Origin of the sequence: Vibrio sp. 10N.286.46.A8, assembly GCF_041470165.1 — a bacterium.
Classification (GTDB): domain Bacteria; phylum Pseudomonadota; class Gammaproteobacteria; order Enterobacterales; family Vibrionaceae; genus Vibrio; species Vibrio tasmaniensis_A.
Window position 1 is genome coordinate 1 of sequence record NZ_JBFRLX010000071.1, and the last position, 57,671, is coordinate 57,671.

General features: G+C 43.7%; 50 protein-coding genes and 1 pseudogene (1 of these 51 running past the window's edge). 38 read left to right on the forward strand and 13 right to left on the reverse strand.

The genetic code is table 11. The annotated features are described in order from the left end of the window. Window positions 1–118, reverse strand: a pseudogene (locus AB4232_RS08350) (DNA-binding response regulator); the annotation flags it as partial. Between the two features lie 278 nt (window positions 119–396). Here AB4232_RS08350 and AB4232_RS08355 point away from each other — a divergent pair. From AB4232_RS08355 to tldD, 26 genes are all read left to right on the forward strand, one after another. Further along, complete coding sequence (locus AB4232_RS08355) at window positions 397–954, forward strand: single-stranded DNA-binding protein (RefSeq protein WP_009847868.1); 558 nt, start codon at window positions 397–399, stop codon at window positions 952–954. Between the two features lie 161 nt (window positions 955–1,115). Then, a complete protein-coding gene (gene csrD, locus AB4232_RS08360; RefSeq protein ID WP_372086917.1) occupies window positions 1,116–3,131 on the forward strand; it encodes an RNase E specificity factor CsrD in 2,016 nt (671 codons plus the stop codon). A 2-nt stretch (window positions 3,132–3,133) separates the two neighbouring features. Next, window positions 3,134–4,576, forward strand: coding sequence for an MSHA biogenesis protein MshI (locus AB4232_RS08365; RefSeq protein WP_372086918.1), 1,443 nt, complete (start codon window positions 3,134–3,136; stop codon window positions 4,574–4,576). Continuing rightward, a complete protein-coding gene (gene pilO / locus AB4232_RS08370; RefSeq protein WP_372086919.1) occupies window positions 4,576–5,223 on the forward strand; it encodes a type 4a pilus biogenesis protein PilO in 648 nt (215 codons plus the stop codon). The genes AB4232_RS08365 and pilO overlap by 1 nt, the downstream gene beginning before the upstream one ends. After that, a complete protein-coding gene (locus AB4232_RS08375; RefSeq protein WP_012603133.1) occupies window positions 5,216–5,548 on the forward strand; it encodes a hypothetical protein in 333 nt (110 codons plus the stop codon). Before pilO ends, AB4232_RS08375 begins: the two co-directional genes overlap by 8 nt. A 15-nt stretch (window positions 5,549–5,563) precedes the next feature. Continuing rightward, entirely contained in the window at window positions 5,564–7,240 is a 1,677-nt protein-coding gene (gene mshL / locus AB4232_RS08380) for a pilus (MSHA type) biogenesis protein MshL (protein WP_372086920.1), read from the forward strand. A 56-nt stretch (window positions 7,241–7,296) separates the two neighbouring features. Next, a complete protein-coding gene (locus AB4232_RS08385; protein WP_009847862.1) occupies window positions 7,297–8,136 on the forward strand; it encodes an ExeA family protein in 840 nt (279 codons plus the stop codon). Window positions 8,137–8,138: 2 nt separating this feature from the next. Beyond that, complete coding sequence (locus AB4232_RS08390; protein WP_372047223.1) at window positions 8,139–9,314, forward strand: tetratricopeptide repeat protein; 1,176 nt, start codon at window positions 8,139–8,141, stop codon at window positions 9,312–9,314. Beyond that, entirely contained in the window at window positions 9,304–11,028 is a 1,725-nt protein-coding gene (locus AB4232_RS08395) for a GspE/PulE family protein (protein WP_372086921.1), read from the forward strand. Before AB4232_RS08390 ends, AB4232_RS08395 begins: the two co-directional genes overlap by 11 nt. A gap of 12 nt (window positions 11,029–11,040) precedes the next feature. After that, entirely contained in the window at window positions 11,041–12,264 is a 1,224-nt protein-coding gene (locus tag AB4232_RS08400) for a type II secretion system F family protein (protein WP_372086922.1), read from the forward strand. A gap of 3 nt (window positions 12,265–12,267) precedes the next feature. Next, complete coding sequence (locus AB4232_RS08405) at window positions 12,268–12,723, forward strand: hypothetical protein (RefSeq protein WP_017101377.1); 456 nt, start codon at window positions 12,268–12,270, stop codon at window positions 12,721–12,723. A gap of 79 nt (window positions 12,724–12,802) precedes the next feature. After that, window positions 12,803–13,378, forward strand: a complete 576-nt coding sequence (locus tag AB4232_RS08410; protein ID WP_269335426.1) for a prepilin-type N-terminal cleavage/methylation domain-containing protein — start codon at window positions 12,803–12,805, stop codon at window positions 13,376–13,378. 34 nt (window positions 13,379–13,412) lie between these two features. Then, window positions 13,413–13,967: a type II secretion system protein gene (locus tag AB4232_RS08415; protein ID WP_009847856.1), complete on the forward strand. Its 555-nt coding sequence runs from the start codon at window positions 13,413–13,415 to the stop codon at window positions 13,965–13,967. A 139-nt stretch (window positions 13,968–14,106) separates the two neighbouring features. Then, a complete protein-coding gene (locus AB4232_RS08420; protein WP_135444516.1) occupies window positions 14,107–14,658 on the forward strand; it encodes a prepilin-type N-terminal cleavage/methylation domain-containing protein in 552 nt (183 codons plus the stop codon). Continuing rightward, window positions 14,649–15,200 (forward strand): prepilin-type N-terminal cleavage/methylation domain-containing protein, encoded by a 552-nt coding sequence (locus AB4232_RS08425; RefSeq protein WP_102250492.1) that lies wholly within the window; start codon window positions 14,649–14,651, stop codon window positions 15,198–15,200. Before AB4232_RS08420 ends, AB4232_RS08425 begins: the two co-directional genes overlap by 10 nt. Then, a complete protein-coding gene (locus tag AB4232_RS08430) occupies window positions 15,200–15,922 on the forward strand; it encodes a PilW family protein (RefSeq protein WP_372086923.1) in 723 nt (240 codons plus the stop codon). Before AB4232_RS08425 ends, AB4232_RS08430 begins: the two co-directional genes overlap by 1 nt. Then, window positions 15,912–16,340: a hypothetical protein gene (locus AB4232_RS08435; RefSeq protein ID WP_009847852.1), complete on the forward strand. Its 429-nt coding sequence runs from the start codon at window positions 15,912–15,914 to the stop codon at window positions 16,338–16,340. The genes AB4232_RS08430 and AB4232_RS08435 overlap by 11 nt, the downstream gene beginning before the upstream one ends. Continuing rightward, complete coding sequence (locus AB4232_RS08440) at window positions 16,340–20,554, forward strand: DUF6701 domain-containing protein (protein WP_372086924.1); 4,215 nt, start codon at window positions 16,340–16,342, stop codon at window positions 20,552–20,554. Before AB4232_RS08435 ends, AB4232_RS08440 begins: the two co-directional genes overlap by 1 nt. Window positions 20,555–20,702: 148 nt before the next feature. Continuing rightward, on the forward strand, window positions 20,703–21,746 hold the full coding sequence (locus AB4232_RS08445) for a rod shape-determining protein (protein ID WP_009847850.1): 1,044 nt from the start codon (window positions 20,703–20,705) through the stop codon (window positions 21,744–21,746). Between the two features lie 94 nt (window positions 21,747–21,840). Next, window positions 21,841–22,728: a rod shape-determining protein MreC gene (gene mreC, locus AB4232_RS08450; RefSeq protein ID WP_012603147.1), complete on the forward strand. Its 888-nt coding sequence runs from the start codon at window positions 21,841–21,843 to the stop codon at window positions 22,726–22,728. Beyond that, window positions 22,718–23,206 (forward strand): rod shape-determining protein MreD, encoded by a 489-nt coding sequence (gene mreD / locus AB4232_RS08455; protein WP_009847848.1) that lies wholly within the window; start codon window positions 22,718–22,720, stop codon window positions 23,204–23,206. Before mreC ends, mreD begins: the two co-directional genes overlap by 11 nt. A 7-nt stretch (window positions 23,207–23,213) precedes the next feature. Beyond that, the gene (locus AB4232_RS08460; RefSeq protein ID WP_372086925.1) at window positions 23,214–23,879 is read left to right on the forward strand and encodes a nucleoside triphosphate pyrophosphatase; all 666 of its coding nucleotides are present in this window, start codon (window positions 23,214–23,216) and stop codon (window positions 23,877–23,879) included. Between the two features lie 20 nt (window positions 23,880–23,899). After that, entirely contained in the window at window positions 23,900–25,369 is a 1,470-nt protein-coding gene (gene rng, locus AB4232_RS08465) for a ribonuclease G (protein ID WP_009847846.1), read from the forward strand. A 10-nt stretch (window positions 25,370–25,379) separates the two neighbouring features. Continuing rightward, window positions 25,380–29,252, forward strand: a complete 3,873-nt coding sequence (locus AB4232_RS08470; RefSeq protein ID WP_372086926.1) for a YhdP family protein — start codon at window positions 25,380–25,382, stop codon at window positions 29,250–29,252. A gap of 95 nt (window positions 29,253–29,347) precedes the next feature. Continuing rightward, complete coding sequence (locus AB4232_RS08475; protein ID WP_372086927.1) at window positions 29,348–30,160, forward strand: carbon-nitrogen hydrolase family protein; 813 nt, start codon at window positions 29,348–29,350, stop codon at window positions 30,158–30,160. A gap of 19 nt (window positions 30,161–30,179) precedes the next feature. Beyond that, entirely contained in the window at window positions 30,180–31,625 is a 1,446-nt protein-coding gene (gene tldD, locus AB4232_RS08480; RefSeq protein WP_371701438.1) for a metalloprotease TldD, read from the forward strand. A gap of 117 nt (window positions 31,626–31,742) precedes the next feature. On the opposite strand, the gene AB4232_RS08485 is transcribed toward tldD, so the two are convergent. Beyond that, window positions 31,743–33,122 (reverse strand): PhoH family protein, encoded by a 1,380-nt coding sequence (locus AB4232_RS08485; RefSeq protein ID WP_009847842.1) that lies wholly within the window; start codon window positions 33,120–33,122, stop codon window positions 31,743–31,745. 419 nt (window positions 33,123–33,541) lie between these two features. Between AB4232_RS08485 and rapA the strand changes: the two genes are divergently transcribed. The 3 genes from rapA (at window position 33,542) to AB4232_RS08500 (ending at window position 38,363) form a co-directional block, all read left to right on the forward strand. Beyond that, window positions 33,542–36,451, forward strand: a complete 2,910-nt coding sequence (gene rapA, locus AB4232_RS08490) for an RNA polymerase-associated protein RapA (protein ID WP_009847841.1) — start codon at window positions 33,542–33,544, stop codon at window positions 36,449–36,451. Window positions 36,452–36,631: 180 nt separating this feature from the next. Beyond that, a complete protein-coding gene (locus AB4232_RS08495; RefSeq protein WP_372086928.1) occupies window positions 36,632–37,366 on the forward strand; it encodes a pseudouridine synthase in 735 nt (244 codons plus the stop codon). A 34-nt stretch (window positions 37,367–37,400) separates the two neighbouring features. Beyond that, window positions 37,401–38,363: a D-2-hydroxyacid dehydrogenase gene (locus AB4232_RS08500; RefSeq protein WP_009847838.1), complete on the forward strand. Its 963-nt coding sequence runs from the start codon at window positions 37,401–37,403 to the stop codon at window positions 38,361–38,363. 92 nt (window positions 38,364–38,455) lie between these two features. Here the strand turns inward: AB4232_RS08500 and AB4232_RS08505 are convergent, their stop codons facing one another. The 4 genes from AB4232_RS08505 to argR form a co-directional block, all read right to left on the reverse strand. Next, complete coding sequence (locus tag AB4232_RS08505) at window positions 38,456–38,893, reverse strand: universal stress protein (RefSeq protein ID WP_009847837.1); 438 nt, start codon at window positions 38,891–38,893, stop codon at window positions 38,456–38,458. 107 nt (window positions 38,894–39,000) lie between these two features. Further along, complete coding sequence (locus AB4232_RS08510; RefSeq protein ID WP_009847836.1) at window positions 39,001–41,580, reverse strand: TRAP transporter permease; 2,580 nt, start codon at window positions 41,578–41,580, stop codon at window positions 39,001–39,003. A gap of 255 nt (window positions 41,581–41,835) precedes the next feature. Next, window positions 41,836–42,804, reverse strand: coding sequence for a TAXI family TRAP transporter solute-binding subunit (locus tag AB4232_RS08515; RefSeq protein WP_009847835.1), 969 nt, complete (start codon window positions 42,802–42,804; stop codon window positions 41,836–41,838). Window positions 42,805–43,147: 343 nt separating this feature from the next. Beyond that, window positions 43,148–43,618, reverse strand: a complete 471-nt coding sequence (gene argR / locus AB4232_RS08520; RefSeq protein WP_004735909.1) for a transcriptional regulator ArgR — start codon at window positions 43,616–43,618, stop codon at window positions 43,148–43,150. A 332-nt stretch (window positions 43,619–43,950) separates the two neighbouring features. Between argR and mdh the strand changes: the two genes are divergently transcribed. Together mdh and AB4232_RS08530 are read left to right on the forward strand one after the other, a co-directional pair. Beyond that, a complete protein-coding gene (mdh, locus tag AB4232_RS08525) occupies window positions 43,951–44,886 on the forward strand; it encodes a malate dehydrogenase (protein WP_009847834.1) in 936 nt (311 codons plus the stop codon). A gap of 129 nt (window positions 44,887–45,015) precedes the next feature. Further along, window positions 45,016–45,207 (forward strand): hypothetical protein, encoded by a 192-nt coding sequence (locus tag AB4232_RS08530; RefSeq protein WP_009847833.1) that lies wholly within the window; start codon window positions 45,016–45,018, stop codon window positions 45,205–45,207. A gap of 87 nt (window positions 45,208–45,294) precedes the next feature. Here the strand turns inward: AB4232_RS08530 and ispB are convergent, their stop codons facing one another. Further along, window positions 45,295–46,266 (reverse strand): octaprenyl diphosphate synthase, encoded by a 972-nt coding sequence (ispB, locus tag AB4232_RS08535; protein ID WP_304567910.1) that lies wholly within the window; start codon window positions 46,264–46,266, stop codon window positions 45,295–45,297. Window positions 46,267–46,534: 268 nt separating this feature from the next. Here ispB and rplU point away from each other — a divergent pair, with 268 nt between their 5' ends. The 6 genes from rplU to folA all read left to right on the forward strand — a co-directional run bounded on the left by rplU (window position 46,535) and on the right by folA (window position 50,548). Further along, a complete protein-coding gene (gene rplU, locus AB4232_RS08540; RefSeq protein WP_004740823.1) occupies window positions 46,535–46,846 on the forward strand; it encodes a 50S ribosomal protein L21 in 312 nt (103 codons plus the stop codon). 19 nt (window positions 46,847–46,865) lie between these two features. Beyond that, window positions 46,866–47,123, forward strand: a complete 258-nt coding sequence (gene rpmA / locus AB4232_RS08545) for a 50S ribosomal protein L27 (protein ID WP_004735905.1) — start codon at window positions 46,866–46,868, stop codon at window positions 47,121–47,123. 322 nt (window positions 47,124–47,445) lie between these two features. Beyond that, entirely contained in the window at window positions 47,446–48,618 is a 1,173-nt protein-coding gene (gene cgtA, locus AB4232_RS08550) for an Obg family GTPase CgtA (RefSeq protein ID WP_009847831.1), read from the forward strand. A 169-nt stretch (window positions 48,619–48,787) separates the two neighbouring features. Beyond that, on the forward strand, window positions 48,788–49,555 hold the full coding sequence (locus AB4232_RS08555) for a threonine/serine exporter ThrE family protein (protein ID WP_004735903.1): 768 nt from the start codon (window positions 48,788–48,790) through the stop codon (window positions 49,553–49,555). After that, window positions 49,555–50,028 carry a threonine/serine exporter family protein gene (locus AB4232_RS08560; RefSeq protein WP_009847830.1) on the forward strand — a complete coding sequence of 158 codons (474 nt, stop codon included), beginning with the start codon at window positions 49,555–49,557 and terminating at the stop codon, window positions 50,026–50,028. The genes AB4232_RS08555 and AB4232_RS08560 overlap by 1 nt, the downstream gene beginning before the upstream one ends. 40 nt (window positions 50,029–50,068) lie before the next feature. Continuing rightward, on the forward strand, window positions 50,069–50,548 hold the full coding sequence (gene folA / locus AB4232_RS08565) for a type 3 dihydrofolate reductase (protein WP_372086929.1): 480 nt from the start codon (window positions 50,069–50,071) through the stop codon (window positions 50,546–50,548). Between the two features lie 57 nt (window positions 50,549–50,605). On the opposite strand, the gene AB4232_RS08570 is transcribed toward folA, so the two are convergent. The 6 genes from AB4232_RS08570 to lptD all read right to left on the reverse strand — a co-directional run bounded on the left by AB4232_RS08570 (window position 50,606) and on the right by lptD (window position 57,381). After that, window positions 50,606–51,409, reverse strand: a complete 804-nt coding sequence (locus AB4232_RS08570; RefSeq protein WP_372086930.1) for a symmetrical bis(5'-nucleosyl)-tetraphosphatase — start codon at window positions 51,407–51,409, stop codon at window positions 50,606–50,608. Window positions 51,410–51,440: 31 nt separating this feature from the next. Further along, on the reverse strand, window positions 51,441–51,821 hold the full coding sequence (gene apaG / locus AB4232_RS08575; RefSeq protein ID WP_009847827.1) for a Co2+/Mg2+ efflux protein ApaG: 381 nt from the start codon (window positions 51,819–51,821) through the stop codon (window positions 51,441–51,443). 81 nt (window positions 51,822–51,902) lie between these two features. After that, window positions 51,903–52,718 carry a 16S rRNA (adenine(1518)-N(6)/adenine(1519)-N(6))-dimethyltransferase RsmA gene (gene rsmA, locus AB4232_RS08580; RefSeq protein WP_009847826.1) on the reverse strand — a complete coding sequence of 272 codons (816 nt, stop codon included), beginning with the start codon at window positions 52,716–52,718 and terminating at the stop codon, window positions 51,903–51,905. Continuing rightward, a complete protein-coding gene (gene pdxA / locus AB4232_RS08585; RefSeq protein ID WP_032500205.1) occupies window positions 52,715–53,704 on the reverse strand; it encodes a 4-hydroxythreonine-4-phosphate dehydrogenase PdxA in 990 nt (329 codons plus the stop codon). Before pdxA ends, rsmA begins: the two co-directional genes overlap by 4 nt. After that, on the reverse strand, window positions 53,694–54,989 hold the full coding sequence (gene surA, locus AB4232_RS08590) for a peptidylprolyl isomerase SurA (RefSeq protein ID WP_017098910.1): 1,296 nt from the start codon (window positions 54,987–54,989) through the stop codon (window positions 53,694–53,696). Before surA ends, pdxA begins: the two co-directional genes overlap by 11 nt. 43 nt (window positions 54,990–55,032) lie before the next feature. Next, window positions 55,033–57,381, reverse strand: a complete 2,349-nt coding sequence (gene lptD / locus AB4232_RS08595; RefSeq protein WP_017098911.1) for an LPS assembly protein LptD — start codon at window positions 57,379–57,381, stop codon at window positions 55,033–55,035. A 149-nt stretch (window positions 57,382–57,530) separates the two neighbouring features. Between lptD and djlA the strand changes: the two genes are divergently transcribed. Then, window positions 57,531–57,671: the 5' end (the start) of a co-chaperone DjlA gene (gene djlA, locus AB4232_RS08600; RefSeq protein ID WP_372086931.1), read on the forward strand. 714 nt of this gene lie beyond the right edge of the window; the window shows 141 of its 855 coding nt (coding positions 1–141); it begins with the start codon at window positions 57,531–57,533; its stop codon lies off the right edge, out of view.

Genomic DNA, 57,671 nt, shown 5'->3' on the forward strand with positions numbered 1-57,671 from the left:
GTGTCATTTTGTAGAGAATAATGGATAAGTGTTTTTCGATTTCTTTTACGTGTAGGTAAGTGTCACTCGGATCGATGCACAGAAAGTGTAAAGTGCGAGCGTATCGAGATTTTCTCATTGAAACGTCCTGTTTATATTTAATGAGATTTCACGTTGTCATGCACATTTTTACTTCTCTAGCACCTTTTATGTGACTTGCGTTGAATATCAACTCTCAAAGTAAATGAGTGGTTTGTAAGTGGAGGAAAAAGCAACATCGCTCTGAATATCATGATTTGTTACGTTTTTAATCTTTGTCGTGAGGAGAGAATAGGAATGCGATTTATCACTGCAGAAAAGCATGCTATTCTTGTGCGCTAAAATTTTCTGAGACTATGAATTTAGACGGAGCAAATCATGGCTAGCCGTGGAGTTAACAAAGTTATATTAGTGGGTAACCTAGGTAATGACCCTGAAATTCGTTACATGCCAAATGGCGGTGCAGTAGCGAACATTACCATTGCAACGTCAGAGTCATGGCGTGACAAAGCAACTGGCGAACAGCGCGAAAAAACAGAATGGCACCGTGTTGCTCTGTTTGGCAAGCTGGCGGAAGTTGCTGGTGAGTACCTACGTAAAGGTTCCCAAGTTTACATTGAAGGTCAACTTCAAACGCGTAAATGGCAAGATCAAAGCGGTCAAGATCGCTACACAACAGAAGTCGTTGTTCAAGGCTTCAACGGTGTAATGCAAATGCTTGGCGGTCGTGCTCAAGGCGGTGCTCCTGCCCAAGGTGGTATGGGTAACAACCAACAGCAAGGTAGTTGGGGGCAACCACAGCAGCCACAACAACAGCAGCAACAATACAGTGCGCCAGCTCAACAGCAGCCGAAAGCACCTCAACAAGCTCCTCAGCAGGCTCAACCTCAATATAATGAGCCGCCGATGGATTTTGATGATGACATCCCATTTTAAGCACTGTTTTTAATATATTATAAAAGCAGTATTAAATTGGAAGAAGCCGCGTTCATCGCGGCTTTTTGTTACCTACAATTCTTAACGCTTTATTTACAACGTCAATTTATAGTATAAGTAGCAATACGGTATAATGTGAGTTGAAAAGGATTTCGTTATTCATGAGATATACCCCGACACTAAAATTGAGCACTCGATTGGTCGCATTTGTCACCGTGATAGTGATCAGTGCGATGTTCATCCTTTTTATTGGTGGCACACTCTCCTTTAAGCGTATAGGACAGGAATATTTAGATCATTATTTGGTTGGCATTGTTGACGTCGTAGATAAAGAGATGGAAGATCCAGATGCTGCGTATTCAATGCAACGTTGGATGCCGAAGATGTTGCAGGCAAGCAATATCGTTGAGATGAAGCTTTCAAACAAAACCGGTATCGTTTACCGATTTAAAGATACCTCCCCACAAATTGATCCAAACCGTCTCTATGAAAGAAGCTTCATTTTAGATCGAAATGAAGGCTATCAAATCGAATTTAAAGCACTCCCCCCTTATATTGGTTACAACTACTCGATTGAAGCTATGTGGTCGATTACTTTGGCGGTGGCATTGATCCTTTTTTGTTTGGCTCGTGGTGTTCGTTGGTTAAAAGAACAGTTAATGGGCTCAGAGATTTTGGAAGAGCGAGGGAGAATGATCCTTGCTGGGCAGGTAGAGGCTCATTCAAAAGGGGACGAGCGAGAATGGCCATATACGGCAAGTGAAGCGCTTGATGTACTGATTGAAGAGTTGAAAGATGCACGCCAAGAGCGAAGTCGCTTTGATACTTTTATCCGCACCCATACTTTTCTAGATAAGCTCACTGGTACAGCCAACCGAGTACTATTTGATAACAAACTTGAATCTGTACTGCATGAAAGTGGCGCTCGTGGAGGCGTTTTACTGATACGTATCGACGAGTGGGAACAAGTTCGAGATTCCAATGACAAGCAGCTCACCGACGGATTTATTATTGAAGTTGGTGAAGTATTGTCGAATATTGTTCAGCGTTATCCCGATGTCATTTTTTCTCGCTATTACGAAGCAGACTTTGCCGTGTTTATTCCGCATCAAGGAACAAAGGATATTGCGACGTTGGCTGCTCAATGTTTAAGGCAATTAGATAAATTGACTCCGCCGGAGCCTTTGGAGTCAGATAACTGGTGCCATATTGGCGTGACAATGTATGTCGAAGGTGAACGCCATAGCCAAATCATGGATGAAACGGAAACAGCGTTAAAGAGCGCTCAGTTAGAGCGCATTAATAACTGGAGCCGTTACCCAAAAGAAAATAAAAGTGAGATAGACAGAGGCAGTGTTCGCTGGAGAACATTACTTGATAAAGCCCTACTACCTGAAAATTTAGTAATCTTTGCTCAGCGGTGTTATCTTATGCCGGATTCCGGTCAAGTTAATGAATTGCATAAAGAAATATTTATTAGAATTCAAGATCCAGACAAAGGTCTATTGAAATCTTCTCGTTTTATGTCTGCGGTAGAACAAGTCGGTTATCAAGCTCAAATGGATCAATCGGTTTTGACGGTTTTGTTTAAGTCGCTGAAAGTATCAACACAGCCTGTCAATTATTCGGTGAACTTGAGTGTCACTCCGTTTGCAAATAAATCACATTTTAAATGGTTCAGAAGTGAGTTGTTACAGCTCTCTGCTCAGCATCGTTCTCAGCTTGCTTTTGAGTTTTCAGAAGGCCATCTAATTACTCACCTTGATTATATGCGACCAGTGGCGAAGATGTTACGAGGGTTAGGGTGTAAAGTGGTGGTTGGCCAAGCTGGGCGAACCATTGTTAGCACTCATTATATCAAGGATTTGAAGGTTGACTATATTAAGCTTCATCGAAGTTTGGTAAAGAAAATCGATCAAAGGCATGAAAACCAACTGTTTGTTCGAAGTCTGATTGGAGCATGCGGTGATTCTCCAACTGAAGTGATCGCGGTCGGAGTTGAGACAAAGCAAGAAAAGAATACCTTGATAGAGTTAGGCATTAACGGTTATCAAGGGAGATATTTCGACGAAGAACAACAAATAATTCCCTTGCCTACTCAAGGGGAAAAGACAGTGAAAGCTGAATCCGTTGTAAAAGTCGGTCGAAGAAATCGATGGCGTAAGAGTAATAGTTAAGCATGAATTTTAAAGCGATTTTAGACAACATAAAGCCAACGAATAATAACGGTAGTTCTCAAGTTGTCCTTTTGGGCAATGATACCGTTTATATTTCATCGGCTGAGTCAGAACCTCAAGTCACCAGTTTTCCTGTGGCTAACGGTGATTGGGAAAGTGCGCTGAAAAAATTGTTGAGCAGTGAGTCGCTTACTAGTGATAGCCTTCAGCTAATTGTTTGTGCGAACTACTACCAAACTTATCAAATTGATAAACCGGACATTCCACAGAGTGAATGGTCGGTGGCATTGCCTTTTCTATTGAAAGATCTGATCTCTGAAAGGGTGACTGAGATTACAGCGAGTGCGGTAGCACTACCGACCTCGAATAAGCTACAAGTGTATGTTTTGCCTAAAAAGCTATTGGACAAGCTTGTAAGCATTACTAATGCAGCACAAGTTGATCTTAAAGGTATTGCACCCGAAGATGAAGTCTGGGGCTACAGTGCTGGTGAGCTCTCTAATTTCATTCTTTTACAACGCAGCCCCAACTCACATTTTAAGCTTGGTGCATTTGTTGAAAACACGGTTTGCTTCCAAAGAACAATCCGCAGTGTTGTCCCCCCCTTAACTGGTACCGCATCAAGTGCATTACAGTTGGATGGTCTAGCTTTAGAACTCCAACGATCGATTGATTACCTTTCTTCTCAAATTAAAGGCACCCAACTTCATCAATTAAAAATATGCTGTGATGAGGAAGATGAAGCTGAATTGCAGAGTGTGTTAAATAGCACATTGAGTTCGACTGTTTCTTTGCTTGTTGAAGGTGAACGCGAAAATTCAGAGAAATGGTTAGTTACGCTCGCGGCTGAAAAGAATATTTTTAACGTTAATCTCTACCCTGAGCACCTTAAGCCTAAAAAAGAGTATTTCACTCTAGTGAATGTGGTTATGGTTTGGGGGCTTGTGTGTACCTTGTTGCTTGGCAGTTATTGTGTAATGCAGTATCAAGCATCGAGTTTGGATGAAGAGCTAGCAGCTTTACAATATGACTTGAATCAGCTTAATCAAGAAGTTAACCAATTAAATAGTAAGTTGGTTCAACATAAACCGTCTCCAGTGAAAGTAGCTGCGGTTGCTCGTCTCACTAGTGAGATACAAGCGAATAAAGAGGCTTTGAAGGCGGTCGGTCAATACGATGAATCCCAGCAAGTCGGGTATTCTGGTGTTATGAATTCCTTCGCTAAATTAGGCCGAAATGATATTTCGCTTTCGCATATCTACATGACTCACGAGACCTTAGAGCTTCGCGGTTTGGCTCGTGACGCTAATGTTGTTCCAAACTGGATTGGTCAGTTTAAAAATGAACTTAATTTAGTCGGGCGCACCTTTGAAAAGATAAAGATAGGTCGTAATGAGCAAGATGTGGTGACGTTTGAGTTAAGTACTCATAGGGAGGGTGAATAATGCAACTGTGGAACCAGCTTAGCGATAAGTTCCTTGCATTAAGCCTGAGAGAGAAATGGCTACTTTTCGTGTGTGGTCTAGTGGGCTTATCCATGCTTGTATTTACCTTATTGATTGAACCTGCATATCTTGATTTACAAGAAAAGAATGTGAAGTCGATGAGCCTTACGCAGTCAAATCAGAAACAACAAGGTGAATTACTTGTTCTACAAGCCAAGTTGAACAAAGACCCAGATAAAGAAATTGATCTTGAGTTAAAAAAACTATTGGTTGAGAGCCAAGAGCTATCATTTGAGCTCGCTGAAATCGTTGATAGGTTGGTTACGCCTTCTCAAATGGCGCAGTTATTAGAGAGCGTTCTTAATGCAGGTAATGGACTGAAGCTTGAGTCTTTAGAATCGTTACAACCAGAAGCTATTTCGGACAATCAAGAGAACAGTGACAATTCAAAGTACTTTCTCCATCCTGTTAGAATGGAGTTGACGGGTGGCTACTTCGATATTTCAATTTATCTTCAAGCACTTGAGTCACTTCCTGTGAGCTATTATTGGCGCACGTTTGAGTATTCAGTAGAAGAATATCCCAAAGCTCGACTTGTGTTCGAGGTTTACACCCTAGGTACCAGACAGGAGTTTATCGGTGGTTAGAACTCTAGTGTTATCTTTGCTGTTTGGTAGTTCAGTGGTATGGGCAGAACAAGACCCAACTGCGCCATTAGGTTGGCTTTCGCCCCTGCAGAAATCAGCATCAGCTAAAAAGGCGCCAGTTCAATATCGTTTACCGTCTCTAGAGAGCATTGTTTGCAAGGGCGATACACCTTGTTATGCGATTATGAATGGTCAGATTCTCGAACAAGGAGAAACGATCAGAGGGTACCGAGTTAAGAACATTGATCCAGAGTACGTCACTCTGCAGAGAAGCTCTAAGCAGTGGAAATTAGAGATGTTCTCTTTAGATGTTAAGAATAATTAAGGTTAGAGTGAAGACATGCGTAAACTTGTAGTAGCAATTCTAGTGTCATCTTTAGTCGGCTGTTCGATGGGGCATAGAGACCCTGTTGAGATAAAAGAGTCTTTAAACGAATCTATTAATGAAGCGAATAGCAAAGCACTTCATAACTTACCTTCGTCGGTACAAGATGACCTTATGCCTCAGCTAAGTTCGGACTCTATGTCTCCGAATGTGGAAACCGTCAAGCGCTTTCGTATTCAAGCAAAAGGCGTTGAAGCGAGAACCTTTTTTGCAAGCCTAGTGAAAGGTACAGAGTACAGTGCCGCGATTCATCCAAGCGTTGCTGGAAAACTTACTCTAAATCTAACAGACGTGACCTTAGATGAAGTTCTGGCTGTTGCTCAGGATATGTATGGTTACGATATTGAAAAACGTGGCAAAGTGATTCAAATTTATCCGGCCGGTTTGCGCACAGTCACGATTCCAGTGGATTACTTGCAAGTAAAGCGTTCTGGTCGTTCTTTAACGACGATTACTACTGGAACAATTTCCACTTCAGACTCTAACTCGAACTCATCTAACTCGAATTCTAATTCGTCTAGCTCGAATTCAAACCCATCAAACTCGAACTCCAATTCGTCTAGCTCCACATCTAACGGTGGTACGGAGATTGAAACGATATCTGAAAGTGATTTTTGGCCGCAGCTTGAAGCGGCAGTCGCTCACTTAATTGGTTCTGGTGATGGGCAAAGCGTTGTGGTTACGCCACAAGCGAGTGTGATTACGGTACGTGCTTACCCCGATGAAATCCGAGAGGTTCGTGAGTTCCTTGGTATTTCTCAGAAACGTCTGCAGCGCCAAGTTATCTTGGAAGCCAAAATCATGGAAGTGACACTTAGTGACGGCTATCAACAAGGCATTAACTGGACCAAGATGTTTTCGTCGAACGGTACTAACTACACGCTAGGTATGGGTTCTATCGTTAAAAATGCAGCTGGTACGATCATCCCAGGCAAACTACCAGGCATGGACCCAATCGGTACCGCTTTAGGTGGTCAATCTAACCTCGTTGTTTCTGGTGGTAGCTTTGAAGCTGTATTGAGTTTTATGGATACACAGGGTGACTTGAATGTGTTATCTAGCCCAAGAGTGACAGCAGCTAATAACCAGAAAGCGGTTATAAAAGTGGGTATAGATAAATATTTCGTGACGAATTTATCAAGTTCGGTCGGTAGTGGTGATAACGCGAATGTTGCCCCTGAAGTTGAGCTAACCCCGTTCTTCTCCGGTATTTCTTTGGATGTGACGCCGCAGATCGATGATAAAGGAAATGTGTTCCTGCATGTTCACCCCGCAGTGATTGAGGTGGAAGAGGAAGTGAAAGAGCTTAATCTTGGCTCAACAACTGGTGTTGTGACGCTGCCGTTGGCTAAAAGCTCTATTCGTGAATCTGACTCCGTGATTCGAGCGCAAGATGGTGATGTGGTTGTTATTGGCGGATTGATGAAATCAAACACCAGTGACATGACTTCAAAAGTTCCATTTCTTGGTGATATCCCGGCACTCGGTCATTTGTTCCGTAATACCAGTCAACTAACTCAAAAAACTGAACTTGTTATTCTATTAAAGCCAACGGTTGTAGGTGTAAATACTTGGCAATCAGAAATGGAGCGTTCTCGAGATCTTTTACAAGAATGGTTCCCTGATGAATAGTAACCACTCACTTTATCAATGCAGATTGGTAGTGAATTACTAAGCTAGGTCGTCTTATGTATCAAGTTCATTTTGATTTTGAACAGTTACCATTTACCTTAACGCCGAATACCGATTTTTTTTATGGTTTAGCACCTCATTTTGAGGCAATTCAAACGGTCATTTCGGCGTTAGAAATGGGCGAGGGGGTAGTTAAGGTTACAGGGGAGGTCGGCACAGGCAAAACCATGGTGTGCCGAATGTTGGTCAATCATCTCAATGATTGTACTGCTTTAATCTACCTGCCTAACCCAGTGCTATCTGGGGCTGACTTACGACAAGCCGTGGCTAAAGAGCTTGGTTTGATTACCGATAATGAAGCCACCTTAGTGGATAACATTCAACATAAACTTATTGAATTGCATAACTCAGGCTTACGAGTGGTTGCGATTCTTGATGAGGCTCAGGCTTTGTCAGATGAAGCTCTAGAGACCTTAAGGTTGTTTGGTAACCTTGAAACTGAAGATAAAAAACTGCTGCAAATTGTTCTATTAGGGCAGCCGGAATTGGATGCTCGATTAGAGGCTTATCATCTAAGGCAATTTCGTCAAAGAATCACATTTAGTTCGACACTGAGGCCACTGACTCTCGATGAAACAGTGGCTTACATTGACAACCGGATCGCTAAATCTGGTGGCAAATATGCTCCCTTTAGCCTGAGCCATAAAAAAGCGATCTGGCGCTCTTCTTTGGGGATCCCAAGGTTGATTAACCAGTTGTGTCATAAAGCTTTGTTGCTTGCTTTTAGTGAAGATAAGAAAAATATAGAAAACCAACATCTCTTTGCTGCAATGCATGAAACATACGATGTGTGTAAACCTAAATTTAAAACGCCAATGCTGTGGGGTTGGAACTAATTATGAGCGTCATTAATAACGCCTTGTCTGAATTGGCAAAAAAAGAGTCAACAGCATCGATTGAAGCTGCGGTGGTACCTAAAGTAAAAACACGCTCTCCATTGGTTTGGGTGGTCGCAGGTTTTACTCTTAGCTTGGCCATGGGGGGCTGGGCTATATCACAAGGCCCTGCTGTCGATAACTCAATATCAACTCGAGATATACAAGTTTCCGTTATTGATACTTCAGAAGGCAATTCAGAGGGTAGTCCTGAAGCGGCCATTACTCAACCTGTGTCCTCGCCGACTAAGAAGTTAGTGACGCTAGATTCAGCGAACATTTCGGCTCACAACACGGTAATACTAAAAAGTACTCAATCTAAATCGGATTCAGTCATTGCTGCATCAACTCAGTCAGTTACAAAGCCTAAAGTAAACCCTGAATCTCAAGCTATACCTAAATCTCAAAGCACACCTAAAGCAAAAGTAGCAAAGCCAATGCTTGTTGCTAGCGTGGCTAAAAAAGATCCCACACCAGTATCAAATCAACCTGAAACGTCTGGCGATTTAGAAAGTAATGGAATGTTGATTGAGCAGGTAGAATTAACGCCTGAACAACTTTCTATTAATGCTCAAGGCCGAGCTCAGAAAGCTCTTGATGCCAATGACCTTTCTGGTGCGTTGAAAGGTTATAACGAAGCGCTTCGTTATGATCCAAGAAATGAAGATGTCCGTCAGAAACTAGCAATTCTCTATTTTGGTAAAGGTGATACTCGCAAAGCGTATGAGTTATTTCAGTCGGGTATCAAACTCAATATCAACAGTGAAAAACTGCGCCTAGGTTTATCGAAGCTACTTGTGAAAGCCAATCAAGCGGAAGCTGCTTTGAGCCCATTAATACACTTACCACCTAGTCCAACTCAAGACTACTTAGCAATGCGCGCTGCATTAAGTCAAAAGTCTCAGCAAGAAGATATTGCGCTAGAGAGCTACCAAAAATTGACTGAGGTCGATTCAGATAATGCTCGCTGGTGGTTAGGTTTAGCGATTCAACAAGAGCGTCAACTCGATTTCACGGCTGCAAAGCAATCATACCAAGGAGCGTTGGTTAGAGTTGGGATCTCATCTCAGTCGCAAGGCTTTGTACGTGATCGTTTAAAAATACTCAATGCTTTAGAGGAGAGTGGCGATGCAAATTAGATTAAGAAAAAGGCTCGGTGATTTGCTCGTAGAAGAGGGCATCATTACTGAAGATCAAGTTGAACAAGCTCTGGCCGCTCAAAAAAGGACAGGCCGCAAGCTTGGTGATGCACTGATCGAGCTTGGCTTTTTATCAGAGCAGCAAATGCTCAGTTTCTTGTCGCAACAGCTTGCTATTCCTCTTATTGATATTAGCCGAGCTAATGTTGACGTCGAAGCTGTGCAGCTTTTACCTGAGGTTCATGCTCGCCGCCTTCGTGCTTTGGTCATTGGGCGTCAAGGTGACACATTACGTGTTGCAATGAGTGATCCTGCCGATCTGTTTGCCCAAGAATCTTTGCTGAGTCAACTAGGCGACTACGCACTCGAATTTGTCGTCGCACAAGAGAGACAATTAGTTGATGGTTTCGACCGTTATTACCGAAGAACCAAAGAGATTGCCTCATTTGCTGAGCAGCTTCATGCTGAGCATAAAGTTAATGAAGCCTTTGACTTTGATATCGCTGAAGAAGACAGCGACGAAGTTACGGTCGTTAAGCTAGTAAACTCGCTGTTTGAAGATGCTATTCAAGTTGGTGCGTCTGATATTCATATTGAACCAGATTCAAACGTATTACGTTTACGTCAGCGTATTGATGGTGTCCTGCATGAAACGTTGTTGAATGAAGTGAATATTGCTTCTGCACTGGTTTTGCGTTTGAAGCTGATGGCTAACCTCGACATTTCAGAGAAACGACTGCCTCAAGATGGTCGCTTTAATATTCGCGTTAAAGGTCAATCGGTCGATATTCGTATGTCGACTATGCCAGTACAGCACGGTGAGTCAGTGGTTATGCGTTTGCTTAATCAATCTGCTGGCCTACGTAAATTGGAGTTGTCAGGCATTCCGAGTGATTTGCTCGTTCGTCTTCGTCATCAATTACGCCGCCCACATGGCATGATCCTCGTTACCGGGCCTACGGGCTCAGGTAAAACAACCACTCTATACGGTGCGTTAAGTGAATTAAACGAACCGGGTAAAAAGATCATTACCGCTGAAGACCCTGTAGAATACCGTCTTCCTCGTGTGAATCAGGTTCAGGTAAACCCTAAGATTAACCTCAATTTCTCAACGATTTTGAGAACATTCCTACGTCAGGACCCGGATATCATTCTTATTGGTGAGATGCGAGATCATGAAACCGTTGAAATTGGTTTGAGAGCGGCACTTACCGGTCACTTAGTGTTAAGTACTCTGCATACCAACGATGCAGTAGACAGTGCATTGCGTATGATGGACATGGGGGCTCCGGGTTATCTGGTAGCAAGTGCTGTTCGAGCCGTGGTCGCACAGCGGTTAGTTCGTAAGGTATGTACTGATTGCAAGGTTGATGATGAGCTGGATGAAGCGCGTAAGCAATGGTTGAGTGTTCGTTTCCCAAACCAGTTAGGTACGCCATTTATAAAAGGGCGTGGTTGTCAAAATTGTAATTTGACAGGCTACAGTGGTCGTGTTGGTGTGTTTGAAATGTTGGAGCTCGATCAGCCTATGATGGATGCGCTTAGAGCCAATGATGCCGTTGGTTTTGCTCAAACGGCAAGGCAGTCTGAAAACTACAAACCGCTGTTAGCTTCTGCGATGGAATTGGCCATGCAGGGTGTTGTGAGCTTCGATGAGGTAATGAACCTTGGCGAAGGCGATGCTTCTGGTGCCACTGATCCAATTTATCTGTAGGGGTAGAGTGAAATGCCAACTTATCGTTATGTAGGTCGCAGTTCTGATGGCAGTCAAGTGACAGGCCAGTTGGATGCAAGTAACGAAGATCTTGCTGCTGACAGTTTAATGAGTAAAGGGATCATTCCAACTTCGATTAAACTTGGAAAAAGTGGCGGTTCAATCCTGGATATGGATGTATCCAGTCTGTTCTCCCCGAATGTGCCTTTAGAGGTGTTGGTTCTGTTTTGCCGACAGTTGTATAGTTTAACTAAGGCGGGCGTTCCGCTATTAAGATCGATGAAAGGGTTAACTCAACATTGTGAAAATAAGCAACTGAAAGTAGCACTTGAAGAAGTGGTCGCTGAACTTACAAATGGTCGTGGATTAGCGGCATCGATGCAAATGCACCCTAAGGTATTTAGTTCATTGTTTGTATCGATGATCAGTGTTGGTGAGAATACAGGTCGTTTAGATCAGGCATTGTTACAACTGGCTGGATACTACGAACAAGAGGTTGAAACTCGAAAGCGAATCAAAACGGCAATGCGTTACCCAACGTTCGTGATTACTTTTATTACAATCGCTATGTTTGTCTTGAATATATTCGTGATTCCTCAGTTTTCGAGTATGTTCGCGCGTTTTGGGGTCGACTTACCACTTCCAACTCGTATTTTAATGGGGATGTCTGAGTTCTTTGTTAATTACTGGGGGGTAATGCTTGGATTAATCTTTGGTCTTGTTTTTGCTTTTAAAGCATGGGTTAAGACAGATAAAGGGTGGGAAAAGTGGGATCGGCTGCGCTTAAAAATGCCAGTGATTGGTGGGGTGGTCAATCGAGCTCTATTGTCGCGCTTCTCACGTACTTTTGCTTTGATGCTAAAAGCAGGTGTACCGCTTAACCAATCGTTATCGCTATCGGCTGAAGCTTTGGACAATCGTTTTTTAGAACTTCGTGTTCAAGGTATGAAATCGGCAATAGAAGCGGGAAGTACCGTTTCTTCTACCGCGATTAACAGCGAGATTTTCACACCACTCGTGATACAAATGATTTCTGTGGGTGAAGAAACGGGTCGTATTGATGAGTTGCTGCTTGAAGTTGCGGATTTTTACGACCGAGAGGTTGATTACGATCTAAAAACGTTAACCGCTAGAATTGAACCTATTCTGTTGACGATCGTTGCGGGAATGGTGCTGGTTTTAGCTCTGGGTATTTTCTTGCCAATGTGGGGAATGCTGGATGCAATCAAAGGTTAGGGGATGCTGAATAACCTACAGCGCTCACGTTTTGTTATTTGGGTTGCGGTTATTCTTTTTCTCGTTATGGGATTGCTTTCTGTATGGAAAACAGTAGAAGAAGAAGCAACGAACACGGCATTAATCGTTGCGAGCAAGCGAATTCTTGAGCAAGCGAATTTGTTCAAACAGCAGTATTTGTTATCTGGTGTGGAGCAAAAGAATGATGCGAAACCGCCAAAGACTTACAGCAGAACGGGGTGGGTTATGCCAATTCAAGACTCGGCTCGAAATTGCGGTTATTGGTTGGAGCAATTATATCCTAAGGGGCGTATTTTAGGTCTCAGCTCTCCAAACATTGAAGACAAAAGTGATAACATTCATTTTCATTGCCGTTATCATTATAGTGATAAGTATCAGATAGATATATTACTCAAAAAAGAAAGATTTAGTGTCAAAGTCAATATATTGGCCTTGTGAACGTATTGGCGCTGTTTTTATGGTTTTATGCATGGTCAAATGTATAATGCGCATTAGCAATTAGATGAGTAGGTAGAAAGTGCTTAAAAATCAAAAGGGTTTCTCCCTAGTTGAGTTAGTCATAGTGATTGTTGTTGTGGGTTTATTAGCTGTTGCAGCTTTACCTCGTTTCTTGGATGTGACAGACGAAGCCAAGAAAGCCAGTATTGAAGGTGTCGCGGGTGGTTTTGCGACAGGCGTACTTTCAGCAAGAGCGCAATGGGAAGCAGAAGCTCGTCCATCAGAAAAAATTGGTGTTGAAACATACAATACTGTAAATTACGATGGTGTTGATTTTTGGCTAACCAGATCAACAAGTAGCAATGGAAGTACTAATTTTAGAGACGGCTACCCATGGTCTATAAACACAAATTCAGCTTCAGCTCCGTCTAATGATGTGACTGATGTTTCGTGTGTCGATTTAATGGAAAACCTTCTTCAGAACCCACCAAAAGTTGGAACATTAACCGATGTGGCTAATGGTTCGAATTACAAATATTCAGCGCAAGCGGATAATAGCAATGACTACTGCACTTACATTCAATTGGAAGGCGGTACTCAGCATCAATTCGTTTACGAGATTAGAACTGGTCGTGTGACCGTAACACTGCAGTAAACCTGCGTTTAAATATACATAGAGAGAAAAGACTATGAAAAAACAAAGCGGTTTCACCCTAATAGAACTAGTGGTGGTAATTGTTATTCTAGGTATTCTTGCAGTTACTGCAGCACCTCGTTTTCTTAACTTACAAGGTGATGCCCGTACATCATCTATGCAAGGCCTGCGTGGCGCAATGGCAGGTGCGACGGGTATCGTTTATGGCCGTGCAGCAGTAGATGGTCGTGAAGGTCAACCTAAAACAGCTCTGGCAACAACGCCACAAACAACAGATGGTGTGGCTATTAACTTTGGTTATCCAACTTCTGCTGATATCGCAGGTGTTCCGGCTGGTATTGAAACTGCTGTAGTTGGTTTACCTGGTACCGATTGGGTTGTAGTGAATGTGACGGAAACTGGCGTTGTTCCAGACGCTGTCGCTTATTCATTTGCGGGGACTGACCCAGTACAAGCGAACAATGGTTTTGTATACGATGCAACTACACCTGCGAATAACAATGGCTGTTTTGTCATTTATGTTGAAGCTGCCAATGCCACAACACCAGCATTTGTTGATGTTGTCACTACTGGTGCGGATGGCTGTTAATAGTATTATTAGAGGATATCAAGGCCAGCATTGCTGGTCTTTTTTCTATCTGAAATTCAGGTAAGCGACAAAGACAACTTCCTTTCCCTGAGTTACACTTAATCTTCAAACTATCAAATATTTAGCGGATTGGATTTCGGTGAATCAATTCAATAGAACATACAGAAACATCGGATTTCAGCAACAAGGTTTTACTTTAGTCGAGTTAATCATTGTGATCTTGTTGATCGCGATTGTCTCTGCCTACGCTGCTAGCCGTCTTTCTGGAAGGGATAGCTTTTCTGCCTTTGCAGCTCAAGAGCAAGTAACTTCTGTTGTCCGCCAAGTTCAAGTGAATCGTATGCAGTCCAATGTGGACCTTGGGGCCGTCGTTGGAGAGAGCAATTTTATTCTCGCTATCGTTGGGAATTGTATCGGCTCGGAAGTGAGCTGTACCGCGCGAAGCCAAGCGCGGAGTGATTGGGTTATGCTCAACGGAGTTAACTTAACGGCTGCATCTGATACCACTCCCGCTATTCCTCTATCTCTAGTTAACTTTGATTTATTAGGTAACCCTACAACAGGTGAAACACCTGCAGGCGTTGTCGTTAACGTTGCAGCTGGTGTGGTGATTACGATTACTTCAAATGTGAATACCTGCCGTGTGGAAATTAACGCGCAAGGTTATGTCGAAAATGGGGTGTGCTCATGAATAGTATTCATAAATCACCTGTAAAAGAACGTGGTTTTACATTAATTGAAAGTGTGATTGTGATTGTGGTTATGGGGCTCGCGATGATGACCATCATAAACTTTTTAGCGCCTCAGGTTAGTCGATCTGGTGATCCTCATTATCAGACTCGTTCAGCCGCGCTAGGGCAAAGCGTGATGTCGATGATTCTTGCTCGAGGGTTCGACGAGAATAGTGATTTTGATGGTGGGGAATTTAGATGCGGTGAGGGGGCGTCTGGTGTGAATTGCACTGCTGAGGCTAACTTTGGCCCAGAAGAGGCTGACATTGCTCTATACAATGATGTCGATGACTATGATGGGTGTTGGGAACCCGGTGCAACTAACGGGTGTCGAGACCTTAATCTATTACTGGATGAAAATGGCGCAACAACCTACAGAAACTACCGCCTAGATGTTGATGTGACGTACCAAATGGTCGATCAACTGAAAAGAATCAACCTAACGATCTCGGCCTCAAATTATCCTCCTATCGTGCTGGATGCCTATCGAGGGAATTACTAATGAGAAGGCAAGGTTTCACTCTTATTGAAATGATTATCACCATGATTGTTGGTAGCATTTTAGTTGTAGGCATTGCTGGGTTTGTTGAATTGGGTGCGCGTGGCTATGCGGACACCGTAGATAGGCAGCGTTTACAAACTCAAGCCAAGTTTGTCTTGGAAAAAATCACTCGTGAAGTGCGTCATGCTGTACCGAATATGTTCAATCAGAATGCTGTCGTCCCGGGAGCTCGCTGTGTTTCATTTTTCCCTATCGTTACCTCTGGGATTTATGCGGTGTCGGGCGATGATATTCAATTTGTTACGGCTGATAATACACTGACGACAGCTGCGCTAACCCCATTATCTTTAGTGATATACCCTACAGAGGCGGCGCCGACCAATAATATTTTCCCCTTAGCTACTGTAACTGCAACCAATAATACTTTCTTGCTTGCTAATGAGTCTGTAAACCTTGTGGGTAATTCGGTTTCAAATCGACATTATATTTACAATCCTAATGGCCGCGTCACCTATTGCATTGTGAATGGCCGAGTATGGAGAAGTGAAGGTAATGGCGCGCTAATCCCAATTTCGGATACGGGAGTGACTGGGGATTTAGACTATCAACCCGCAAATGTTCAGCGTAATGGTATCGTCCATCTTGAGTTTGAATTTAGAAACCAAGTCGGGGATGAACTGACCAATTTCCAGCAAGACATACAGGTGATCAATGTTCCTTAAAAAAAGACAAGTCGGAAGCCTGTATATTGTCGTTATTTTTGTATTGGTGGTGATGGGGTTTCTTGCTACAACCTTAAGCCGCATAGAGTGGTCCAATAATGACGCACATACAAAAGATGTGATTGGTACTCAAGCCCATCTTTTAGCTCATTCGGCAATAGAGCGAGCCTTAATGCAGATATATCCACCTAGAGCCAACACAACGGTTTCATTTGATGTGGCTGCAGAGTGTACAAACTTGAATGGAACAGCAATGAACTTCGCAACGACAATTACATGTGCAGATGTTCAAATAACGTGCTCACCAACAGGTGGTCAACTTGTCGATAGTTCTCAGTTATACACAGTAAGAGCAGTCGCAATGTGCGGAACGGGTGTGAATTTAATGCAGCGTAGTCAAGATGTTTGGGTGAGATAATGAGAGTACTATTTTTATCATTGTTTTTGTTGTTTTCTCTCGGCATATCATCGTTTTCGTATGCTTCCACTTGTCTAGCTAATGGCTCTTCTGTAGATGCTCGCAATGGCTTTTGTATCACTTTTTCTCTTGAGTCTGACGGGTCGAATCGAATTCGATTAGCGAATAGCCAATATTTCCCGTTATGGACAGATGATGATGATTTTGATGATTATTATCAGCAAATCTTTGACGAAGATTATGAAGATGATGACGTCCTTCGACAATTTCAGGTTAAGTTTGAGCGTACTTCTAATTATAACGCTAGATGGATAAGTGGAAAATTAACCTACTCAGTAGATGGTACTCAGAAAAAAGTTATTAATAACTTTGATTTATCTTATGCCACTGGCGCCGATAAATTCGACCCATTTGTTACCATTACACTGATTGGTGATAGTTTCACTAGTAGTTCCCAATACTGTATATCGGAAAAAGATTGCCAGCCCTTGGTACCACGTTCTAAACCGTTATTTGAATTTGGAGAGGTAGACGCTAGCTCTTGTAATGGGTATTCCTGTAGCTTTGATTTTGATGAAGATTTTAAAACGACGCCTGTCGTTATATTAATGTCTTCTTATAATCTAAATGATAATCCATCGGCAATGTTCGTCACATCTGTGACTAAAGATCGGGTCGAAGTGAAACAGCGCTTCCCTTTAAGCTCGGACCCTAACTTAATGGATCCGATCTATTATTTTGCCGCAGAGGTTGGGGACGTAATATTAGATGAATCTCAGCCAGGGAAAATAATACGTGTAAGTAAAGTTGAGCTGAATCACTTCCAAACGGCAGGAAATACAAATGGGGAGGGTTGGAAACGGGAAACTTACTCTCAACGTTTCTCTGCGGCTCCTATTGTCTTTTCTCAAGTTCAGCCCGATAGCGGTAAGGATTTTTGGGTAACTACTGCACATAAAAATGTTGGAACCTCGAATTTTCGGCTGGCCTTAGAATTTGGCCGGCAAAATGTACCTACTCCTACAAGCTATAGACGCAGAACTGTAGGGTATATGGCGGCACCTGAGTTTTCTGGGCAAACTTCAGATGGTATTCGTTTTGTTTTTAATAAACCCAGTAGTTCATACAATCAAAGCGCTTCATTAGCGCAGTCTTGTATTGATAATCAGGTGTTCCATGGCCAGTCGTTCCAAGACTTTGGTGTGATTATTCAAAAGCAAACTCGAAGTGGATCGGATGGAGGGTGGTTAAGGTTATGTGAACTATCGAATCCGGATTATTTTACATTTATGCTAGAAGAAGACGCTTCAAATCGCTCGCATCAGACATATGAAAGAGTTGGGTTCTTTGCATTTGAAGAAGTAAGGCCAAAACCCCCTATTCAAAAATGTGATTACTTTCCTGAAATGTTGCAATCAAACCGTTATTTGCCAGGTGCAAATCCCGGAGAATGGACTCCATGGGATGGACAACTGGATATATCTTCAGGAAGTGGTACTGGAAATAATATCTATCTCGATCAAATTTCCAAATCAGAAGCATTAGGTTTTACTTCTTCTAGAGTGTCTGGTCTTGGAGCTTGTGTTTATAAAGACGGGCAGAATAGTGGCGGAAGTTGTACGGTGAGTTCAGCTAAGAACTTATTTCCGTTAGGTGTTCCGGATACTACTGCTTTTAACCCTTCGGGCGGTGTGTTGATAGCGGCTGGCAATAATCAGACGACTGAGGCGACTCAATTTAATTATACTTCATTATCTTTTAGCGCAAATACGAGCACAGTTGTTTTTCCCGCTGGAGAGTATTGGATTGACACCATCAATTTTAATCATAACGATTCCTACATTAAGGTTAAAGGTGATGGTCCAGTTGTCATTCACTACAACCATATAAATTTGTCTCATAAAAGTCGTATATATATTAATGCAGGAATAGATGAGCAGAGTGATTCTAGCTATGATCACAATGACTTTACGCTTATTGGTCATGGCCGTTTTTCATCTTTTTGGCCTTTAGGTGGTTCTGATATCCGTTTGAATGCGAATGTGTATGTATCGCCAGAGGCTATCAGTGCTGGTTTCGATATTAATGGTGTCGCTCGTTTTCAAATGACCGGAGCAATTACCGCTCCTAGAGTTTCATTTAGGTCGTCAGATACTAGCTTCATAAGGGCTAAGTCAATAGCAGGGTGTTACACGCCTCCTAGCCCAACGATAAAATATATAGAGATCAAACCAAACAACTATCACTTAACTTGTGATGACAAGGCTGAGGTGTATGTCGTGCCTTATGATGAAAACAGTCAGCCAATGAGCGATGTCAATGGGGAGACGGTATCTATAAGTGCACCTGAGGTAACTTTTAGCGGTGGCTCTTTTGATAGCCAAAACAAGAGGTTTGTTTTTGATATTGATGGTCGAAGTGGTAATAAATACGGTGATGTGCTTGCGACTGCATCAGTTAATGGAACGACTATCCAAGACCAAAAAGACATTAGCTTTGTACCTTATCGGTTTGATATTAAGCCGAGTGCTAGTTCTACATGGAACAATCAGCCGCTAGAGGTCATTGCCGGAAAAGCAGAAGATATTGATGTTCGAGTCTTGGCTTGTAGTAATAATGCATCACCAACGCCGATTGTGATGAATTATGCGGAAAAGTTAGATGTGAACGATCTTGGATACGTGCTTCAAAAGCCCGGAAGTGGTGGCGGTAGCCTTGGCAGTGGCGATTTTAACTTCTCTAAAGGGGTGGTTGAGGATGTTGCTATTCAATTTGATAACTCAGGCGAGTTAGTTGTCACACTTGAAGATAAGAGCTTTAGGTGTTCAACTCAACCCCCGACAGTCGCGAACTGCCCTAGCGATGGCGGTACGTTGAAAGGTCAAATTACCTTGAAGGCTCGCCCTTGGAAAATAGCAATATGTAATGTTCGTTCAGGATCTTTGTTTAACCCTGCTGGTGGGGAAACAGGAGGTGGCTTTATATCAGCAGGAACAGATTTCATTGTTGACTATAAACCAATCATTCATCCAGATTCAGCATTAGGCATCACTGATGAGTGTGCCTACCCAGTGACAAGTAATTATTCACTTGATAGTGGTCCCTTAGATTTAGATTTTAAGGTGGTTTACCCAGCTCCATCATTAAACCCCCAACCAGGGGCTGTGACTCCTAATGTGATTCCTTCATTTAGTACCAACCAAGTACTGAATACTCTCGTTCATACTTGGAGCGAAGTTGGCGCTATCGAGTTTATTAGTAGTGCTATTTATCTTGGTCGTGATATACAAAAAGATCACCAAGTCATTGGCCGCTTTTATCCTGATTACTTTAATACGTTGAATAATGTGTGGGGAAACCCTGCAGGGCAAGCTTTTGCTTACATGAATCAAGAGTTTGATAATGTCTCCGTTGACGTTGAGGCTTACAGTGCGTTGGGGAACGAAACTCAGAATTACGGAAGTTTTAACACTATTCAGCAAGCTTTTTTTGAGTTAGATGAAGGGCGTTTACTCAACGGTAATCGCTTGAATTTAACTTATCGAGGTAGTCGAGGGGCGATCAATAACAACGATATATCATGGCAGAAGCAGGCTGACTTTTCGCCTGATGGTCCTTTTAATTTTGATGGGGGGCCAATTCGAGATGTCTCTTTGAATATTTTTACAGCAACACTTTCAGATCCTGTGCAATTCAAAACACAACCAACCGATCCTTCAGGCATGACAACACAACGACTGCCTGATAGCCAACCCAATGTGGTTTTTGGTCGTGTGAATTTGAGTGATGTAGGTGGGGTTGAAGGTAGTTCGATTACCGTTCCTCTTCAAGTTCAGTATTGGACAAACGGTGCTTTTATTAACAATGTATTTGATAGTTTCACTGATATCGATGCTGAAATGGATGGAAACCCTACGGTTATATGGCCTGTTGGGGGAGCGACTACGGCGACATTAACGGGAGCTGCTGATGTGAATAATGGTGTGTCGAACAACTTTACAGCACAGCAAGCCCCTAATGCTGTAACTAGGGAGCAAGTGCAAATTTGGCAACAGCTTGACTCCATAAATAATAATATGCCTTGGCTAATGTTTGATTGGGACCAAGATGGTATTGATGAAGAAAACCCATCAACAGTAATCACCTTTGGTATCCATCGCGGGAACGATCGTGTGATCTACCGAGGTGAAAGTGGCTTAATAGGTCAGCAATAATATGATTTTTTGGCTGTTAAGTTAGGAATCTGTAAGAAATTGTGGGTTTCAGTCCATGTTTATACTTCAATGCCTTGCCGTGACAGCAAGGCATTGGTACATTTAGTGCAATTTTTGTCTTCTAATTCTTGCAGGATGAGCGAAGAATATGTTTAAAAAGCTTCGTGGCATGTTTTCAAACGACCTATCGATTGATTTAGGTACTGCCAATACCCTTATATATGTAAAAGGCCAAGGCATTGTTCTTGATGAGCCTTCAGTTGTAGCTATCCGCCAAGATCGTGCGGGTTCTGCAAAGAGTGTCGCTGCGGTTGGTCACGCTGCTAAGCAAATGCTTGGCCGTACGCCTGGTAATATCTCAGCAATCCGTCCAATGAAAGACGGCGTAATTGCTGACTTTTACGTAACGGAAAAAATGCTTCAGCACTTCATTAAGCAAGTGCATGATAACAGTGTTCTTAAACCAAGCCCTCGCGTATTGGTTTGTGTTCCTTGTGGTTCAACGCAAGTTGAGCGCCGTGCAATCCGTGAATCAGCACTGGGTGCTGGTGCTCGTGAGGTTTACCTAATCGATGAGCCTATGGCTGCTGCGATTGGTGCAGGCCTACGTGTATCTGAGCCAACAGGTTCAATGGTGGTTGATATCGGTGGTGGTACGACTGAAGTTGCCGTTATCTCACTAAACGGTGTGGTTTACTCGTCTTCTGTACGTATCGGTGGTGACCGTTTTGATGAAGCTATCATCAACTACGTTCGTCGTAACTACGGCAGCTTGATCGGTGAAGCAACAGCCGAAAAGATCAAACACGAAATCGGTTCTGCTTACCCAGGCGATGAAGTTGATGAGATTGAAGTACGTGGTCGTAACCTTGCTGAAGGTGTTCCTCGTAGCTTTAGCCTGAACTCAAATGAAATCCTTGAAGCGCTTCAAGAACCTTTATCTGGCATCGTATCTGCAGTTATGGTTGCACTTGAACAGTGTCCACCAGAGCTTGCTTCTGATATCTCAGAAAACGGTATGGTACTGACAGGTGGTGGTGCACTGCTTAAAGACCTTGATCGTCTGCTAACTGAAGAAACGGGTATCCCTGTTGTTGTGGCGGAAGAGCCATTAACGTGTGTTGCTCTAGGTGGTGGTAAAGCTCTAGAGATGATCGACATGCACGGCGGTGATCTTTTCAGCGAAGAATAGTATCTAGTGTTAGGCTCTTTTCTTATCTAGTTTTATGTAAAGAGCCTAAGACCTTGTTTATAGGATCAAATGTCGCTCTAGGACCAAATATAGAATGAAGCCAATTTTTGGTAGAGGTCCCTCTCTACAATTGCGCCTGTTTTTTGCTGTAACATTATCAGCCAGCCTTATGCTGGCTGATAGTCGTTTAGATGCATTCTCAAATGTCCGCTATCTATTAAACAGCATGGTTGCGCCAATTCAGTATGCCGCTAATTTGCCTCGCACCATGTTTGATGGCGTATACGACCGTTTTAGTACTCGTAAAGGGCTCATTGAATCCAACCATAATATTAAACGAGAAGTCTTACGACTGAAGAGCGAGCTGATTCTGCTTGAGCAATATCAAGAAGAAAACAAGCGCCTTCGCAAGCTGTTAGGTTCACCGTTTATTCGTGATGAGAAGAAGGTCGTCACAGAGGTTATGGCGGTGGATACTTCACCATACCGACATCAAGTCGTGATCGACAAAGGTCAGATTGATGGAGTGTACGAAGGTCAGCCTGTGATCAATGAAAAAGGCATTGTTGGTCAAGTCACTTTTGTTGCTGCTCATAATAGTCGTGTTTTGCTACTGACTGATGCAAATAACGCAATTCCTGTTCAGGTTATTCGTAACGATATACGTGTGATTGCTTCTGGTAATGGCATGATTGATGAGATCCAGTTAGAGCACATTCCAACCAGTACTGATATTCAAGAAGAAGATCTGTTGGTGACATCTGGACTCGGTGGTGTATATCCAGAGGGTTACCCAGTCGCTTATGTTACTGCCGTTGATTATGACCCGAAGCGCGAGTTCGCCGTTATCAAAGCAGAACCTGTAGTTGAGTTTGATAAGCTCAGATACTTGTTGCTTGTGTGGCCTGATGAAAATAAACAGATGCAAGCAGAGCAATCTAGTATCGAACAAGCATTGTTAGAAGGTGAAAATGGCCAATAGCGTTTTAAGAAGCAAAGTAGTAATTGGCTGCTCATTTTTGATAGCACTTATTCTACAAACGATCCCTTGGCCGGGTAGTTTAGACCTATTCAGGCCATCTTGGTTATTACTGGTTACCTGCTATTGGGTTTTAGCGTTACCTTACAGAGTTAACGTTGGTAGTGCTCTAGTACTGGGCTTATTGTGGGACCTTTTGATCGGTTCGACTCTCGGTATTAGAGGCATGATGATGGCAATAGTAATGTACATTATTGCAATGAACTTCCTCGTGATTCGAAATATGGCGCTATGGCAGCAAGCGATAATCATTGCAGCCTTAACAGTGTTGTTTGAGGTGCTAATATTCTTTGGTGAATATTTGATCCAAGATGTCGTTTTCAATCCGTTATCGCTATGGAGCGCATTGATAAACTGTATACTTTGGCCTTGGATGTTTTTATTAATGAGACGTGTACGTCGCCATTGGCATGTAAGGTAGAGTGACGATGGAAAAGAAACATTTAGTTTTGGCATCCGGCTCTCCACGCCGCAAAGAATTGTTATCTCAACTCGGTTATGAGTTTTATGTCCTTGTAACTGATGTCGAAGAGTGTAAACACGCTCAAGAAACCGCCGAAGAGTACGTTAAGCGACTATCTTTAGATAAAGCCTTAGCTGCGTTGTCTTTATTGAAAGATAACCCTTCTGAAAAACAGCATGTCGTTCCTAGTTCTGATAATGTAGATCTTGGTTCTGATATTGTAGCTCTTGGCTCTGGTGCTAGTTCTCTTGATTCTGAAACAGTGGTTCTGGGCTCTGACACGGTCGTCGTAAGCCAAGGGCAAGTGCTCGAGAAGCCAATAGACCTTGCTGACTCTAAGCGTATGCTTACTCAGTTAGCGAATGATCGTCACCAAGTGATGACGGCAGTTTCTGTTGTATCGGAAGAAAAACAAAAGACAGAAATCATTATTACCGACGTATGGTTTAAACCCCTCAGTGAAAAAGAAATAGAACAATACTGGCAAACAGGGGAGCCATGCGATAAAGCTGGTAGCTATGGGATCCAAGGTTTGGGCGGACGCTTTGTTACCCGAATCGAAGGTAGTTATTACGCCGTTGTCGGCTTACCTTTATTTGAAACGGACCAGCTACTGCAAGAATTCTTATAATTACTAATCTGAGGTGCACCATGAGTGCTGAATTGTTGCTGAACGTGACCCCGAGTGAGACTCGTGTGGCCATGATTGAAGGGGGAGCTCTTCAAGAGATCCATGTCGAACGAGATGCTCGACGCGGGATCGTAGGAAATATCTACAAAGGACGTGTAAGCCGTGTTTTGCCTGGAATGCAGGCGGCATTTGTGGATATTGGCCTTGATAAAGCAGCTTTTTTGCACGCCTCTGATATTGTCCCCCACACTGAATGTGTTGCTGAGAATGAAAAGAAGCAATTTCAGGTTCGTGATATTTCAGAGCTTGTTCGCCAAGGGCAAGATATTGTCGTTCAAGTGGTCAAAGATCCTCTTGGTACCAAAGGTGCCCGTCTAACCACTGACATTACATTACCATCTCGTTATCTGGTATTCATGCCGGGCGCAAGCCACGTTGGTGTTTCTCAGAGAATTGATAGTGAGTCAGAACGCAACCGCCTAAAAAAAGTCGTGTCTCGTTACTGTGACGAGCACGGTGGCTTCATCATCCGTACGGCAGCAGAAGGCGCAGATTCAAATGAGTTGGCGCAAGATGCCGCATTCTTGAAGCGATTATGGCTAAAGGTGTTAGAACGTCGTGGTAAGCACAAAGCTCGTACTCGCTTGTATGGTGAGTTGTGCTTAAGCCAACGTATCTTACGTGATTTTGTCGGTACTGAGCTGAGCAAGATTCAGGTCGATTCTCGTCTAGAATATGAAAACCTAAAAGAGTTTACTTCTGAATACGTACCTGAGCTAACAGACAAGCTTGAGTTGTATGAAGGTGATAAGCCTATCTTTGATATGTACGATACCGAGAACGAAATTCAACGTTCATTGGATCGCAAAGTCGAATTGAAGTCTGGTGGGTATCTGATTATCGACCAAACAGAAGCGATGACCACTGTTGATATCAATACTGGTGCCTTTGTTGGTCGTCGTAATCTAGAAGAGACGATTTTCAATACTAACGTCGAAGCGACACAAGCTATTGCTCGTCAACTTCGCCTTCGTAACTTAGGCGGCATCATCATTATCGATTTTATTGATATGCTGTCTGAAGAACACCGTAAGCGAGTACTAACTTCTTTAGAAGCTGCATTAGACAAAGACCGTGTGAAAACCAACATTAATGGCTTCACACAGCTTGGTTTGGTTGAGATGACTCGTAAACGTACTCGTGAAAGTATTGAGCATATTCTGTGTTCTAGCTGCCCTGCTTGTGAAGGTCGCGGTAGCGTGAAGACAGTTGAAACCGTTTGTTATGAAATTCTTCGAGAGATCACACGAGTGAATCGCGCGTATGACGCCGATAAGTTTGTTGTTTATGCGGCGGCTGCCGTTGCCGAGGCGTTAGAAGGCGAGGAATCTCACGCGCTTGCTGAGCTTGAAGTGTTTATTGGTAAGCAAGTTAAAATCCAGGCTGAGCCTCTGTACATACAAGAGCAGTTTGATGTTGTTATGATGTAATGGATATTTTGTGAGTTCAAGCGTTACTCTGATTCTTCGTACATGTCTATGGTTAGTGGTTACTCTCTTAGTAACACTAGCCATTGCTGTCACTACACTGCGTGTAGCCTTACCCAATTTAAATAAGTATCAATCTGAAATTGAGCTTTGGGTAAACCAACATTCCGGTTTTGAGTTTTCTATTCAAGATGTGGGTGGTTTTTGGCGTAACACTCACCCCTCTATTGCTCTGCAAGGTGTTAAGGCTAGCCTTCCCAACGCAGAAGATGTGGCTTTCTCTGTTGAGCGTGTTGAAGTTGAGTTTGACTTGATTCAATCGGTCGTGCAGATGCGTCCTGTCGTGGCCGATTTGGTCATGAATCAAATGTACCTCGACATCCGCTCAATTGATCTATTTGCCGGGCAAAACGGTAAAGATGAACCTAAAGACCCCGGCTCTTCCAAGCGAGTGATGCAGGAGCTGGACAATTTACTTTTAAAAACTTTGGTGGATGTGACCGCTAAAGATTCCTCTCTTCTATATCGAACTATCTCTGGTGAAGAACGTCAGCTTGATATCGAAACTTTAAAATGGCAAAACTCAGGTAAACATCACCTTGCGGAGGGTGTAGTAAGTATTAAAGACGCTAACCTCAACTCTTTGTCAGTAAGTGCTAACTTTGTTGATGGTGGTTCTTTAACTGATATGACGGGCGAGTTTTATGTCAGCGCGGATAGTATCTCAGTAATGCCTTGGTTAACTCGTTATATGCAGGCAGAATCCGGCATTGAGACGGGCACGGTGAGCTTGAATAGCTGGCTAACGCTACGAAATAGCAAGCCAGTTAGCGCTTATGTTGAGGTATTACCTTCAGAACTGACTTGGAATGAAGATGGTCAGCATAACTTGATGCTTGAGTCGGGTGTTTTTAAATTATCCCCCATTGGTGGTGGATGGCAGGTTAATGGTCACTCACTAAATCTAAGAACGGATGACAGGCCTTGGCCTGAAGTTGATGTCGCTTTCAAGTGGAATAAAGGCGCGTGGGAACTTAATGTTTCTGAACTTGATGTTGAAACCATTACTCCGTTGATCAAGTTGATGCCAGATTCTTCGCAATCTACCCAAATGATCAATGCATTGGCACCGGGCGGTATCGTTTCAGACATTCGCGTTGCGATGGACTCTGGAATTGAAAGCTTGCGTTACTCTGCGAACTTTTCCGATTTGGCGATCGAACAATGGGAGTTAGTCCCTGGCTTTAGCCAAGTATCAGGGCATGTGTTTGGCTCGGCTTCGGAAGCGAAAGCCAGCTTATATGTTATTGATGATGTGTTTCCTTATGGTGATGTTTTCCAAGCGCCTCTGAATATCAAACAAGGTCAGGTTGATATTGTTTGGCAGCAAGATGAAAACGGCTGGAAACTGTGGTCGGACAAAATTACTGCAGCCACGCCAGATTTACAAGTACTAGGCGCATTTCGCTTGGACTTTCCAAATAACGCTAGCCCTTACCTTTCTTTTTATGGTGAAGCGGACGCTTACAACGTCGGTGAAACATGGCGCTATTTACCGACATTGGCACTTGGCCAAGACTTAACCGATTACCTTTCAACGGCGATTCAAGCGGGTAAGGCCGACACCGTTAAATTACTCTGGCATGGTGAATTAGCCCAATATCCGTACACCAATCATGATGGTATTTTCCAAGTTTGGGTTGGCTTAGAAGACGCTAAGTTCAGCTTCGATACCGCGTGGCCATTGATAACCGACCTTCAACTTGATCTGTTATTTGAAAATGATGCGATGTATTTAGACTCTCGCTCCGCTCAATTGATGGATGTGGCGGCAGATCGAATCACTGGTCGTATTCCTTATTTAGGGGAAGGCGGTCATATCGAAATTGAAGCTAAAGCAACGGCGTCTGGTAATGCAGTTCGAAATTACATGACTGCTTCGCCACTCGTAGATTCTGTGGGTGCTGCGTTAACTGCGCTTAAAGTGAGTGGTGATGTCTCTTCTGAGTTCCAGCTTAATATTCCGTTTGATTCTGAACAAGAACCTAGAGCGTGGGGATATGCAGATCTGAGTGGTAATCATGTTGAGATTGAAGCTCCACCAATGGTGCTAGAGAACACCACTGGTCGTATTGAATTTGATAATGATGTCGTGACAGCAAGTGGTCTTGCCGCTGATTTGCTTAATCAAGGTATCTCGGTTGACTTTAAAGGTCTTAATGATGGACCTGGCTATGCAGTGGATCTTGATGTGTTAGGTGATTGGGACGTCAATCCTCTAAAGCCTTATGTCGGAGAGCAGTGGTTAAGCCGTTTGTCGGGTCATGCACAATGGCAAAGCCAGATCGATATTCAGCTGAATGATATTGGTTTTACTTACCAACTCGACTTACAGTCAGACCTCAAATACTTAGCGAGTGATTACCCATACCCATTAGCTAAAAAGTCATTAGAAAGTGGTTCGGCAAGACTACAAGCTTCGGGCAATCAAGAATCGATTACCGCTCGTCTGCAATTGCCGAGCACTAAATACCAAGCTGAGATTGATATTTCCAGCGATGTTCCTGAATTAACGGCGACCAATTTAGTCCTTGGTCGTGGTGGCTATAAAATTAGCCCCGTGGTAGGGCACCATGCCTTGATTCGTACCGATAAGTTCAATGCCGATGACTGGCTGTCAGTAGTCATGGAGCCAGTGCAACCATCGGATGCTGTTCTTAGCCAGATGAACACGCCAACCATTCCTGCGCCACGTCGCATCACCTTCGAGAGCAAAGAGCTGATCTTAGGTGGTATTTCTTGGAATGATGTCGATTTTAGCGCTCGAAAAAACAAGCAAGCGTGGCAAATGGAAGTCTCTAGTCAAGAGTTAGAAGGTGATGTCAATTACTTGCCTCCTTATGATTTGACTGTTTCATTGGATCGCCTGCATCTGTTTGTTCCTGAGTGGAGTGACAAGAAAAACCAAGACCAACTGCTACAGCGTAAGGCGCAAGAAGCACCGTTGATCTCTGAGTTGGATAGAAAGCTCCATGATGCGATGCCGAATTTGACGCTGACCCTGAACGACTTTTGGCTGCAAGGGTATAAAGTTGGTAAGGTTGATGTTGAGATGACTAGGCAGGAAGACCGCATTGAGTGGAATAAGATTCAGGTTCGAAGCGGCGGAAATAAAGCGGATATCAGTGGCTGGTGGGAGTTGCAAGGCGATAAGAGTCGTTCATCGTTAACTCTTGATGTTGAAGGTGAAAACAACAGTGAGTTAATGGAGCGTTTCGGTATTACTTCAGGGATACAAAAAGCGCCCTTTGAGTTAGAAGGTCAATTGAATTGGGATGGTTCGCCTTGGGGGATCAAAATGGATACCCTTGATGGCAACGTTAAAACCCAATTTGGTAAAGGTATTATCTCGGATGTGAGTGGCGCAGCTCGATTACTGGGGCTGTTTAGCCTAGATTCGATTATCCGTAAGATGCAGCTCGACTTCTCGGACGTATTTGATAATGGCATGGCATTCAACAGCATCACAGGAACTGGCGAGATTCAAAATGGTATCTTTCTGACTAATGATCTGAATATGGATGCGGTCGCCGGTGAGATGAAAATAAAAGGGATCGCCAACCTCAATACACGCGAGGTCGATGCTGAAGTGAACTTCACCCCAGATATCACCTCCGGGATTCCAGTATTAACGGCTTTTGCGGTAACGCCTCAAACAGCGCTATACGTGTTAGCGGTGACTACGGTTATTTCTCCGGTTGTTGAAGTCTTTACCCAAGTTAATTATTCGGTGAAAGGGCCGTTGGATTCACCAACAGTGAGCGAGCTTTCTCGCAGTTCTGGAGAATTCCAACTACCAGAAAAACTCAGAAAATTGGCCGAATAAGCCTTAAATTAGCCGAAAAAAACTTAGTATCCTAATCAGCTAATATACGGTGAAATGCTGATTTCTGAATCATAATGAATGGAGGATCGATACACATGGATTGTGTTGGGTTGATTCAAATGACATCAGGCCCTCGCCCTGACTTGAACTTTGATTATCTTGCTCAAGAAGTAGCAAAGTGCAAAGAGTTGGGAGCTAAGTGGGTTGTGTGCCCTGAAAACGCGTTAGTCTTTGGCAGTAAAGCCGACTATCACCAGTTTGCTGAGCCTCTAAATGATGGCCCACTGCAAAAGAAAGCCTTTGAGCTAGCAAAGCTTTACCGAATTTGGATTGTTATTGGCAGTATGCCGATAAGCACAGCTAAAGGCGTGACTACCACAACCTTGGTGATTGATGATTTTGGTTGTCTAGTGGCCCATTACGATAAGCTACACATGTTTGATGTGGATGTTGCTGATGCACATAAGTGCTATCGAGAATCGGATATTTTCACGCCCGGTGACCGAGTGGTAACAACGGAAACGCCTTTTGGTCGCTTAGGTTTGAGTATTTGTTATGATGTGCGCTTTCCGCACTTGTATTCAGAGTTACGCAAGCAAGGTGCACAAATCATAGTGGTACCGGCAGCTTTTACTGCCGTAACAGGGCAAGCTCACTGGGAAGCATTATTAAGATGCCGCGCGATCGAAACGCAATCGTGGATTATCGCGGTAGGGCAAGGCGGAAATCACCCTTGCCATAGAGAAACATGGGGACACTCAATGGTGGTTGATCCATGGGGACGAGTGGTTGCACAACTAGACCAAGATCCTAAAAGTATGGTGGTTGAGATAGACACATCCAGTTGCGAATCAATCAGGCAAAATATGCCAATCGCGCAGCATTCTCGATTTACCAATCAATTTTAATTACAAATAAGAGCCATTTATGAGCATCAATCAAATTGAAGAAGCGCTACTAAACCCAACAGGGCTGACGGAGCAAAATATCGCAGATACATTGGCGAGCATTGCTACCCGCCAAATTGATTATGCTGATATCTACTTTCAGTCAAGCTGGCATGAATCTTTAGTGCTAGAAGACAGCATTATTAAAGACGGCTCTTTCAATATCGATTGTGGTCTTGGTGTACGAGCGGTATCTGGTGAAAAAACCGGTTTTGCTTACTCTGACCAAATCCAATTGGATGGCCTTAAACAGAGTGCAATCGCGGCTCGCGGTATCGCTAAGCAAGGGCAAAACGGTAAGGTACAAGCTTTCAAGCGTAACTCTAACCAAGCTTACTATGATGCAGTTAACCCGCTAGCAAGCTGGGAAAAACAGCAAAAGACAGAATTACTTAAAGCGCTTGATGCTTACATTCGTACTAAAGAACCGATGGTAACTGAAGTATCGGTGAGCCTAAGTGGTGTACATGAACAGATGCTTGTTGCGGCAACTGATGGTACTTTCGCTGGTGATATTCGCCCGTTGGTTCGTTTATCAATTAGCGTACTTGCACAGAAAGGCGATCGTCGTGAACGTGGCAGTGCCGGTGGCGGTGGTCGTTTTGGTTACGATTTTTTCTTAAGTGATGCTAACGGTTTTCAAGTTGCTTACCAGTTCGCTGATGAGGCCATTCGCCAAGCATTAGTTAACCTTGAAGCGGTTGCAGCGCCTGCTGGTGCAATGCCTGTGGTTCTTGGTTCTGGTTGGCCAGGTGTTCTACTGCATGAAGCGGTAGGCCACGGTTTAGAAGGTGATTTCAACCGTAAAGAGTCTTCAGTATTTTCTGGCAAGATCGGCGAGCAAGTTACATCAAGCCTATGTACGATTGTTGATGACGGTACATTAACGGATCTACGCGGTTCATTGAACGTTGATGATGAGGGTGTTAATGGTCAGTACAATACGCTAATCGAAAACGGCATCTTAAAAGGTTACATGCAAGATAAGCTAAACGCTCGTCTAATGGGTGTAGCACCTACAGGTAACGGTCGTCGTGAGTCTTACGCGCATCTTCCAATGCCACGTATGACGAATACATACATGCTGCCGGGCGAACACACACCGGAAGAGATCATTGCAACGGTTGAGAAAGGCATCTACGCACCGAACTTCGGTGGCGGTCAGGTTGATATCACATCAGGTAAGTTTGTGTTCTCAGCTTCTGAAGCGTACATGATTGAAAACGGCAAGATCACTCACCCAGTGAAGGGCGCGACGCTGATCGGTTCTGGTATCGAAGCAATGCAGCAGGTGTCTATGGTCGGTAATGACCTAAGCATTGACCGTGGTGTTGGTGTGTGTGGTAAGGCTGGTCAAAGTGTACCAGTGGGTGTTGGTCAACCAACATTGAAACTAGACTCGCTAACGGTTGGTGGTACTGAGTAATTCAGGTCAGCAGCACGAGTTAATTTCAAAATCTCTCGTCATAAAATAGATTGAAAAGCGCCTCTATTGTGAGGCGCTTTTTGTTTATAGGTTACTGGTTCTGTGAGCGCGCAGAGTCTACATGTTCTCTTCCGCGAACTCAGCCAGTCGGCTACGCACCACACCATTGAGGTGGATGTTGGCACTGCCTTCGAAGTTTTTAAAACGCTCGACCATGTAGGTGAGCCCCGAGGTCACAGGAGTTAGGTAGGAAGAATCTATCTGCGCTAGGTTTCCTGAGCAGACGATCTTGGTTCCTTCACCACAACGGGTGATGATGGTTTTGATTTGTGAAGCGGTGAGGTTCTGACACTCATCCAAAAGCACAAACGCATTCTGAATTGAACGGCCACGCATAAAGTTAATCGATTTGAACTGGATGTTGGCTTTATCACAGATGTACTTCATCGAGCCTTCTGTGCAGTGATCGTTCTTGTGCAGCGCTTCCAGTGTATCAGTCACTGCAGCTAACCAAGGCAACATCTTCTCTTCCTCTGTACCCGGAAGAAACCCTATCGACTCACCTATATCAGGTGTGTTTCGGGTTACGATGATCTTATCGAACTGTTTACGTTCAATAGTTTGTTCAAGTGCAGCTGCCATGGCTAACAGTGTCTTACCACTCCCCGCAGCGCCAGTGAGAATCACCAGATCAATATCAGGGTCGAGCAGGGCATCGATCGCCATACCTTGGTATACGTTTTTGGGTGTGATGTCCCATGCTCTGCGATTCATTAGTCTTTCGCGACTGAGGTCTCTTAGTGTAATGCTTTCAGTTTCAATCTCTTCGACTCGAGCGGCAAAGTCACTTTCTTCGTCAATCACATACTGGTTGAGAAAGGTTGGCTCGAACGGCGCTCTTGCTAAGGTGTGCAGCGTCTTTCCGCCTAAACTTCTGCTCTCGACATTATCGATACCATCCCAAAATGAGCCTTCCAGTTGTTGGAAGCCTTTGGTGAGGTATTGGATATCATCAATCAATTGGTCTGTTTGATAGTCTTCAACAAAACGGACTCCGGCGCCTTTGGCTCGTAAACGCATGTTGATGTCTTTGGTGATAAGAACCACTTCTCGTGGCGCGCGCTTATTTTGAAGATAGAGGACTGCGTTGAGGATTCGGTTATCGCCAGCTTTGTCATCGGCGAAGGCTTTGATGCTTTCTTGAAGTTCGTAGTCAGCGAGTATTGAAATACTGCCAGATGCGTTTATGTCTTTAGAAAAAGGGATGCCTTCCGATATTTGGTCTGGTGTGGCTTCCCTGAATAAGTCTTCGAGCGTTCGAATCGCAATTCTCGCATCTCGAGCAACATCTCTTTTACTGTCTTTGATTCTGTCGAGTTCTTCTAGCACTGTCATTGGGATAACGACATCGTGCTCTTGGAAAGAAAATATAGCGAAGGGTTCGTGAAGTAGGATATTGGTGTCTAAAACAAATAGCTTACGGTTGGTCTCGCCCATAGCATCTCCTTGCCGACGTGCGGCTTGCCTTGCATTCATTGAACGTAGATTAAGCTCATATAAAGGTTAGTATCTGATTCTAGTGATAGTCAACAATTCACCTAAACTTCATTTGAGAGCTGCATTCTGCTATCCATAGAATAACCATGATTTTTTGACAGTTTGATTGCACTTATGAAAACAGAAAAAAAGTATGAAATCGTCTCCTTTAGGCGTGACCTAAATCACAGCATCGAGTAAGATTAGCGACCTTTTTCTGCACCATTTTCTCAAGATATTTATTATTAAGAGCGCACTTAAAAAGTGGCTGCAAACTAGGCATTTTTGGCTATATTTTTAGTTCAAGAGCAATAACGTTCTTGTTTGAAATTGCAGTTAGAAAGACCAAATTCCAACTATAAGATTGAGGTAGTCGATTCATGACATTTGCTTTGGGGCAACGCTGGATAAGCGATACGGAGAGCGATTTAGGTTTAGGTACCGTTGTAGCAATGGATGCTCGCACAGTAACAGTAATGTTTGCTGCGTCAGAAGAAAACCGCGTCTATGCACGCACAGATGCTCCCGTAACCCGAGTGGCGTTCAATGTAGGCGATGTCATCGAATGCCAAGAAGGTTGGTCTTTATCTGTTGAAGAAGTTATCGAAGATAAAGGGCTACTGACTTATTTGGGTATTCGTGAAGATACTCAAGAGACAGAGGTGACTCTGCGTGAAATCTTTTTAAGTAACCAGATCCGCTTTAACAAGCCACAAGATAAGCTGTACGCAGGTCAAATCGACCGTATGGATAACTTTGCGTTGCGCTACCGTGCTTTAAGCAACCAATACCAACAACATAAGAGCCCAATGCGCGGCTTGTGTGGTATGCGTGCAGGTCTTATCCCTCATCAGCTTTACATTGCTCATGAAGTCGGTCGTCGTCACGCTCCACGCGTTTTACTGGCTGATGAAGTTGGCCTAGGTAAAACCATAGAAGCGGGTATGATTATCCACCAGCAGGTGTTGTCTGGCCGTGCGGAACGTATTCTTATTGTGGTTCCTGAAACACTACAACACCAATGGCTAGTTGAGATGATGCGCCGTTTCAACCTGCACTTCTCTATCTTTGATGAAGAGCGTTGTATTGAATCTTTTGCAGAATCAGATAATCCATTCGATACACAGCAATACGTCCTGTGTTCTTTGGATTTCCTACGCAAGAGCCGTAAGCGCTACGAGCAAGCACTTGAAGGTGAGTGGGATTTGTTGGTTGTCGATGAAGCGCACCACCTTGAGTGGAGCCAAGACAAACCGAGCCGCGAATACCAAGTGGTTGAAGGATTAGCTGAAAACACGTCTGGTGTATTGCTACTGACAGCGACCCCTGAACAGCTGGGTCGTGAGAGTCACTTTGCGCGTCTGCGTCTGCTTGATCCTGATCGCTTCTACGATTACGAAGCATTCGTTGAAGAAGAAGACCAATATGCGCCAGTTGCTGATGCAGTAACGGCATTGTTCTCTGGCGTGAAGCTTGAAAACAGCGCGAAGAACCAAATTACAGAACTTCTGTCTGAGCAAGATGTTGAGCCACTGTTCCGTGTTATCGAAGGTGATAGCAGCGAAGAAGAGCAAGCCTTAGCTCGCCAAGAACTGATTGATAACCTTATGGATCGCCATGGTACTGGCCGTGTTCTTTTTAGAAATACACGTGCTGCAATCAAAGGCTTCCCTAAGCGTAATGTAAACCTACTGCCGATGGACATTCCAACGCAGTACACAACCTCGATGCGTGTATCGGGCATGATCGGTGGCAAGATGGCACCAGAAGCTCGAGCGATGAAGATGTTGTATCCAGAAGAGATCTTCCAAGAATTTGAAGGTGAAGATTCAAGCTGGTGGCAGTTCGATTCACGTGTGAACTGGTTGATTGAAAAAATCCAAGACAAGCGCAGCGAAAAGATCCTAGTGATCGCTTCTCGTGCAAGTACTGCTTTGCAATTAGAACAAGCACTGCGTGAGCGTGAAGGTGTGCGTGCAACGGTATTCCACGAAGGCATGTCGATTCTAGAGCGTGATAAAGCTGCGGCTTACTTTGCTCAAGAAGAGGGCGGCGCTCAGGTTCTTATCTGTAGCGAAATCGGTTCTGAAGGTCGTAACTTCCAGTTTGCTAACCAGTTAGTGATGTTCGATCTTCCGTTTAACCCGGATTTGCTTGAACAACGTATTGGTCGTTTGGACCGTATCGGTCAACTTCGAGATATCGACATTCATGTCCCTTACCTAAAAGGCACATCGCAAGCGATTCTAGCGCGTTGGTTCGATGAAGGTCTGAATGCATTCGCAGAGACTTGTCCTACTGGTCGCACAGTTTACGATAAGTATTCTGATGTACTGATTGAAATGCTGGCTTCTGGTAACACCGAGCAGCTTGATGAAGTCATTGAAGAATCAGCGAAGCTCAATCAAAGCCTGAAATCGGATCTAGAAAAAGGCCGAGATCGCCTACTAGAGATGCATTCAAATGGTGGCGATAAAGCCCATGAGATTGCAGAGAAAATTGCTTCTACCGATGGTGATACCAACCTAGTATCGTTTGCTCTAAGCCTATTTGACACCATTGGTCTGAACCAAGATGACAAGGGTGAAAATGCGCTAGTCGTGACACCTTCTGAACACATGATGGTACCAAGCTACCCAGGCTTACCTTATGAAGGTGCAACGATTACGTTTGACCGTGAAACCGCGCTTTCTCGTGAAGACATGAATTTTATTAGCTGGGAACACCCAATGATTCAGGGCGGTATTGATCTGCTATTGAGTGAAGGTGTGGGTGCGTCTGCGGTATCTCTACTGAAGAATAAAGCGCTGCCAGTGGGCACAATTCTGCTTGAGTTGGTTTACCTTGTTGATGCACAAGCGCCAAAGCGCAGCGGTATCAGCCAGTTCCTACCTAAGACTCCGATTCGCTTGATGATGGATGGTCGTGGTAACGATTTATCTGCTCAGGTTGAATTCGATAGCTTTAATCGTCAACTAAGCCCGGTAAACCGTCATTTAGCGAGCAAGCTAGTGAACTCGGTACAAGGTGAGATTCACAAGCTAATCGAAGCCGGTGAGACGCATGTACTTCCGAAGGTTGAAGAAGTTCGTCAACAAGCTCAGAAAGATATGCAAACTAACTTGAACGGTGAGTTAGAGCGTCTACAAGCGCTTAAAGCGGTTAACCCTAACATTCGTGATGAAGAGCTAGAGGTTATCGAAGCTCAAATCAACGAACTGACAGGTTACATCAGCAAGGCTCAGGTTCAGCTTGATTCGCTACGTTTGATTGTGGTTTCTCACAACTAGTTTTGAATTAGCTAAATGCTTTAACGAAATAAGGCCTTCATTACGAAGGCCTTATTTGTATCTGTAGTTTGGTTAAACTGTAGCTTGGTTAAAGCTTAGCGCTCGATTATATTCCTATCGAGTGATCAATCGCGAAATGAAGTAAAAAATCAAAACTTCCTTAGTAGTTCAGAGGCTCTAATGGCGTTAGAACATTACACACCCCCACGTGAACCGTGGACTGATATTATCTATCAAGATGATGATGTTCTTGTGGTGAACAAGCCAGCAGGCCTGCTTTCGGTGCCGGGGAGACTGCCGGAGCACTACGACAGTATGTGGAGTCGGTTGGTTGTCGAATTTCCGGAGATTCAAGTTGTGCATCGGTTGGATATGTCTACATCAGGCTTGATGCTATTGGCTAAGCATAAACAGGCTGAGCGGCATTTGAAGAAGCAATTTCAATATCGACTGACACACAAACTTTATTACGCACGAGTGTGGGGTTCAATGGAAGACAAGGCAGGTTTGATTGACCTTCCTCTTATTTGCGATTGGACGAATCGCCCTAGACAGAAAGTGTGTTTCGACGATGGTAAACCATCTCAGACTCGCTATGTGGTTGAGCAACAAGAGCCTCAAACGACATTATTGAAATTGCTGCCGATCACTGGTCGCTCTCATCAGTTGCGTGTTCACTGCATGGAGCTAGGGAATCCAATTGTGGGCGACGAGTTTTATGCAACACCAGATGCGTTTAATTATAGTGACAGGTTAGCTTTACACGCATGTGAACTGAGTTTTTATCATCCGGCTAATAATCAGCTTTTCAAAGCTTTCGTGCCATGTGATTTTTACCCTCAAGCATCGCCACAAATCGAGCAGCACTTTGAAATTGCGCCAGAGCTTCCAGACTACAGTAAGCTAAAAGCTTAGAATGGTTAAATTAATACCAATGCAAGGACGTACAATGCCGAAGTTGAAAGTGGTCTTTCTCGACCGAGCTACCATCCCATCTCAAATACATTTAAAACCCCTTAGCTTTGAGCATCAGTGGGTGGAGTATGACTTCACTTCGCCAGAACAAGTGTCTGAACGAATAGAAGGCGCTGATGTTGTTATTACCAACAAGGTCGTGCTTAACGAATCGAATTTGGCTCAAGCACAACAACTTAAGCTAATAGCTGTTTCAGCAACGGGTGTGAACAATGTCGATGTTGGCTACTGCAAGAGTAACAACATAGCGGTGACAAACGTGCAAGGCTACGCGACTCAATCGGTACCTGAACATGTTATCGCGATGCTGTTTACGCTTAAGCGAAACCTCGTTGGTTATCATCAAGATATCGAGGCTGGCGAGTGGCAAAAGGACAAACAATTCTGTTTCTTTACTCATCCGATTCAAGATGTTGCAGGCAGTACATTGGGCTTAATCGGGAGTGGTAGCTTAGGGCAAGCGACCGCGATATTAGCAAAAGCGATTGGTATGAATGTCATCTTTACTGAGCGTAAAGGGGCTGATTCTTGTCGAGAAGGGTATCTACCTTTTGATACGGTGTTACAGCAAGCGGATGCGATCAGCTTACATTGTCCATTAACTGAAGCGACTCGAAATCTGATTTCAGAGCGAGAGCTAACCATGATGAAATCAAGTGCGGTATTAATTAATGCTGGCCGTGGTGGACTTGTCGATGAGCAGGCCTTAGTTGAAGCTTTGAAAAGTAATGAGATTGCAGGTGCGGGCATGGATGTGTTTACACAAGAACCTGCAGATAATTCGAATCCACTATTGGCTAACAGCCACTTACCTAATTTACTGCTAACACCACATGTGGCGTGGGGCAGCGACAGTTCAATTCAAAAACTGTCTGATATCTTAATCGATAATATTGATGGGTTTGTTGCAGGTAATCCGCAGAACTTAGTGAGTTGATTGAAGAATTGAATGGTGCAAGCACAAAATAAAAAAAGGTTGGCTTTTAGGCCAACCTTTTTAGATTTAGATCGTTGTGTCGATTAAGTGATTTAGCCTTGCGGCTTAACTACCAATACATTGATTGGTGAGTTCTGAACCACTTTGCTTGCAACAGAACCCAGTACAACCTTGTCGATTTTCGAGCGCTTATGACTAGGCATCACGATAAGATCTGCCCCTAGTTTCTCTGCGCAATCAAGAATCGTTGTGTAGGCCTTGCCTTCGGCAACGTGAACTTTATAGATCACATCGTCGTCGATATGCTTATCAGCAAATTCTTTCAGCTGATTTTTAACATCAAGCTTCATTTGGTTTGCTGCATCTTTCGGGAAGTAAGACGCTACCATCGACATGTGGATGCCCGGTAATACGTTCAGAATGTGGATCTCAGCATTACTGTGTTTCGCGTGCCATACCGCTAGCTCGACCGCTTTATCAGAAAAGCCTTTGTCGTTCAGATCAACGGGAACAAGGATTTGTCTATACATGTATTCGTCTCTTTTTGAGCAGCGCCGAGTACATACCAAGCGCTGTAATTATCTTTTCCATGTAGTAAAAAAGCCAAATAGAGTAGAGCGCTATTTGGCTCTATCCATTACGCGCTAATCTCATCCTTACGAGCACGCCTTCTTTGGTTCATCGCTAAACCAATCAAAATTAATAGGGCAGGTAAGAATACCCACTCTTTCATTGGTCGTTCTGCATCTTGGATAACGGATTTAATTTCCCAATCAAAGTCAATGCCAGCAGCTTCAGCAGGGCTACCAAACTCAACCATATCAACAATCATCTTGTCGTCAGCTTGGGTCAGCATTAGGCCCATTGAAGCAATGCGGTCTTCACTTGTTGTCGCAGAATCTTCAAACGGAAGGCGAACTGTTTTCTCAGAATAGTTACCTTCTAAGTTTTCGCCACCGACTCTCAATTCAAGTGATTGTCCCACAGATAGATTTTCTGTGATTTGAGCGATCTCAACTCCAGGTGAAAGAACTTTCTCTGGATAAATCATGTCCCACCAGAAGCCCGGGCGGAAGAAAGAGAAGGTCAGAACGATAAGCAGTATAGTTTCCCACCACTTGTTCTTAGTGAACCACCAACCTTGTGTCGCTGCTGCAAAGATAAGTACCGCAGTAACCGAAGAGAAAATCGTCAGTGCTAAGTGCCACCAAGAATCAATGCCCATCAACAGTAGTTGGGTGTTGAAGATGAACATGAACGGCAATATCGCGGTCCGGATATCGTAGGTAAAACCTTGAATACCGGTACGAATCGGGTCTGATTTAGCAATTGCAGCGGCCGCAAATGCAGCCAAACCTACCGGAGGTGTATCGTCCGCAAGAATACCGAAGTAGAACACGAATAAGTGAACCGCAATCAGTGGAATGATCAAGCCGTGCGCTGCACCTAAGGTAACAATTACTGGTGCCATCAATGTTGATACAACGATGTAGTTCGCCGTTGTTGGCAAGCCCATACCTAAGATCAAGCTGATTACCGCAGTGAATAACAACATTAGAATGATGCTACCGCCTGAGATGAACTCAACAAAATCGGTCATTACAAGGCCGATACCTGTCAGCGTTACCACGCCTACAACCGTACCAGCTGCAGCTGTCGCTACACCGATACCGATCATGTTACGTGCGCCTGAAACTAAGCTCTCTGCTAGATCAACGAAGCCTGCTTTTGTTTGTTCTGCGAGATCGTCTGATTTGTTCATCAGAGTCATTAAAGGACGCTGAGTGATCAGAATGAAGATCATGAACACGGTCGCCCAGAATGCCGACAGACCTGGAGAGAAACGTTCAACCGTTAAACACCAAACTAGAACTACGATAGGCAGTAGGAAGTGAAGGCCAGACTTAATCGTTGGGCCTGGATCTGGTACTTCTGTTAGGTTCTCGTCGATTTCCATGCCACCTTCAGCTGCGTATTTAGCAGAAACACGAACCAGAGCGACATAAGAGACTAATAGAGCAACAGTCACAATTGGTGTGGCTGCAGCGCCAAAGACATCTTTTGTCCAGCCGACACCGTAGTAAACCGCTGCACTGATGACACATAGGCCTAAGATAGTACCAGTGAAAGAGAGTAGGCTTTGCACGATAGTTGGTGTGTGACGACGAGGTAAGCCCGTCATACCTGCTTTACATGCCTCTAAGTGAACAATGTAAATCAGGGCGATGTAAGAGATCAGAGCGGGCAGTAGTGCTGCTTTGATTACTTCTACGTAAGAGATGCCCACGTACTCAACCATCAAGAATGCTGCTGCACCCATGATCGGTGGTGTTAATTGACCATTGGTTGAAGCTGCGACTTCTACTGCACCCGCTTTTGTTCCCGGGAAACCAACACGCTTCATTAGCGGGATAGTAAAGGTACCAGTGGTAACTACGTTAGCAATCGAAGAACCTGATACCAGACCAGATAAACCAGATGCTACAACGGCTGCTTTCGCTGGGCCGCCCTTCATGTGGCCAAGCAGAGAGAATGCCACTTTGATGAAGTAAGCACCTGCACCCGCGCGCTCAAGCATTGCACCAAACAGTACAAACAAGAATACAAATGACGTTGATACGCCAAGAGCAACACCGAACACACCTTCTGTTGTTAACCACAGATGCGACATTGCCTTGTTCAGGCTCGCACCTTTGTGGGCGATAACGTCTGGCATGTGTGGACCGCCAAAGGTGTAAAGTAGGAAGACTGCTGCCACAACCATAAGAGGTGGACCTAAAGCGCGTCGTGTTGCCTCAAGCAGTAGAACCATACCGAATACGGCCGCAACAATATCGAATGTTGTTGGTGCACCCGAGCGTTCAGCGAGCTGAGTATAGAAAATATAGATATAAGAAGCTGAAAAGCTACCTACAAGCGCTAGTATCCAGTCGACAGCTGGGATGCGATCCCTAGGCGAATTCTTCATGGCTGGATAAGCGGTAAAGGCTAGGAAAATAGCAAACGTAAGGTGAATTGCTCGAGCTTCAGTGTCGTTTAAAATTGCGAAGTTAAAAATGAATGGCAGCGGAGATGCATACCAAAGTTGGAACAGTGACCAACATAGAGGCACAAACCATAAAATACGGCCTTGGATACCACGAGGGCTACGCGCACCAGTATCTGATTGTGCCACCATTTCTTGCACATCTGGAGACGGTGATGTTGTCTGCGTCATGTACTTTATCCTTATTATTGATGGTCTGCCTTTTGTTACGAACAACTAAACGTGATTTCTTTCCTATCTAGTGTAGTGAATGGATAGAGAAATGCGTTCTTTGTTCGTCTTTGTCTTAGGCTTGATACGAAGGTAAGTCCTCCAAATTGGAGAAACTTAAAGGGTTGTTCTTTTCACTTAAATTATTTTTATAAAACGTGAAAAGCCAATAAGGAGGACTAGCCTCCTTATTGGTTTAGTAGGCTTAAAGTAGAGTTACTTTAGAAGACCTACTTCTTTGTAGTATTTTGCGGCACCTGGGTGAAGAGGGATAGAGATACCCGCTTTAACCATGTCTTCTTTTTTCAGGTTAGCAAATGCTGGGTGCAGACGTTTGAATGTTGCGAAGTTTTCAAATACTGCTTTAGCAACGTTGTATGCTACTTCATCCGAAACGTCTGAAGTTGTTACCATAGTTGCAGCAACACCGAAGCTATTTACGTCAGCATCTGTACCGCGGTACATACCAGCAGGTACTGTGCTGTATGCGTAGTATGGGTTTTCAGCTACGATCTTGTCGATCTGTGGACCTGTTGCAGAAACCAGTTTTGCATCACAAGACGTTGTCGCTTCTTTAATTGATCCGTTCGGGTGACCAACCATGTAGATGAATGCATCAATCTTGTTATCACAAAGTGCTTGTGAACGCTCAGAACCTTTCAGTTCAGAAGCAAGCTTGAAGCTATCGTTAGTCCAGCCCATAGAGTCCATTACAACACCCATCGTTGCACGGTCGCCAGAACCCGGGTTACCAATGTTGACACGCTTACCAGCTAGGTCTGAAACATTGTTAATACCTGCATCGGTGCGAGCGATGATGTTGAACGGTTCTGTATGTAGAGAGAACATAGCACGAAGTTTCTTGTATTCGCCTTGGTCTTTGAACTTACTTGTACCGTTGTAGCCGTGGTATTGCCAGTCCGATTGAACAACACCGAAATCTAGTTCACCAGCACGGATGGTATTAACGTTGTAGATTGAACCGCCAGTAGACTCGACAGAACAACGAATGTTGTGGTCTTTACGGCCTTTGTTCACTAGCTTACAAATTGCACCACCAGTCGGGTAATAAACACCCGTTACTGAACCAGTACCAATTGTGATGAACTCTTGAGCGTTAACTGCGCCAGCGCCCATTACAGCAGCTGCAATAGCCCCAACTTTAATCAGTTTGGTAAATGCCATGAATTTCCCTTCCTTTATTCATTATTAACCCTGAAACAAGTGTAGTCGTTTCTGGAGTTTCCTATTTGGAAACGGCACCTTTTTCAATCCATGTGATGAAAAAGTGGCTGAATAATATCAAAAATTGGCAGAAAATTACTCAAATGTTAAAAGATATAGCGAAAAAATCTAACAAATGACGGTTGGATCTCGTGTTTGATTTGCTATTGAGTTTTTTAAAATCAATGAGTTAGTGATTTTTGGGAGAGGCGGGATAGATATCTTAGGATGTGATTTGGATCACGAACTAAATAGGTGTTTGTGATCCAATAGTAATGGCTGATAGTTATGAAACTGTGAGCAATTATCCTGCGTATTCAAACAGTTCGCATACAGAATCGAACAGTTGCTTAGTGGTAACTGATAAGGTTGGAGTAATGAAGATAGTATCATCTCCAGCAACTACCCCCAGTATGCCTTCTGACTTACCTAATGAATCTAATAAGCGAGCAATAAGCTGCGCGGCACCAGGGCCAGTGTGTATCACAACCAATGCATTGTTGTGGTCAATATCTAACACTAACTCTCTTAAAGAGCTTGAAACCGTCGGAACACCAAGTTCAGCAGGAAGACAGTAAACCATCTCCATTTTTGCATTGCGTGTTCGCACTGCGCCAAACTTAGTTAACATACGCGAAACTTTAGATTGGTTGATACTTTCAAAGCCTTCATGCTTCAGGGCATCGACAATCTCGCCTTGCGAACCAAAACGTTCTTCTTTTAGTAGTGATTTAAAAGCTCGAACTAAGTTGTCTTGTTTTTCTGTATTGCGCATATGTCATTCTTATTCATTAACAAAGATGTTTGCATATTCTCGCATACATATTCAGTTCTCGCCAAAATATCACGGTAATTTGTTAGTCATATCACTGTAAAAATTTAATAGGATAATGTGTTATTTAAGACGAGTTGTTTTGTCATTTCAAATGATTATCGCCATAATGCGAACTTGCTGTGTAGCACGGTTTTATTGACTTGCGCGAAGTCGCAAAGCTAGCGTTAATTGATTGTAATCACTTTGTGATTAATATAGTTTTTTAACTTAAATTTAGCTCAAGAATTACCCTACAAAGAATCTATAAGAGAAAGCTCTCAAGGAGAATAACAATGAAAGTAGCTGTTATTGGTGCCGCTGGTGGCATCGGTCAAGCCCTAGCCCTACTACTAAAGAACCGCCTGCCTGCTGGTTCAGATCTTGCACTTTACGACATCGCTCCGGTAACCCCGGGGGTTGCTGCCGATCTTAGCCATATCCCAACGCCTGTTTCGATCAAAGGTTACGCGGGTGAAGATCCAACTCCAGCACTTGAAGGTGCGGATGTTGTGCTTATTTCTGCGGGTGTTGCTCGTAAACCTGGTATGGATCGTGCGGATCTTTTCAATGTGAACGCTGGCATTGTTAAGTCTCTAGCTGAAAAAATTGCCGTTACTTGTCCTACTGCTTGTGTTGGTATCATTACTAACCCAGTAAATACAACAGTGCCAATCGCTGCTGAAGTACTTAAGAAAGCGGGCGTTTACGACAAGCGTCGTTTATTCGGTATTACTACTCTTGATGTCATTCGTTCTGAAACGTTCGTTGCTGAACTGAAAGATAAAGATCCAGGCGACATTCGTGTTCCTGTTATCGGTGGTCACTCAGGTGTAACGATCCTTCCTCTGCTTTCTCAAGTTGAAGGTGTTGAGTTTACTGACGAAGAAATCGCAGCGCTAACAACTCGCATCCAAAACGCGGGTACTGAAGTAGTAGAAGCTAAAGCGGGTGGCGGTAGTGCGACCCTATCTATGGGTCAAGCGGCTTGTCGCTTCGGTCTTGCTCTAGTGAAAGCACTTCAAGGCGAAGAGAACGTGATTGAGTGTGCCTACGTTGAAGGTGAAGGCGAGCACGCACCATTCTTCGCACAACCAGTTAAACTTGGCAAAGAAGGCGCTGAAGCGATTCTTAGCTACGGTGAACTGAGCGACTTCGAACGCAATGCACTAGACAGCATGCTAGAAACGCTAAATGGCGATATTGAGATTGGTGTTGAATTCGCTAAATAAGCGATAGATAACTGAACTCTGCTAAAACGACAGTTAACGAAAGCCGATCATTGCGATCGGCTTTTTTGATCCTTGTATTCAATCCACTCGTAATCTTTTTCTAACCACGAAGAATTAGGGTATTGAACGATGACTAGAGTACAAAAAGGGATGAATGTTAACTATCTAGGTCGCTTGGGCAAGATATTGGTTATCGATGAGCAAGAGCAGTTCGCGTTGTTTGAGTCTTACAATAGTCATAAGCAATATGCAGTTCCGTTGGAAGAACTTGAAGAGATCGAAGCGCAACTACCTCTATCGTTAGAATCGAGTCGTTATTGAGACCCAGTGTATTATCTAGCAGGATCAAAAAAAGAGCCAACAGGCTCTTTTTTTTGTATAGCTGTCTACTTACTGCTTAGCCTCTATTTACTTGCTACGTTTTACTGCAAGGTGAGCTAGCGTAGTTAAAGCCTGCTTGTATTCTGACTCGGGAAGAATAGAAAGCTCAGCAATGGCTTTATCAGCTTCTTCGTAGGCTTTATTGGTCGTGTACTCTAACGAGCCAGTCTCTTTCATTACAGACATAATGTCGTCGAGACGTTCCATACCATTAGCTTTTTCAATCGCTTCACGAATCATGCTTGCTTGGTCTGGGGAACCATTGCGCATTGCGTAAAGCAACGGTAACGTCGGTTTGCCTTCTGCTAGGTCATCACCAACATTTTTACCCATCTCTTTACCATCAGCGGTGTAGTCCATCACATCATCAATAAGCTGGAATGCTGTTCCTAGGTACTTACCGTAGTTTTGCATCGCAGTTTCGATCTCAGGTGAAGACTCTGTAAGAATCGCGCCGATTTGGGTTGCGGCTTCAAACAAACGAGCGGTCTTTGAATAGATCACCTGCATGTAGCTTTCTTCTGTGGTGTCTGGGTTATTACAGTTCATCAATTGTTGAACTTCACCCTCGGCAATCACATTTACTGATTCGCTCATTAGCTCAAGGATCCTTAAAGATCCAAGCGTCGTCATCATCTGGAATGAGCGGGTGTAAATAAAATCGCCAACCAAAACGCTAGCTGCATTACCAAAAGCAGCATTGGCTGTCGCTTTGCCGCGTCTCATGTCCGACTCATCGACGACATCATCATGGAGAAGGGTCGCTGTGTGAATAAACTCGATAAAAGCGGCTGAGGTGATGTGAGCTTCACCTTGGTAACCAAGTGCACGAGCTGATAAAAGAGCAAGCAAAGGGCGTAGGCGTTTGCCACCACCACTAACGATATAAAAACCAAGCTGGTTGATTAAACTTACGTCAGAATTAAGTTGGGCTTGAATTGTTTCATTCACTTTTGCCATATCATTGGCAGTAAGCGTTTGGATAGCTTTAAAATCCATTGTTCATCCGGCTGAAGTTAGACCCTGTAAGGCTTATACGTTGTATTTAATTGTTGAATAATACACTAAAAAACGTTGATTAATACATCACTTAAAGGCATCATTGCCGCACTTTTCTTTGGCGAACATGTTTTCGCCAATATTTTAAAAATATGGCTTGTCATAGCGGCATGATTCCCGTAGAATCTGCGCCCTATTGATTAGTTTAGCGCACACCCGAGTTGTAGAATTAACAACCATAGGCTGTGCGGAAAAAGCGGAGTAAAATATGTACGCTGTTTTCCAATCTGGTGGCAAACAACACCGAGTAAGCGAAGGTCAAACACTTCGTTTAGAGAAATTAGACGTTGAAACTGGTGCAACTGTAGAATTTGATAAAGTTCTTCTTGTTGCTAACGGCGAAGAAATCGCTGTTGGTGCACCTCTTGTTGAAGGTGGCAAGGTTACTGCAGAAGTAGTACAACACGGTCGTGGCGATAAAGTAAAAATCGTTAAGTTCCGTCGTCGTAAGCACTCGCGTAAGCAAGCTGGTCACCGTCAGTGGTTCACAGAAGTGAAAATCACTGGCATTAACGCTTAAGTATTAGGAGAGTTTAACAATGGCACATAAAAAAGCTGGCGGTTCTACTAATAACGGCCGCGATTCAGAAAGCAAACGTCTTGGTGTTAAGCGTTTTGGTGGTGAATCTGTTCTTGCAGGTAACATCATCGTTCGTCAACGTGGTACTAAGTTCCACGCTGGCACAAACGTTGGCATCGGTAAAGACCATACTCTTTTCGCTCTTACTGAAGGTAAAGTGAAATTTGCAGTAAAAGGTCCTAAAAACCGTAAGTTTGTAAGCATCGAAGCTGAGTAATTTAATCTTTTATTAGATTATTTATACTAGCTTTCAAGCTGAATTCAAAAGCCCTGCCGATTCGGCAGGGTTTTTTATTTATAGCGAGAATAAAAAAGTAGACGCTCTGGCTTTAGTTTGAGAAGCAGTTTGGTTTTTCATAAACAGTTTAGTTTTGAGAAGCCGTTTGTTTTTTAAGAAACAGAAAGCAAAGAACCTCTCCTTATTTGTTCCTTGGTTGCAGATCGATCTAGATCTTAGGTGATCGATCTAAACACGGATCTGCTAGAATTTATATCACTCCTTGATGAGTGGTAACGCAACGTAAGTGCGGAGTTAAAAAATGAAATTCGTTGATGAAGCATCAGTAAAAATAGAAGCCGGTGATGGCGGTAATGGTACAGTAAGCTTTTGGCGCGAAAAATTCGTCGCTAAAGGTGGTCCTGACGGCGGTGATGGCGGTGATGGCGGTGATGTTTACATCCAAGCGGATGAAAACTTAAACACACTGATCGATTACCGTTTCCAACGTTTTTACAATGCAGAGCGTGGCGAAAATGGCCGCGGTGGTAACTGTACTGGTAAGCGTGGTAAAGATATGACCATGAAAGTACCTGTAGGTACTCGTGCTGTTGATATCCACACTAATGAAATCGTTGCTGAAGTTGCTGAACATGGCAAAAAAGTCATGGTTGGTAAAGGTGGTTGGCACGGTCTTGGTAACACGCGTTTTAAGTCGTCGGTTAACCGTGCTCCTCGTCAAAAGACAATGGGTACTAAAGGTGAAGTTCGCGAACTGCGTTTAGAGCTTCTTCTATTAGCGGATGTTGGTATGCTTGGCTTGCCAAACGCTGGTAAATCTACTTTTATTCGCTCAGTATCTGCTGCGAAACCGAAAGTTGCTGATTACCCGTTTACTACGCTAATCCCTAGCTTAGGTGTGGTAAGTGTTGTCCCTGAAAAGAGCTTCGTTGTTGCTGATATCCCTGGCTTGATCGAAGGCGCAGCTGATGGCGCTGGTCTTGGTATTCGTTTCTTGAAGCACCTTGAGCGTTGTCGCGTTCTTCTGCATATGATCGATATTTTGCCGATCGATGGTTCTGATCCTATTCAGAATGCACTGACGATCATCGATGAGCTTGAGCAATACAGTGAGAAAGTTGCACAGAAACCTCGTTGGTTAGTGTTCAATAAAGTTGACCTAATGCCTGAAGAAGAAGCTGACGAAAAGATTCAAGAAATCGTCGAAGCTTTAGGTTGGGAAGGCGAGTACTTCAAGATCTCTGCTGTAAACAAGATCGGTACCAAAGATCTTTGCTTTAAACTGGGTGAGTTCATGGAGAACCTACCTCGTGAAGTTGAAGCAATTGAAGAAGAAGAAAAAGTTAACTTTATGTGGGATGACTACCATAAAGATGCGATGGCCGGTAAGAATGTCGTTACTGAAGATGACGACGACTGGGATGATTGGGATGACGAAGAAGATGACGGTCATGTTATCTATGTTCGTGATTAATAATCCTCGTAGTTTCTTATAAGCACTTTGGTCGCTTTTTCTAAGATACGCTGATAGTTTTATTAAACCGCAATGAAAATTGCGGTTTTTTTGTATCTAAATCATGACGTCTTGCTGTTTTTTATGCAAAATTTATCTTTAGATAATTAACGCCTATGGGAAGGAAATCATGGCATCAAAGCAAAGAGCGATCTCAAGGTTAGTCGCTCAATCAGGACAAATGTTATTAGCTCATGGCGCCGAGAGCACATTGGTCGGTGACATTATGCGCCGTATCGGTATTGCTTGTGGGGTGAATGAAGTTGAAGTTGCACTGTCAGCCAATGCGTTGGTTGTGACAACGGTAATGGATGATCATTGCATAACGACGACTCGAAGTTGTGCTGATCGTGGCATTAATATGCAGGTTATCACCGAGATTCAACGCGTGTGTATCATGATGGAGAAAGGGATTCTTGATTATGATTTAGCTTATAAGAAGATCCAAGGGATCAGTCCCGAACGCTACAACCGTTGGTTAGTTGTCGTAATGATAGGGCTATCGTGTGCTTCTTTTAGCCGTCTTGCTGGCGGAGATTGGCATGTCTTTATGATGACGTTTATAGCTTCGGCTTGCGGTATGATCGTGAGACAAGAGATTGGTCATCGCCATTTCAATCCGTTATTAAATTTCGCTATTACCGCTTTTGTCACCACCACCATTTCAGCTCAGGCAGTGCTCTACAATATTGGTGGTCAACCCACTATCGTGATGGCTTCGTCAGTATTGATGCTAGTGCCCGGTTTTCCTTTGATTAACTCCGTAGCAGATATGCTTAAAGGCCACATTAATATGGGTCTCGCACGCTTCACCATGGCCAGTTTATTAACGTTGGCTACAAGCTTAGGTATTGTCGCAGCGATGAGCCTATCTGACGTATGGGGGTGGGTGAACTAATGACTATTTTTGAACTTTTTGTTGGGTTACTCAACGACATGTTTTTTGCTGCGATTCCTGCGGTTGGTTTTGCATTGGTGTTTAACGTCCCGCAACGAGCATTGATCTATTGTGCTCTCGGAGGATCCATTGGCCACGGTAGCCGTTACTTAATGATGCATTTCGGCATTCCCATTGAATGGGCGACGTTCTTTGCTGCTACATTGGTCGGCATGATAGGGGTGCATTGGTCGCATAAATTGTTAGCACACCCGAAAGTATTTACGGTTGCAGCCTTGATTCCGATGGTCCCTGGCGTGTTTGCCTTTAAGGCGATGATTGCCATGGTTGAGATTAACCGAGCAGGATACAACCCAGAACTATTGGCATTGTTGATGGAGAACTTTTTGAAATCGATGTTCATTATCGCAGGGCTTGCGGTTGGCTTAGCAGTGCCTGGGCTGTTATTCTACCGTCGTAGACCTATCGTCTAGCTTCAACTTCATTTTCAAGTAAGGACAGGACTTTCGATTTATGATCATCAGCATGATAGCGGCAATGGCGAACAACCGTGTAATTGGTAAAGACAATCAGATGCCTTGGCATTTACCTGCAGATTTCGCATGGTTTAAACGTTCAACTATGGGTAAACCTGTCGTGATGGGACGTAAGACCTATGATTCGATTGGTCGCCCTTTACCTGGCCGATTAAATGTCGTAATCAGCCGCGATGAAAGTTTAGAAATCGAAGGTGTGACGACGGTAACGTCAATTGATCAAGCGTTAGAGCTAGTAAGCGATGTTGATGAAGTGATGATCATCGGTGGTGGTTCGATTTATGAAAGCTGTCTGCCTAAAGCGAACAAGCTCTATCTGACTTATATTGATTTTGATGTGGATGGCGACACGCAATTCCCTGATTGGGGTGAAGATTGGAAGTTAAGCTTTCGCGAGGCCTATCAAGCGGACGAGAAAAATAAACACAACATGGAGTTTGTGATTCTCGAGCGTTAAGCTCTGAAGTTAAAAACGTTTGCGTTACTGTAACAGTAACGCAAACTTCTCGTATCTCTATAGCGCATCTTGAGTGAAAAACTTTTTATCTTCCCAGCGAAGTATCGTCAATTCTCCTCCCCAGACGCATCCAGTATCAAGTCCAATTACATCTTTTCCGTTATAGCCTTCAAGCGCAGCCCAGTGTCCAAAAACAACGGTTTTATCGAGCTTTATGCGTTGCGGAAGGTCAAACCATGGCACTAGTGGTTCATCGGTAATTTCATTCGGTGGTAGCTTACATGCCATGTCGAGTCGGCCATCTTCAAAACAGAAGCGCATTCTTGTCAGGCTATTGATCGCATAGCGATAACGTTCGATGTCTTGCAACTCGTTGTTCCAGAGATCTGGCGTGTTGCTGTACATGTTCTCAATAAGCCACTGCCAACAGTTCGATTTCAGTAATGACGTTATCTCTCGATTCTCTGTACGTGCTTGTTCCAAGTCCCATTGAGGTGAGATGCCTGCATGTGTCATGACAAACTCTGGGTGCTCTTGCATCAAGGGTTGTTGTCTTAACCATTCCAGCAATTGGTCACGGTCTTCAGCATCAAGAATTGGTTGAGTCTTGTCTTTTGGTTTGGCTGAAAAGAGGCCTAAGGATACCGCAAGTAGATGTAAATCATGGTTACCCAATACCACCTTCGCTGAACTGCCAAGGCTACGAACAAAACGTAACGTCTCTAAGGATTTAGGGCCACGAGCAACTAAGTCTCCGGCGACCCATAACGTATCTTGTTGTTTATCAAAGTTGATGGTTTCAAGCAGTAACTGAAGCTCGTCGAAGCATCCTTGAATGTCTCCGACAATATAATTCGACACAGTATTTTCCTGTAAGTGGTAGAGATGCGTACTAGTTAAGGATATTGGGGATAGCCAGTCTAAATGGGTCGACTTCTGTTATGAAATCAATGCCTTTATGATCGGTCATCACATAGTGACCTTGCATAACACCCACAGGGGTTTCGATGACCGTACCACTGGTATATGTGTATTCGTCATTGGCTTCAATCACGGGCTGCTGTCCAACCACGCCATCACCTTCTATGGTGAGTTGTTTACCGTTAGAGTCGGTAATCAGCCAGCGGCGAGACATAAGTTGTACCGTTGTTTTACTTAGATTTTTGATGGTAATGATGTAAGCGAAAACGTAGCGATTCTTAGATGGCTCAGATTGTTCTTCAATATATTTAGAATGAACTTGGCATTTGATACAAGGCGTAGATATATCCATATTCGCACCTTTTGTTGTTGGTATGCTTTAAGTATTACATAAAAAATAGGCTCCTCACCGAAGTGTAGGAGCCTTTTTCGATTATTTGTCAGCGTTGTGACTGTCGTGCAACCAGTTCGCCATATCGACAAACTGTTCGAGCGTCAGGTTCTCAGGGCGCATGCCAGGGTTTACACCTAGCTCTTCAAGCACTTCCTTGTCGATTAGGCTCTTGTAGCAGTTACGTACTGTTTTACGACGCTGGTTAAAGCCTTCGCGACATACGCGATCTAACCACTTAAGATCTTTTGCCGGGTAAGGCAGTACTTCATAAGGCTGAAGGCGAACGACTGCAGAGTCTACTTTCGGTGGCGGAACAAATGCTGTCGGTGGCACTTCTAGCACAGGAGTGACTTTACAGTAGTATTGAGCCATAACCGTTAGACGACCGTAAGCTTTAGTGCCAGGACCCGCTGCTAATCGGTTAACCACTTCTTTTTGAAGCATAAAGTGCATGTCTTGCACGTCTTTATGGAACTCAAAAAGGTGGAACATCAATGGTGTAGAGATGTTGTATGGCAAGTTACCGAAGATACGTAGCTTGTTGTTTGGCTTAACAAGCTGTTCGAAATCGAACTTCATTGCATCGCCTTCATAGATCGTTAACTTTTCAGCAAGATCAGGGTGATTACGCAGACGTTCAGCAAGATCTCTATCCAGTTCAATTACTGTGAACTTGTCGACAAGCTTGCCAACAGGCTCAGTAATCGCACCAAGACCAGGGCCGATTTCTACTAAGTTCTGGCCTGGTAGAGGGTTAATACTCGATACGATTCCATCAATAATGTATGGATCGTTAAGGAAGTTTTGACCAAAACGTTTACGCGCTTTGTGCCCTAAGTGGACATCATTTCTCATTGTTTTTTCTCTACTAATTCAATGGCGTGCGTGAGCGCTGTTCTAAAGCTCCCTGTATCGGCTTGGCCTTTCCCTGCCAAATCTAAGGCGGTACCGTGATCGACTGATGTGCGAATAAACGGTAAGCCAAGCGTGATGTTCACTGAGCGACCAAACCCTTTGTATTTCAATACCGGGAGTACTTGGTCGTGATACATACCTAAAACAGCATCTGCATCTTGCAAATATTTTTCATTAAAGATGGTGTCTGCTGGCAATGGGCCAACTAAATTAATACCGTCTTTCTGGCGAATTTTTTCTAGCGTAGGGGTGATAGTTTCTATCTCTTCACGACCCAAACAACCATCTTCACCCGCATGTGGGTTCAATCCACACACGTAAATAGTTGGTTTCTCTATAGCAAACTTTTCGACCAAATCTTTATGCAGAATAGCAATGATTTGCTCTAATCTGTCTTCGGTCACTGCTTGAGATACATAAGCTAGCGGGATGTGCGTTGTTACTAGCGCAACACGCAGCCCTTCTGTTGCCAACATCATCACGACAAGTGGAGTATTGGACTTCTCTGCAAAGAACTCGGTATGGCCACTAAAAGCAACGCCAGCTCGGTTAATTACACCCTTGTGAACAGGGCCGGTGACAATAGCATCAAATTCATCATTCATACAGCCAATTGCTGCGGTTTCTAATGTATTTAATACGTAGTGGCCGTTCGCTTCATTAAGTTGACCCGCGACGGCGACTTCAGCGAGTGGAACATGTTTCACAACCAGTGTTCCAGAGCGTTGAGGTTGCTTAGGCGCGGTTGAGTCGTAGTCCAACAGCTCAACCTCAATCCCTAACATTTCAGCTCGCTCTGCTAGTAGGGTTTTGTCCGCACAAACGACGAGCTGATGTGGCCAGCTTTCTTGAGATAGAGCCAGAGTTAGATCTGGCCCAATTCCCGCTGGTTCACCTGCCGTAATGACAAGGCGTTTAGTTGTCATCTTGGTCGTCCTCAACCACTTCAACAAAGGCGCTAGCTCTTATTTCTTGCAGCCAAGCACCGACTTCTTCGTTGAACTTACGGTTAAATAGAATTTGATAAGCTTTGTTTTTCAATGCTGAATCGGTACGGTCTACTTCGCGACGGTCTAGTACTTCAACAATGTGCCAACCGTGAACGGTTTTGAATGGCGCACTGATCTTACCTTCAGGTAGCGTTTCTACTTGGTGTTTGAACTCAGGAACGTATAAATCTGGAGTTTGGTAGCCTAACTCACCATCTTGTACTGCTGAACCTGGATCTTGGCTGTATTGCTGTGCAAGATCACCAAAGCTCGCTTCACCTGCGTTTACACGACGCGTGATTTCTTCAAGCTGCTCTTTCGCACCGTCATCACTCAAGATAACCGTTGGCTTAATCAAAATATGACGTGCATTAACTTCGGTAACTGCAACGGTTTCCAAACCTTTTACGTCTTCAATTTTTAGAATATGAAAGCCAACACCACTTCGGAAAGGGCCGATGATGCTGCCTTTGTTCTGCATTTTTATTTGATCTGCAAAAATCGTAGGCATCTCTTCTTTACGCATCCAACCCCAATCACCACCTTGTAGTGCTTTAGGGCCTTTAGAGTAAGTATAAGCCATGGTGCTGAAGTCTTTGCCGTTGTTTAGCTCTTCCACTAAATCTGTCGCTTGTGCTTCTAATTCTTCTTTGGTTTGGTCATCATTGAATCGAAGTTGGATGTGGCCAATTTTGTATTGAACCGTCGCATTGGTTTCTTGTGCTAAGATGTCCGCTAGGTTGTCGACTTCTGCAGGAAGGATATTAATACGACGGCGAACCAAGGCATTACGAGCTTCACTTGCAGCAATCTCTTTTCTCACTTGCTCACGAAATGCGTTGTAGCTAAGGCCTTCTTCCGCAACCGATGCGGTAAGTTGTTGTACTGTTTGGTTGTTATCTTTGGCAATGCCTTCAATCGCTTGATCCAGTCGAGCATCATCAATTCGAACCCCAATACGTTCCGCTTCTTGGGTCTGAATTGTATCGATGATCAGTTTTTCTAGAACTTGCTCATTCAATACATCTTGTGATGGTAATGTTTGTCCGCTTTTCTTCGCGTTTGCGCGCAGTGTTTTCATTGAAGTATCAATGTCACTTTGTAAGATCACGCCCTCGTTGACGATTACTTTTACGCTATCGAGTTCAACTGGTGCGGCATAGCTTGTTGATAAAGTACAAGCCGCTGCGATAGCTATTAATGTGCGTTTCCACAATGTCATGTGTAATCCTTTATATTTACCGATGTGTTATCAATAAAGAAAATTAGTTGTTTAAGAAGAATGGGCGACCATAGCTGAGTGCGTTACTTGAGCTTGTTTCACTTACTTCGCTTGAGTTTGAGCCTATGTTGGTACCAAAGCCAACAATACCGAAGTTAAAGCCAAAGTTTTTCTCGTATACTGGTGTCGCATTCGATGTGTTGATGTAATCACCTTCCCATCTACGCAATTGGTTACTATAGGTGAAGCCGATATACCAACAATCGGACTTGTAATTGAGTTTAGCTAACCACTCAAGGTTCTCTTCGGTTGTTAAATCATAGAAGTACTGAGCGCTGGCACTCCACTTACGTGAAATCTGGTAGGCTCCGAGTAATCCTGCTTGAGATATACCATCTTTAGTAATCGATCCAACATTAAAATCAACAGTGTCTTCGATATACTCTTTGGTTACGTAGCGGTAGTTGGTTTGGATATAACCACCAGAAAAACGGTACTCAATGGTGCTGTTGGCTAGTTGCATTGCTGTGGTATCGATGTCGTACTGAACCCCACCATGATAAAACAGGTAGTCGTCGTAATTAAAGTCGACTTCTACAGCCCAAGATGAGTAATTCGAGTTCTTATCTTTAGTGTCAAGTGTTAGATGTTGTTTTGTATCTTTGTCGATATAAAAGATCTGTCCAAAAGACACATTGAGTCGCTCTTTATACTCATCATCAAAGAAACGAGATGATGCACCGTAGCTTACTTGGTTAGCTGCAGCGATACGGTCTACACCACTGTATTTACGGCTTCTAAACAGGCCATAATAATCAGTCTGCAGAAGTGTCGTATCGTAAAGACCAATGTTGTTTTGATCTTCTTTTGGTACATACAGGTATTGAACTTGGGGTTCTAGAGTTTGAGTGTAGTTACCAATAACCTTGGTATCTCTTTCTAAAACGATACCAGCATGACTCCTAAATTCTGGGACAACTCGACTTACTGACTTTTCTAAATCTTTATATTTGTCACTTGTGGTATCAACACCATCAAGATCTTGTTGGTAGTAAGTACCAAGAAGTCGGGCTTCTGTGGTCCAAGTACCCCAAGTGTTGCCTACTGGAATTGTAATTCCCGGCTCAACGTGAATACGAGTTGCCGATGGTTTCCCTTTTGCATCTGTATCAAACAGAGACACATGGCTGACCAAGTCGAAATCTAAATACTCCATTACCTCCGGGGCATAATAGTTATATTCCAGCTGTGGGAGCAGGCGGTATGGAAGGTTGTTTGTCGTATTTGTGAGGACCTGAAAATCTCGCACAAGTACAGACGCATCCCAATTTTGAGAACGGTATGTAGCCTGCCCTTCTTGAAGAAGCTGGCCATCTTCACGGTTACCAATGCCGCTTCCGTTGACATCTGTGAAGTACTCGATATCGCCAACTTTTGAGTAATCAATTTCAAACAACCAAGATTCTTGGAATATTCCTGAGTGATTAAGTTGAGCCCCCCAACGTTTGCCTTTCTCTGGGTATTTTTTGTCATCAGGCAAGTATTCAGACTTAATCATCCCGGAACCAAAATCGCTTAAATATCTAAATTCACTGTTAAGCTGAGTACCACGCTCTTTCATGTGCTTAAAAGTGGTTTTGAGGTCATACTCTGGTGCCAAATTCCAATAAACAGGGATCTCAAATTCAAAACCATCACTTGAGCCATATGATACCGTTGGATATAAGAAGCCTGTTTTACGCGTATCACCAATCGGAACGGTTAAGTACGGCAGATAAAAAACAGGGACGCTCTGAATTTCAAACCTTGGGTTGTAGAACGTAGCCTCTTCTTCATTTTGGTCGACATCGATACTTGACGCTCTTAGTCGCCATGCATTGTCGCCGATAGGGCAAGAGGTGATTGAGCCATCTTCAATCTCATAAACCGCTTTTCCGGTTTTTGCGATGTAAACCGCATCTCCTCGCCCTTGCTCACAGAGGAACTCATAATCGGTATTTTCGAGCGTCATTTCATCGGTGGTCAGATTGTTAGTGGCTCTGTCTGCCACTGACTTTATTTGACCATCGCTAAAGTTTACGTTGCCTTCAGCTACAACGATATTTTCTTGTTGGTGAAGCGTTACATTGTCGGCAAGGATGGTTTTGTTTCCTTGGGTAACTCTTACATCACCTGAGTAGATTGCCTTGTCACCATTGATAGCCTCTAAGCGATCGGACTCAACATGAGCGGGAAGTTGTGTCTCGTTTTCAGCAGCGGGCTCGATCAAGCATTGATCTATAGAGGGCATTTCCTGCACACTACTATCTGTGATTGTTTCAGCTTGAGTTGTCGATACGTATAATGCCGTACTTATAGACGCGGCTAACAAGGTGCGGGAAAAAGATTGCATGAAGTTGAACTATCCTGTGTCACTAGATGAAGGGTTGATCTAGTATCAATCCAATTAATAAAGCATTTTCCTTATGATAAAGGAAATATTAGCATTCAGCATCATCAGACAGCATTACTCAGACAAAATTCATAGATAGAGAACACATAATGCAAATATTTGGCAAAATTTTGGGCGCTTTTTTTGGTTTTTTATTTGGGGGGCCGCTCGGTTTAGTTTTTGGCCTATTTTTAGGGCACCAGTTCGATAAAGCTCGCCGATTGAACCAATCGGGCTTCAATAGCTCTGGT

Excerpts from the sequence above, each read along its gene's own strand:
- AB4232_RS08355 (WP_009847868.1), top strand. The coding sequence starts at position 397 with ATGGCTAGCCGTGGAGTTAACAAAGTTATATTAGTGGGTAACCTAGGT.
- csrD (WP_372086917.1), top strand. The coding sequence starts at position 1,116 with ATGAGATATACCCCGACACTAAAATTGAGCACTCGATTGGTCGCATTT.
- AB4232_RS08365 (WP_372086918.1), top strand. The coding sequence starts at position 3,134 with ATGAATTTTAAAGCGATTTTAGACAACATAAAGCCAACGAATAATAAC.
- pilO (WP_372086919.1), top strand. The coding sequence starts at position 4,576 with ATGCAACTGTGGAACCAGCTTAGCGATAAGTTCCTTGCATTAAGCCTG.
- mshL (WP_372086920.1), top strand. The coding sequence starts at position 5,564 with ATGCGTAAACTTGTAGTAGCAATTCTAGTGTCATCTTTAGTCGGCTGT.
- AB4232_RS08385 (WP_009847862.1), top strand. The coding sequence starts at position 7,297 with ATGTATCAAGTTCATTTTGATTTTGAACAGTTACCATTTACCTTAACG.
- AB4232_RS08390 (WP_372047223.1), top strand. The coding sequence starts at position 8,139 with ATGAGCGTCATTAATAACGCCTTGTCTGAATTGGCAAAAAAAGAGTCA.
- AB4232_RS08395 (WP_372086921.1), top strand. The coding sequence starts at position 9,304 with ATGCAAATTAGATTAAGAAAAAGGCTCGGTGATTTGCTCGTAGAAGAG.
- AB4232_RS08400 (WP_372086922.1), top strand. The coding sequence starts at position 11,041 with ATGCCAACTTATCGTTATGTAGGTCGCAGTTCTGATGGCAGTCAAGTG.
- AB4232_RS08405 (WP_017101377.1), top strand. The coding sequence starts at position 12,268 with ATGCTGAATAACCTACAGCGCTCACGTTTTGTTATTTGGGTTGCGGTT.
- AB4232_RS08415 (WP_009847856.1), top strand. The coding sequence starts at position 13,413 with ATGAAAAAACAAAGCGGTTTCACCCTAATAGAACTAGTGGTGGTAATT.
- AB4232_RS08430 (WP_372086923.1), top strand. The coding sequence starts at position 15,200 with ATGAGAAGGCAAGGTTTCACTCTTATTGAAATGATTATCACCATGATT.
- AB4232_RS08435 (WP_009847852.1), top strand. The coding sequence starts at position 15,912 with ATGTTCCTTAAAAAAAGACAAGTCGGAAGCCTGTATATTGTCGTTATT.
- AB4232_RS08440 (WP_372086924.1), top strand. The coding sequence starts at position 16,340 with ATGAGAGTACTATTTTTATCATTGTTTTTGTTGTTTTCTCTCGGCATA.
- AB4232_RS08445 (WP_009847850.1), top strand. The coding sequence starts at position 20,703 with ATGTTTAAAAAGCTTCGTGGCATGTTTTCAAACGACCTATCGATTGAT.
- mreC (WP_012603147.1), top strand. The coding sequence starts at position 21,841 with ATGAAGCCAATTTTTGGTAGAGGTCCCTCTCTACAATTGCGCCTGTTT.
- mreD (WP_009847848.1), top strand. The coding sequence starts at position 22,718 with ATGGCCAATAGCGTTTTAAGAAGCAAAGTAGTAATTGGCTGCTCATTT.
- AB4232_RS08460 (WP_372086925.1), top strand. The coding sequence starts at position 23,214 with ATGGAAAAGAAACATTTAGTTTTGGCATCCGGCTCTCCACGCCGCAAA.
- rng (WP_009847846.1), top strand. The coding sequence starts at position 23,900 with ATGAGTGCTGAATTGTTGCTGAACGTGACCCCGAGTGAGACTCGTGTG.
- AB4232_RS08475 (WP_372086927.1), top strand. The coding sequence starts at position 29,348 with ATGGATTGTGTTGGGTTGATTCAAATGACATCAGGCCCTCGCCCTGAC.
- tldD (WP_371701438.1), top strand. The coding sequence starts at position 30,180 with ATGAGCATCAATCAAATTGAAGAAGCGCTACTAAACCCAACAGGGCTG.
- AB4232_RS08485 (WP_009847842.1), bottom strand. The coding sequence starts at position 33,122 with ATGGGCGAGACCAACCGTAAGCTATTTGTTTTAGACACCAATATCCTA.
- rapA (WP_009847841.1), top strand. The coding sequence starts at position 33,542 with ATGACATTTGCTTTGGGGCAACGCTGGATAAGCGATACGGAGAGCGAT.
- AB4232_RS08495 (WP_372086928.1), top strand. The coding sequence starts at position 36,632 with ATGGCGTTAGAACATTACACACCCCCACGTGAACCGTGGACTGATATT.
- AB4232_RS08500 (WP_009847838.1), top strand. The coding sequence starts at position 37,401 with ATGCCGAAGTTGAAAGTGGTCTTTCTCGACCGAGCTACCATCCCATCT.
- AB4232_RS08505 (WP_009847837.1), bottom strand. The coding sequence starts at position 38,893 with ATGTATAGACAAATCCTTGTTCCCGTTGATCTGAACGACAAAGGCTTT.
- AB4232_RS08510 (WP_009847836.1), bottom strand. The coding sequence starts at position 41,580 with ATGACGCAGACAACATCACCGTCTCCAGATGTGCAAGAAATGGTGGCA.
- AB4232_RS08515 (WP_009847835.1), bottom strand. The coding sequence starts at position 42,804 with ATGGCATTTACCAAACTGATTAAAGTTGGGGCTATTGCAGCTGCTGTA.
- argR (WP_004735909.1), bottom strand. The coding sequence starts at position 43,618 with ATGCGCAATACAGAAAAACAAGACAACTTAGTTCGAGCTTTTAAATCA.
- mdh (WP_009847834.1), top strand. The coding sequence starts at position 43,951 with ATGAAAGTAGCTGTTATTGGTGCCGCTGGTGGCATCGGTCAAGCCCTA.
- AB4232_RS08530 (WP_009847833.1), top strand. The coding sequence starts at position 45,016 with ATGACTAGAGTACAAAAAGGGATGAATGTTAACTATCTAGGTCGCTTG.
- ispB (WP_304567910.1), bottom strand. The coding sequence starts at position 46,266 with ATGGATTTTAAAGCTATCCAAACGCTTACTGCCAATGATATGGCAAAA.
- rplU (WP_004740823.1), top strand. The coding sequence starts at position 46,535 with ATGTACGCTGTTTTCCAATCTGGTGGCAAACAACACCGAGTAAGCGAA.
- rpmA (WP_004735905.1), top strand. The coding sequence starts at position 46,866 with ATGGCACATAAAAAAGCTGGCGGTTCTACTAATAACGGCCGCGATTCA.
- cgtA (WP_009847831.1), top strand. The coding sequence starts at position 47,446 with ATGAAATTCGTTGATGAAGCATCAGTAAAAATAGAAGCCGGTGATGGC.
- AB4232_RS08555 (WP_004735903.1), top strand. The coding sequence starts at position 48,788 with ATGGCATCAAAGCAAAGAGCGATCTCAAGGTTAGTCGCTCAATCAGGA.
- AB4232_RS08560 (WP_009847830.1), top strand. The coding sequence starts at position 49,555 with ATGACTATTTTTGAACTTTTTGTTGGGTTACTCAACGACATGTTTTTT.
- folA (WP_372086929.1), top strand. The coding sequence starts at position 50,069 with ATGATCATCAGCATGATAGCGGCAATGGCGAACAACCGTGTAATTGGT.
- apaG (WP_009847827.1), bottom strand. The coding sequence starts at position 51,821 with ATGGATATATCTACGCCTTGTATCAAATGCCAAGTTCATTCTAAATAT.
- rsmA (WP_009847826.1), bottom strand. The coding sequence starts at position 52,718 with ATGAGAAATGATGTCCACTTAGGGCACAAAGCGCGTAAACGTTTTGGT.
- pdxA (WP_032500205.1), bottom strand. The coding sequence starts at position 53,704 with ATGACAACTAAACGCCTTGTCATTACGGCAGGTGAACCAGCGGGAATT.
- surA (WP_017098910.1), bottom strand. The coding sequence starts at position 54,989 with ATGACATTGTGGAAACGCACATTAATAGCTATCGCAGCGGCTTGTACT.
- lptD (WP_017098911.1), bottom strand. The coding sequence starts at position 57,381 with ATGCAATCTTTTTCCCGCACCTTGTTAGCCGCGTCTATAAGTACGGCA.